Annotated in this window: 49 protein-coding genes (2 of these 49 only partly in view); 38 read left to right on the forward strand and 11 right to left on the reverse strand. The window is 65.4% G+C overall.

Annotation, left to right across the window (positions count from 1 at the left end; genetic code table 11):
* A protein-coding gene (locus tag HNP47_RS01085) for an aldo/keto reductase (protein WP_184277682.1) crosses the window boundary here: on the forward strand, positions 1–450 show its 3' portion. Its footprint begins 423 nt before the window's first position; the window shows 450 of its 873 coding nt (coding positions 424–873); the start codon falls outside the window, past its left edge; the stop codon is at positions 448–450.
* 8 nt (positions 451–458) lie between these two features.
* Here the strand turns inward: HNP47_RS01085 and HNP47_RS01090 are convergent, their stop codons facing one another.
* Entirely contained in the window at positions 459–1,394 is a 936-nt protein-coding gene (locus HNP47_RS01090) for a GlxA family transcriptional regulator (protein WP_184277684.1), read from the reverse strand.
* Positions 1,395–1,435: 41 nt separating this feature from the next.
* Here HNP47_RS01090 and HNP47_RS01095 point away from each other — a divergent pair, with 41 nt between their 5' ends.
* The 4 genes from HNP47_RS01095 to HNP47_RS16490 all read left to right on the forward strand — a co-directional run bounded on the left by HNP47_RS01095 (position 1,436) and on the right by HNP47_RS16490 (position 5,153).
* The gene (locus HNP47_RS01095; RefSeq protein WP_260394561.1) at positions 1,436–2,254 is read left to right on the forward strand and encodes an SDR family oxidoreductase; all 819 of its coding nucleotides are present in this window, start codon (positions 1,436–1,438) and stop codon (positions 2,252–2,254) included.
* A gap of 52 nt (positions 2,255–2,306) precedes the next feature.
* Positions 2,307–3,119, forward strand: coding sequence for an alpha/beta fold hydrolase (locus HNP47_RS01100; protein WP_184277685.1), 813 nt, complete (start codon positions 2,307–2,309; stop codon positions 3,117–3,119).
* 38 nt (positions 3,120–3,157) lie between these two features.
* Entirely contained in the window at positions 3,158–4,378 is a 1,221-nt protein-coding gene (locus tag HNP47_RS01105; RefSeq protein WP_184277687.1) for an MFS transporter, read from the forward strand.
* A gap of 184 nt (positions 4,379–4,562) precedes the next feature.
* Positions 4,563–5,153 carry a response regulator gene (locus tag HNP47_RS16490; protein WP_311769994.1) on the forward strand — a complete coding sequence of 197 codons (591 nt, stop codon included), beginning with the start codon at positions 4,563–4,565 and terminating at the stop codon, positions 5,151–5,153.
* Positions 5,154–5,240: 87 nt separating this feature from the next.
* Here HNP47_RS16490 and HNP47_RS01115 read toward each other — a convergent pair whose 3' ends face one another.
* Complete coding sequence (locus HNP47_RS01115) at positions 5,241–6,080, reverse strand: alpha/beta fold hydrolase (protein WP_409360145.1); 840 nt, start codon at positions 6,078–6,080, stop codon at positions 5,241–5,243.
* Between the two features lie 397 nt (positions 6,081–6,477).
* Between HNP47_RS01115 and HNP47_RS01120 the strand changes: the two genes are divergently transcribed.
* The 3 genes from HNP47_RS01120 (at position 6,478) to HNP47_RS01130 (ending at position 9,894) form a co-directional block, all read left to right on the forward strand.
* A complete protein-coding gene (locus HNP47_RS01120) occupies positions 6,478–7,884 on the forward strand; it encodes a sensor histidine kinase (protein WP_184277693.1) in 1,407 nt (468 codons plus the stop codon).
* 121 nt (positions 7,885–8,005) lie between these two features.
* Positions 8,006–8,590 carry a helix-turn-helix domain-containing protein gene (locus HNP47_RS01125; protein WP_184277695.1) on the forward strand — a complete coding sequence of 195 codons (585 nt, stop codon included), beginning with the start codon at positions 8,006–8,008 and terminating at the stop codon, positions 8,588–8,590.
* 35 nt (positions 8,591–8,625) lie between these two features.
* Positions 8,626–9,894, forward strand: a complete 1,269-nt coding sequence (locus HNP47_RS01130) for a M48 family metallopeptidase (protein ID WP_184277697.1) — start codon at positions 8,626–8,628, stop codon at positions 9,892–9,894.
* On the opposite strand, the gene HNP47_RS01135 is transcribed toward HNP47_RS01130, so the two are convergent.
* Positions 9,875–10,861 (reverse strand): MDR family oxidoreductase, encoded by a 987-nt coding sequence (locus HNP47_RS01135; RefSeq protein ID WP_184277699.1) that lies wholly within the window; start codon positions 10,859–10,861, stop codon positions 9,875–9,877. The two genes, HNP47_RS01130 and HNP47_RS01135, sit on opposite strands and share 20 nt — an antisense overlap.
* Positions 10,862–10,889: 28 nt before the next feature.
* Positions 10,890–11,675 carry an SDR family oxidoreductase gene (locus tag HNP47_RS01140; RefSeq protein WP_184277701.1) on the reverse strand — a complete coding sequence of 262 codons (786 nt, stop codon included), beginning with the start codon at positions 11,673–11,675 and terminating at the stop codon, positions 10,890–10,892.
* A 94-nt stretch (positions 11,676–11,769) separates the two neighbouring features.
* Between HNP47_RS01140 and HNP47_RS01145 the strand changes: the two genes are divergently transcribed.
* Both HNP47_RS01145 and HNP47_RS01150 read left to right on the forward strand, forming a co-directional pair.
* Positions 11,770–12,336 carry a TetR/AcrR family transcriptional regulator gene (locus HNP47_RS01145; RefSeq protein WP_184277703.1) on the forward strand — a complete coding sequence of 189 codons (567 nt, stop codon included), beginning with the start codon at positions 11,770–11,772 and terminating at the stop codon, positions 12,334–12,336.
* Positions 12,337–13,039: 703 nt separating this feature from the next.
* Positions 13,040–15,901: a TonB-dependent receptor gene (locus tag HNP47_RS01150; RefSeq protein WP_184277705.1), complete on the forward strand. Its 2,862-nt coding sequence runs from the start codon at positions 13,040–13,042 to the stop codon at positions 15,899–15,901.
* A gap of 109 nt (positions 15,902–16,010) precedes the next feature.
* Here HNP47_RS01150 and HNP47_RS01155 read toward each other — a convergent pair whose 3' ends face one another.
* Positions 16,011–18,263 (reverse strand): glycoside hydrolase family 88 protein, encoded by a 2,253-nt coding sequence (locus HNP47_RS01155; RefSeq protein WP_184277707.1) that lies wholly within the window; start codon positions 18,261–18,263, stop codon positions 16,011–16,013.
* Between the two features lie 168 nt (positions 18,264–18,431).
* Between HNP47_RS01155 and HNP47_RS01160 the strand changes: the two genes are divergently transcribed.
* From HNP47_RS01160 to HNP47_RS01175, 4 genes are all read left to right on the forward strand, one after another.
* Positions 18,432–19,829, forward strand: a complete 1,398-nt coding sequence (locus HNP47_RS01160) for a glycosyl hydrolase family 28 protein (protein ID WP_184277709.1) — start codon at positions 18,432–18,434, stop codon at positions 19,827–19,829.
* 29 nt (positions 19,830–19,858) lie between these two features.
* Positions 19,859–21,166, forward strand: a complete 1,308-nt coding sequence (gene pelA / locus HNP47_RS01165) for a pectate lyase (protein ID WP_184277711.1) — start codon at positions 19,859–19,861, stop codon at positions 21,164–21,166.
* A 183-nt stretch (positions 21,167–21,349) separates the two neighbouring features.
* The gene (locus HNP47_RS01170) at positions 21,350–21,775 is read left to right on the forward strand and encodes a DUF2231 domain-containing protein (RefSeq protein ID WP_184277713.1); all 426 of its coding nucleotides are present in this window, start codon (positions 21,350–21,352) and stop codon (positions 21,773–21,775) included.
* Positions 21,772–23,079, forward strand: a complete 1,308-nt coding sequence (locus HNP47_RS01175; RefSeq protein WP_184277715.1) for a sorbosone dehydrogenase family protein — start codon at positions 21,772–21,774, stop codon at positions 23,077–23,079. The genes HNP47_RS01170 and HNP47_RS01175 overlap by 4 nt, the downstream gene beginning before the upstream one ends.
* Before the next feature lie 122 nt (positions 23,080–23,201).
* Here HNP47_RS01175 and HNP47_RS01180 read toward each other — a convergent pair whose 3' ends face one another.
* Both HNP47_RS01180 and HNP47_RS01185 read right to left on the reverse strand, forming a co-directional pair.
* A complete protein-coding gene (locus HNP47_RS01180) occupies positions 23,202–23,543 on the reverse strand; it encodes a TonB family protein (protein ID WP_184277717.1) in 342 nt (113 codons plus the stop codon).
* A gap of 110 nt (positions 23,544–23,653) precedes the next feature.
* Positions 23,654–24,529 (reverse strand): LysR family transcriptional regulator, encoded by an 876-nt coding sequence (locus HNP47_RS01185; protein WP_184277719.1) that lies wholly within the window; start codon positions 24,527–24,529, stop codon positions 23,654–23,656.
* Between the two features lie 117 nt (positions 24,530–24,646).
* Here HNP47_RS01185 and HNP47_RS01190 point away from each other — a divergent pair, with 117 nt between their 5' ends.
* The 11 genes from HNP47_RS01190 (at position 24,647) to HNP47_RS01240 (ending at position 41,700) form a co-directional block, all read left to right on the forward strand.
* A complete protein-coding gene (locus HNP47_RS01190; RefSeq protein WP_184277721.1) occupies positions 24,647–26,149 on the forward strand; it encodes a CoA-acylating methylmalonate-semialdehyde dehydrogenase in 1,503 nt (500 codons plus the stop codon).
* A gap of 7 nt (positions 26,150–26,156) precedes the next feature.
* A complete protein-coding gene (locus HNP47_RS01195; protein WP_184277723.1) occupies positions 26,157–27,293 on the forward strand; it encodes an isobutyryl-CoA dehydrogenase in 1,137 nt (378 codons plus the stop codon).
* A complete protein-coding gene (locus tag HNP47_RS01200) occupies positions 27,290–28,339 on the forward strand; it encodes an enoyl-CoA hydratase/isomerase family protein (protein WP_184277725.1) in 1,050 nt (349 codons plus the stop codon). Before HNP47_RS01195 ends, HNP47_RS01200 begins: the two co-directional genes overlap by 4 nt.
* A 52-nt stretch (positions 28,340–28,391) precedes the next feature.
* A complete protein-coding gene (mmsB, locus tag HNP47_RS01205) occupies positions 28,392–29,294 on the forward strand; it encodes a 3-hydroxyisobutyrate dehydrogenase (protein WP_184277727.1) in 903 nt (300 codons plus the stop codon).
* Positions 29,295–29,637: 343 nt separating this feature from the next.
* A complete protein-coding gene (locus HNP47_RS01210; protein ID WP_221414882.1) occupies positions 29,638–30,708 on the forward strand; it encodes a LacI family DNA-binding transcriptional regulator in 1,071 nt (356 codons plus the stop codon).
* A 49-nt stretch (positions 30,709–30,757) separates the two neighbouring features.
* A complete protein-coding gene (locus tag HNP47_RS01215; RefSeq protein ID WP_184277734.1) occupies positions 30,758–33,781 on the forward strand; it encodes a TonB-dependent receptor domain-containing protein in 3,024 nt (1,007 codons plus the stop codon).
* Positions 33,782–33,857: 76 nt separating this feature from the next.
* Positions 33,858–35,324 carry a glucoamylase family protein gene (locus HNP47_RS01220; RefSeq protein ID WP_184277736.1) on the forward strand — a complete coding sequence of 489 codons (1,467 nt, stop codon included), beginning with the start codon at positions 33,858–33,860 and terminating at the stop codon, positions 35,322–35,324.
* Positions 35,321–36,604 (forward strand): sugar ABC transporter substrate-binding protein, encoded by a 1,284-nt coding sequence (locus HNP47_RS01225; RefSeq protein ID WP_221414883.1) that lies wholly within the window; start codon positions 35,321–35,323, stop codon positions 36,602–36,604. The genes HNP47_RS01220 and HNP47_RS01225 overlap by 4 nt, the downstream gene beginning before the upstream one ends.
* A complete protein-coding gene (locus HNP47_RS01230) occupies positions 36,601–37,533 on the forward strand; it encodes a carbohydrate ABC transporter permease (protein WP_184277738.1) in 933 nt (310 codons plus the stop codon). Before HNP47_RS01225 ends, HNP47_RS01230 begins: the two co-directional genes overlap by 4 nt.
* Positions 37,530–38,345, forward strand: coding sequence for a carbohydrate ABC transporter permease (locus tag HNP47_RS01235; RefSeq protein WP_184277740.1), 816 nt, complete (start codon positions 37,530–37,532; stop codon positions 38,343–38,345). The genes HNP47_RS01230 and HNP47_RS01235 overlap by 4 nt, the downstream gene beginning before the upstream one ends.
* 151 nt (positions 38,346–38,496) lie before the next feature.
* Positions 38,497–41,700: a discoidin domain-containing protein gene (locus HNP47_RS01240; protein WP_184277742.1), complete on the forward strand. Its 3,204-nt coding sequence runs from the start codon at positions 38,497–38,499 to the stop codon at positions 41,698–41,700.
* A 24-nt stretch (positions 41,701–41,724) separates the two neighbouring features.
* Here the strand turns inward: HNP47_RS01240 and HNP47_RS01245 are convergent, their stop codons facing one another.
* Positions 41,725–42,813 (reverse strand): ABC transporter ATP-binding protein, encoded by a 1,089-nt coding sequence (locus tag HNP47_RS01245; RefSeq protein WP_184277744.1) that lies wholly within the window; start codon positions 42,811–42,813, stop codon positions 41,725–41,727.
* Positions 42,814–42,986: 173 nt separating this feature from the next.
* Here HNP47_RS01245 and HNP47_RS01250 point away from each other — a divergent pair, with 173 nt between their 5' ends.
* From HNP47_RS01250 to HNP47_RS01270, 5 genes are all read left to right on the forward strand, one after another.
* Positions 42,987–45,605 carry a TonB-dependent receptor domain-containing protein gene (locus HNP47_RS01250; RefSeq protein ID WP_184277746.1) on the forward strand — a complete coding sequence of 873 codons (2,619 nt, stop codon included), beginning with the start codon at positions 42,987–42,989 and terminating at the stop codon, positions 45,603–45,605.
* A 68-nt stretch (positions 45,606–45,673) separates the two neighbouring features.
* Positions 45,674–46,390: a hypothetical protein gene (locus HNP47_RS01255; protein ID WP_184277748.1), complete on the forward strand. Its 717-nt coding sequence runs from the start codon at positions 45,674–45,676 to the stop codon at positions 46,388–46,390.
* Between the two features lie 371 nt (positions 46,391–46,761).
* Entirely contained in the window at positions 46,762–47,700 is a 939-nt protein-coding gene (locus HNP47_RS01260) for a hypothetical protein (protein WP_184277750.1), read from the forward strand.
* Between the two features lie 91 nt (positions 47,701–47,791).
* Positions 47,792–48,799 (forward strand): sensor histidine kinase, encoded by a 1,008-nt coding sequence (locus HNP47_RS01265; RefSeq protein ID WP_184277752.1) that lies wholly within the window; start codon positions 47,792–47,794, stop codon positions 48,797–48,799.
* A gap of 62 nt (positions 48,800–48,861) precedes the next feature.
* The gene (locus HNP47_RS01270; RefSeq protein ID WP_184277754.1) at positions 48,862–49,209 is read left to right on the forward strand and encodes an ArsC family reductase; all 348 of its coding nucleotides are present in this window, start codon (positions 48,862–48,864) and stop codon (positions 49,207–49,209) included.
* Here the strand turns inward: HNP47_RS01270 and HNP47_RS01275 are convergent.
* Entirely contained in the window at positions 49,202–50,011 is an 810-nt protein-coding gene (locus HNP47_RS01275; RefSeq protein WP_184277756.1) for an endonuclease/exonuclease/phosphatase family protein, read from the reverse strand. The genes HNP47_RS01270 and HNP47_RS01275 overlap by 8 nt on opposite strands.
* 7 nt (positions 50,012–50,018) lie before the next feature.
* Complete coding sequence (locus tag HNP47_RS01280) at positions 50,019–50,258, reverse strand: DUF2188 domain-containing protein (protein WP_184277758.1); 240 nt, start codon at positions 50,256–50,258, stop codon at positions 50,019–50,021.
* 176 nt (positions 50,259–50,434) lie between these two features.
* On the opposite strand from HNP47_RS01280, the gene HNP47_RS01285 reads away from it, so the two are divergent.
* From HNP47_RS01285 to HNP47_RS01320, 8 genes are all read left to right on the forward strand, one after another.
* A complete protein-coding gene (locus HNP47_RS01285) occupies positions 50,435–50,833 on the forward strand; it encodes a DUF6249 domain-containing protein (RefSeq protein ID WP_055808381.1) in 399 nt (132 codons plus the stop codon).
* Positions 50,834–50,857: 24 nt separating this feature from the next.
* Complete coding sequence (locus HNP47_RS01290; protein WP_184277760.1) at positions 50,858–51,415, forward strand: RNA polymerase sigma factor; 558 nt, start codon at positions 50,858–50,860, stop codon at positions 51,413–51,415.
* Positions 51,405–51,821: a hypothetical protein gene (locus tag HNP47_RS01295; protein WP_184277761.1), complete on the forward strand. Its 417-nt coding sequence runs from the start codon at positions 51,405–51,407 to the stop codon at positions 51,819–51,821. The genes HNP47_RS01290 and HNP47_RS01295 overlap by 11 nt, the downstream gene beginning before the upstream one ends.
* A 69-nt stretch (positions 51,822–51,890) precedes the next feature.
* Positions 51,891–52,727 carry a 3-methyl-2-oxobutanoate hydroxymethyltransferase gene (gene panB / locus HNP47_RS01300; protein WP_184277763.1) on the forward strand — a complete coding sequence of 279 codons (837 nt, stop codon included), beginning with the start codon at positions 51,891–51,893 and terminating at the stop codon, positions 52,725–52,727.
* Between the two features lie 79 nt (positions 52,728–52,806).
* Positions 52,807–53,613: a tetratricopeptide repeat protein gene (locus tag HNP47_RS01305; protein WP_184277765.1), complete on the forward strand. Its 807-nt coding sequence runs from the start codon at positions 52,807–52,809 to the stop codon at positions 53,611–53,613.
* A 26-nt stretch (positions 53,614–53,639) separates the two neighbouring features.
* Complete coding sequence (locus HNP47_RS01310; protein ID WP_184277767.1) at positions 53,640–55,022, forward strand: PQQ-binding-like beta-propeller repeat protein; 1,383 nt, start codon at positions 53,640–53,642, stop codon at positions 55,020–55,022.
* 31 nt (positions 55,023–55,053) lie between these two features.
* On the forward strand, positions 55,054–56,673 hold the full coding sequence (gene der / locus HNP47_RS01315) for a ribosome biogenesis GTPase Der (protein WP_184277769.1): 1,620 nt from the start codon (positions 55,054–55,056) through the stop codon (positions 56,671–56,673).
* 4 nt (positions 56,674–56,677) lie between these two features.
* Positions 56,678–57,139: an NUDIX hydrolase gene (locus HNP47_RS01320; protein ID WP_184277770.1), complete on the forward strand. Its 462-nt coding sequence runs from the start codon at positions 56,678–56,680 to the stop codon at positions 57,137–57,139.
* 3 nt (positions 57,140–57,142) lie between these two features.
* Here the strand turns inward: HNP47_RS01320 and HNP47_RS01325 are convergent, their stop codons facing one another.
* Positions 57,143–57,671: the 3' portion of an AraC family transcriptional regulator gene (locus HNP47_RS01325; protein ID WP_221414884.1), read on the reverse strand. The gene runs 350 nt beyond the window's last position; 529 of the gene's 879 nt are visible here — the last part of the coding sequence; its start codon lies beyond the right edge, outside the window — the gene reads right to left on this strand; the stop codon is at positions 57,143–57,145.

Raw genomic sequence — 57,671 nt, forward strand, 5'->3', positions numbered from 1 at the left:
CGGCTTGAGCAGTTCCAGGCGATCCGGGCCCTTTTGGACGCCGGGGTCATTCGCCATGCCGGGTTAAGCGAGGTCTCCGTCGAGGAGATTGAGGCGGCCCGGGAGATATTCCCTGTCTCGACTGTCCAAAACCGCTACAACCTGGCGGATCGCTCCAGCGAGGCGGTGCTCGACTACTGCACCGCCAACGGCATCGGCTTCATTCCGTGGTACCCGTTGGCGGCTGGGCGCCTGACGGCCAAGGACTCGGTTCTCAGCCGGATAGCAGCCGGCCTGGGCGCCAATCCGGGGCAGATCGCCCTGGCCTGGCTGCTGCGCCGCAGCCCCGTCGTTCTGCCCATTCCGGGCACGTCGCAGGTCGCGCATCTGGAGGAGAACGTCAGGGCGGCTTCAATCACGCTGAGCGCCGAGGATTTCGCGGTGCTCGACCGCGCCGGACGAGACGAGTGATGTGGGCCTCAGACCGGAACGCGCGCCCCGGCGCGGCGTATCGCTTGAGGCGGCTGACCCAGATTCCGCATGAAGGCGCGCCGCATTCGATCACGGTCGCCGAAACCGGTCTGTTGCGCGACGACGTCGATCGGGTGGCGGGTGTCTTCCATCATCACCCGAGCCGCCTCCAGCCGCAGATGCTCAATCGCCTTTGCAGGCGACTGGCCTGTTTCAGCAACGAAGGCCCGGCTGAACTGTCGTGGGCTCAGGTGAGCGATCTCGGCCAGATCCTCCACGCTCAGCCGGGCGCCGAGGTTGCGACGGGCGTAGGCCAAGGCGGTCTGGATTCGATCGGACTTGGGCTCGAGATCCAGAAGGGCCGAGAACTGCGACTGGCCGCCAGCACGCCGGTGATAGACGACCAGCTTCCGCGCCACCGCGCGCGCCAGCTCCGGCCCGTGATCGTCCTCGATCAGCGCCAGCGCCAGGTCGACGCCAGCCGTCATTCCCGCAGAGGTCCAGAATCGACCATCGTTGATGAAGATGCGATCTTCGTCGACACGGATCGACGGGTGGTCCTCTCTCAGCTGGCGCGCCATGGCCCAGTGGGTGGTGGCGCGACGCCCGTCCAAAAGGCCGGTCGCGGCCAGAACGAAGGCGCCCGTGCAGATGGCGGCGACGCGGCGCGAACCAGCGGCCGCCTGTCTGACGAAATCGACGAACGTCTCCTCCAGCGGCTCCATCCCGCCCCCGATGACGAGAGTGTCGAGCGCACGGTCGTCCAGCCGCTGGGTGTCGATGTGCACGTGCAGGGAGGTGCGAACCGGGCCGCCCGCCTCAGAGATCATGCGGATATCGTAAACGTCGGAGCCGGAGATCGAGTTGGCCAGCTCGAAGGCCGTGGCGACCGCCAGGCTCATCATCGAATAGCCGGGATAGAGCAAAAATCCGACCGTGCGCATCTGTATAGCTTCAATGTCCTAAAACGCCGCTTCTATGACATTTGAGCCGCAAGGCGTCCAGCGTAGACCTTCAGACAACTTCGCAACCAAGGAGAACGATCATGAAAATGACGGGCAACACCATCTTCATCACCGGCGGCACGTCAGGCATCGGCCGGGCGCTTGCCGAAGGCTTCCACAAGCGCGGCAATACCGTGATCATTTCGGGTCGCCGCAAGAGCCTGCTGGACGAGATCGTCGCAGCCAACCCGGGGATGGGCGCTGTCGAAATGGACATTACCGATGAGGCGAGCATCGAGGCGGCCGCCAAACGTCTGATTGCGGAATGGCCGGCGCTGAACGTCCTCATCAACAACGCAGGCATCATGCCGTTCGACAATGCCGCAGGCGTGATCGATGACGCTGTCTCCCAGTCCATTCTGACCACCAACCTGCTCGGCCCGATCCGCATGACGTCGGCGCTGATCGAACATCTGAAGACCCGCCCGGACGCTGTGGTCATCCACAACACCTCGGTCCTCGCCTACGTGCCGATCGCGATGACCGCGGTCTATTCGGCGAGTAAGGCGGCGCTGCATTCCTACGCCCTGTCTCAGCGGTTCATGCTGAGGGACACCTCGGTCACGGTGCGTGAGATCGCCCCTCCATGGGTGGACACAGACCTGATCAAGAAGAGCGGAGATTCGCGCGCCATGCCCCTGGAGGATTTCATCGCGGCCACATTCGAAGGCCTGGCGACGGACGCGCCGGAAGTGTTCGTGGAGGCGATCCGGGCTCTGCGCGACAACCCCGGAAGCGGCGAGCACACGGTGGTTCACGGCTTTAATCAGAGCCTCGTCGACAACCCCATCCCCGTGTAGTCGCGCTTTCAGTAGCGGCCTCCGGCTCCGCGCCGGAGGCCAGGAGACGACGATGTCCGAACGCTCTATCGCCTATGTTGAAACGCCTGCGGGACGGTTGGCCTTCGAGCGATCCGGACGGCGAGGCGGCACGCCCCTGGTGCTGCTGCAGCGGTTTCGCGGTACGCTCGACGACTGGGATCCGGCTTTCCTGGAGGCCATCAGTCGGGACCGGGACGTCATCCGGTTCGACAGCGCCGGCATCGGCCGATCGGGCGGCGAGACCCCGGACAGTCTTGAGGGAATGGCCGACGTCGCGCTGGGATTCATCGCGGCTCTTGGGCTGACCTCGGTTGATCTACTGGGCTGGTCGCTCGGCGGCTTCGTCGCCCAGTATGCGACCCTGCGGTCGTCGGGCCTGGTGCGCCGCCTGATCATCGCGGGTTCGGGCCCGGGCGGGACGAGCGAAGGGCCGTCGCCCGAGTTCCGGGTGTTCCAGACCATGGCGCATCCGGTCAACGGCGACGACGACTTCCTCTACCTCTTCTTCACCAAGACCCCGACGGCGCTGGCGGCCGGCCGGGCCTATCTGGCGCGACGGGCGTCGGTCGTCGAACCCGGCGAACCTGTCAGCGCCGTGGCCTTCGAGCGCCAGCTGAAGGCCATCACCACGGCGTCAGGCGTGCGGGATAGCCTGAAGAGTCTCAGCCTGCCGATCCTGGTCGCCAATGGTGCGCACGACGCCATGATACCGGCCTACCGATCGTACATCATCTCTCAAGAGGCCCCGAACGCCAAGCTCGTGCTCTACCCGGATTCTGGACATGCCTTCCTTTTCCAGCACGTCGAGCCGTTCGCCGCCGAGGTCTCGGCCTTCCTCGGTTGAGCACCTGGTCCGTCCACCCCGAGACCTCCGAACCGTCCATGAAGTCTGTAAACGACGTTGCCGTGTCCGACGCCCCATCATCCGGCGCTTCCGTGGTTCCCGCCCTGTTCCTGGCGCTCGGAACCTTCGCCATCGGAACCGAGGGGTTCATGATCGCGCCCCTGCTGCCGACGATGGCCGCCGACTTCGGCCTGACGGTGCCGACGGTCGCCATGCTGGTGGTTGTTTTCACTTTCACCCTGGCCGTGAGCTCACCCATAAGCACGGTCGCGACCGGACGGGTCGACCGTCGGAATGTCCTTCTCCTGGCTATGGCGGTGTTCACGGCGGGAAATCTGCTCGCGGCTATGTCGACCGGGTTCTGGAGTTTAATGGTGGCGCGGATCCTGATGGCGCTGGCCGCAGGCCTGTATGCGCCCACCGCCAACGCCTTGGCGGGCGCGGTCGCAGGTCCCGCCTTTCGCGGTCGCGCCCTGGCGATCGTCAGCGGCGGCATGACCATCGCCATTGCTCTGGGCCTTCCTCTGGGCGCCTTGGTCGGCCATGCGTTCGGCTGGAGGGCGACCTTCCTTGCCGTCGCCGTAATGGGCGTCGTGGCGATGCTGGGCGTGTCGCTCGGAGTGCGGCGGTCCCTGACCACCGGTCTGCCGGTGGCCGATCTGGCAGCTCGGCTCGCGGTCTTTCGAGCGCCGGCGGTGATGCGACTTCTGGGCGTTACCCTGTTCTGGGCGATCGGCGCCTATGCGGCCTACCCCTATATCGCTTCATACCTCGCTGACGTCCTGGAGTTCGGCGTCGGCGAGACGGCCGCCGCGGTCTCAATATGGGGCCTTTTCGCAGCCCTGGGTGTGACGGCAGGAGGCGCCCTGAGTGACCGGGTCGGTTCCACCCGCGTGGTTGTCGGGTCGCTGGCGGCCCTGACCCTGGCCTTCTGGGGACTTGCCCTGGCCGCCGGGTTGCCTGCCAGGGCCGCCTTGGCTCCCGCGTTGATCGCCATAGCCGTCTGGGGCTTCAGCGTTTGGTCGTTCTTTCCGGCCCAGATGGCGCGATTGATCGCAGCCGTCAGACCCGATCAAGGCTCAGTGTCGCTCTCGCTCAATACTTCGACCATGTATCTCGGCTTCTCCATCGGCAGCGCGTTCGGTGCGGGCATTCTGGGCGCCGGGGCGGTTTGGGGCATCGGCCTGTTCGCCGGAGTCGCCAGCGCGATGGCCTTGGTAATGGATCGGGCCTTGGTCTACCGCGCCGATGGCCGTTGAACACGAGCGCTCAGCAGGACCATACTATGGTATGAAGGTGTCGCGGGCCCTCGCGGGATAGCATCCGGCCCGCGGCGTATCTCCGCCGAAGTCCAGGAATGATGCAGTGAGCACGACCCAGACGACATCGCGGGCCAGCCAGACCGTCGCTTCTACGCCGACGGGAGACGCTGTGACGCCTGTTGTGCTCGTCGTCGATGACGATCCCGATATCCGTGAAAGTCTGCAGGACCTTTTTCAGTCCGTAAGGCTTGACGTTGTCGTCTTCTCCGGCATGGACGATCTGCTCGCCGCGCCGCTTCCCGACCGGCCGAGCTGTCTGGTGCTGGATCTGCGTCTTCCGGGCGCCAGCGGACTGGAAATTCAGTCCCGGCTGACGTCCATGGACATCGGCATTCCCATCATCTTCATCACGGGGCATGCTGACGTCAGCACTACGGTGAGGGCGATGAAGGCCGGCGCGGTCGACTTCCTGCCGAAGCCCTTCAGGGACCAGGATCTTCTCGACGCGGTGACCCAGGCTCTGAGACAGGACGCCGAACGGCGCCTAAAGGTCGATGTCGCCTCGAAAGTCCAGGCCATGGCCAAGTCCCTGACGCCACGGGAGGTCGCGGTTCTCCGGGGCGTCGGGCGGGGCCTTCTGAACAAACAAATCGCTCACGAGCTTGGCGTCAGCGAAATCACTGTGAAGATGCATCGCAGCAGCGCTGGCAGGAAGTTGGAAGTCCGCTCTGTCGCCGACATGGTGAGCAAGGTCCGCCTACTGGGCTTGTGAGTTGCTCGGGACGGGCGCTCGCAACCTTCGCCAGAATGACGCCCGCCGCTCGTTGGAACGGCGGGCGTTCAGACCCTGAGGCTGATGTCAGGCCTTGAAGAAGGCCAGCAGATCGGCGTTGATCACATCAGCATGGGTCGTCATCATCCCATGCGGGAAGCCCGGGTAGGTTTTCAGTTCACCGTGTTTCAGCAGGGTGATGCCGATTCGGGCCGAGTCCGCGATCGGCACGATCTGGTCGTCTTCGCCGTGCATCAGGAGGACCGGCACGTTGATGGACTTCAGGTCGTCGGTGAAATCGGTCTCCGAGAAGACCTTGATGCAGTCGAAGTGCGGCTTGGCGCCGCCCATCATCCCTTGGCGCCACCAGTTCTGGATGATCGCTTGGTTGGGCTCGACGCCTGGCCGGTTGAAGCCGTAGAAGGGGCCGGCGGGCAGGTCGGTGTAGAACTGCGAGCGGTTGGCCAGCAGTTGGGCACGCAGGCCGTCGAACGCCTCGATCGGCGTCCCGCCCGGATTGGCCTCGGTCTTCACCATGATCGGCGGAACGGCGCCCAGCAGGGCCGCCTTCGCCACACGGCCGCCGCCGCCATGGCGCGCAACGTAGCGTGCAACCTCGCCGCCGCCGGTCGAGTGACCGACGTGAATCGCGTTGCGTAAATCCAGGTGCGCGGCGAGCGCGGCCACGTCGGCCGCGTAGGTGTCCATCTCGTTCCCGGTATCGGTCTGGCTCGAGCGGCCGTGGCCCCGCCGATCATGGGCGACGACGCGATAGCCTTGGGCGAGGAAGAACAGCATCTGGCTGTCCCAGTCGTCGGCGCTCAGGGGCCAACCGTGATGGAAGACGACCGGCTGGGCGGTCTTGGGGCCCCAATCCTTGTAGTAAATCTGAGTTCCGTCGGTGACGGTAATCGTGCCGCTGCTCATGCGATGATCTCCTTGGGTTTGAGAGGGTTGATTGGCCAGGGCCATGGTGGGGAAGAGCGACGCCGTCGAGGCCGCCGCCGCCAGACCGATGCTCGCGGTCAGGATGTCGCGCCTTGAGGCGCCGTCTTGGGAGGAATGGGTCATCATCTTTCCTTCGCCGTTCCTGCCGTGACGTCCAAGGCCGCGAGGAACGGGCCGCACGATGGGCGTGGGGCGACCACCTGGCTTGAACACTGTCCCGCCGCTTTGAACGATTGCCCGATCCTGAACCGGCCCGACCGCTCAAGCTTTCAATCGAGGCGTTCAAGCCTCGGAGCTCATCGCCCGATACCGTCGCAAATCAGGGCTGCGCATTGCGTGGTTCATCATCTGAGACGGCAAGGGACCCGGCGGCGCGATGCTTCACCCATTCGATCTGTTTGATATGGCGGCGGCCCAGCTTGCGTCGTCCGACGACCCATCCGTCCAGTTGGCGGGTCTGTTCGAATTGATTGCGGACGAACTGCAGCTGGACGCCTTCTGTTGCTATGGCCCGGCCTCGCGCGAGACGCTGCACCTGCTCGCATCCGCCGGGCCCGCAGCGGGTATGGCTAGCGTCGGGGGATTGGATCTGAGCGCAGATCTCTGTGCCGACGTCGCACGAGAACGGCAGGCGCGCCTTCTCACCGATCTGCAATCAACGGCGGACCCCCGATTCGCCGGCCTTCGCGATGCCGGCCTGGATGTTTTCGTCTGTATCCCACTGGCGTCAGAAGGTCGGCTTATCGGCGCCCTCGGCTACGGCCGGGCCCACGGCGCCCCGTTCGAAACGGAAGAGTTGCGTCTGCTGCGGTCATTGAGCTGCTATCTCGCGATCTGGCTCCAGCAACTCGGAGCGCTGTCGTTTGCTCGAGGAGCCGCGCGACGCATGTCCTCCTTGCTGGATAGGATGCGGGTCGCGGTCGTGGGTGTGGATGGAGCTGGTCGATGCGACTATCTCAACTCGGCCGCGCTTCACCTGCTGGATCGTCCCGCTCAGGACGCTCGCGGTGGTCATGTCGCGGATCTACTGGCTGGCGATGACGCATTCCGGCGGTTGATCGAACGCAGAGATCCGGCCTGCGGCGAGATGGTGACCGCTCGGAACCGAGTCGTCGCCTACCGTATCAGTCCGCAGATCGACGGCGCAGGCTCCGATCTGATGCTGGAGCTGCGGGACGTCACCGCCGACCGTCATGCCGCCGCGCTCCGTGATCTCGTGGCTCGGGAGATCGACCATAGGGCTCGCAATAGCCTCGCGATCATCCAGTCTATCGTTCGATTGACGCCGGCGGCCAATCCCGATGCGTTCAGGGCCGCTGTCTCGGGCAGGATCGACGCCATGCTTCGTGCCCAGTCGGCTCTTGGGCGCGAGTGCGGTGAAGCCGCCACGCTGACCGATCTCTGTCGTGATGAATTGGACGTCGCATCCACCCCCGATCGCTTCTGCCTCGCCGGCCCGACCGTGGAGCTGTCGCCCGCGCTGGCGCAGCCGCTGGGAATGGTCATTCACGAGCTCGCCACCAACGCCGCCAAGTACGGCGGCCTCTCACGCGTTGGTGGGCGCGTTGACGTTTCATGGCGTCTCACACCTTTGGGCGAAGTGGTGATTGACTGGTGCGAAAGCGGCGGTCCTCCCGTCGCCGCACCCGAACGGGTCGGGTTCGGATCAGAGCTAGTGGGCGCTCTCACGCGTCAGATCGGCGCCGACCTGCGGTGGTCGTGGCAGCCGACAGGCCTGAGGGTCCGGCTGGCGTTCGCCAGGGACATTGGATTCCAGCGCTGATGCGAGCCGTTCCATACCATACCTCCGGATGGGGCGCCCCATTCACCCGGACGATGGCCGACGCAGGTGCGCAGCGCCAGTTTGATCCCAGGTATTTCGTCGAGCCTGGAGCTCTCGCCCGATGTCGAACATGTCCGCTGACGTCCGCCCCCTGGTCGCGTTCGAACCAGCTCGGGTCGTCGAGGCCCAAAGGTTGATTGAGAGGGTGAAGCGTTGCCTGTCAACGGACCGCAAGTCCGCCGAGGCCGGTCTCAGCCAACTGACCGATCTGTTTCGCTCCGAATACTGCGTCGCTCCCTCGGCCGAACGTGGTCTGTCCCACTGGCAGCGGAGGCGCGTCGATCAGTACATCGAGGACAACCTCGAGCGGTCGATCGAGTGCCGCTTTCTGGCGGATCTCGCGGGTCTTAGTCATTCCTACTTCGCGGCGGCGTTCAGGATCAGCTTCGGCGAATCGCCGCGCGCTCATCTGATACGCCGGCGGTTGCTCCGGGCCCGGGCGATGATGCTGGAGACGCGCCAGTCGCTGGCGGAGATCGCGATAGGGGTCGGGTTCGCGGACCAGGCGCACCTGACCCGTCATTTCCGTCGCCTGTTCGGCGATACGCCCGCCGCCTGGCGCCGGGCGAGCGAGCTCGGCAGGCCGCCTGAACGCTACGCGCCCTGGCCCACCACCAGCGACGTTCCGTCCGTGTCGGCCGCCTGATGCCTTCGAACTTTTCCGTCGCAGGTCTTGAAACTATGCATCCCGTGCCTTTTGACGCCGCGCGCGAGACGGCGCGCTACCTGGCGACCGTCTCCCAAGCGGACGTTGCGCGGGCCGTGGCCTATACCCAGGGAAGCCATTGGCTGCTCGTCTGGGACGCGCTGATCAGCTTTGTGATCTGCCTTCTGATCGTCCGGCTGGGGCTGTTGGTCCGCCTGGCGGGTCATCTGCAATCGACCAGGCAGCGACCCAACCTCGTCGCCTTCCTTTCCGCTGCGCTTTTCACGATCGTCCGCTGGGCTTTGGAGGCGCCGTGGTCCGCTTATGCGGATTGGGGGCGCGAGAGGGCCTACGGCTTCACACGGCAGCCGTTCTATGACTGGCTCGGTCAGGGCCTGATCGAGGCCGTCATCTCGAGTGTCTTCGGCGGGATATTTTTCGTCCTGCTTTACGGCCTGATCCGCCGGACGGGACGGTGGTGGCCGGCGTGGGGGACCGCGTTGGCGACTGCTTTCAGCTTCGCCGCGCTCGTGATCGCACCGATCTTCGTGGCTCCTGCATTCAACCACTATACCCCCGCGCCCGCAGGCCCTGTTCGCGATGCCGTGGAAACCTTGGCGAGGGAAGACGGCGGCAAGGCCCCATCCATACGGGTCTATGATGGTTCGCGTCAGTCGAACCGCTTTACCGCGACAGTGGTCGGCATCGGCGACTCGGCGCGCATCGCGATGAGCGACGCCATGCTCCAGCAAGGGGTCGGCGTTGAAGAAGTGCAGGCGGTGGTCGGTCACGAGATCGGCCACTATCGCTACGGCCATCTGATCTGGCTTGCGACCTTCCTGAGCGGCCTCTTCGCGGTGGGCTTCGTCCTGATCGACAGACTGTTCCCCGTGACGGCTCGGTTGCTGGGCTTCTCCGGCAACATCGCCGACCCGGCGGGATTGCCAGTCCTGACGGCGCTGATTGTGGCGCTGACTCTCTTGGCCACGCCCCTGATCAACACCGTCCAACGCACCATCGAGCTGCAGGCCGACAACTACAGTCTCGCCCATGCCCGACTCCCTGACGCCCTTGTCAGCGCCCTCCTGAAGACGGCTGACTACCGGTCGCCCTCGCCGTCCGGCCTTGAGGAAGCGCTCTTCTACGACCATCCAAGCATCGCTCGTCGGGTTCGGAACGCGATGGATTGGAAGGCTGCGCACTTTTCGCTGCGGCCCGAACGAGCTGCCCGGGACGCAGACCCGAACAGCTCCCCTGCGGCCGCCACCCCTGATCGCCGAGGTGTCAGGCGTTCACGTCGATGACGACGCGGCCCTGCACCTGGCCTTTCAGAATCTCGATCGCGATAGCAGGAGCCTCCGCCAACGGCGCGGTGCGGGTCACGCGCTCAAGCTTCTTCAGATCAATGTCGCCTGCGAGCCGTTCCCACGCCTTCAGTCGCACGGCTTGGGGGGCGTTGACCGAATCCAGGCCTGCGAGCGTGACGTTTCGCAGGATGAAAGGCAGGACTGAGGTCGGCAGGTCGGACCCTTGGGCCAGGCCGTTCGCTGCAACGACCCCGCGGTAGTGGGTCTGGGCCAGCACATTTGCGAGGGTGTGACTGCCGACCGAGTCGATGGCGCCGGCCCAACGCGGCGGCTGGATCGGCGCGCCGGATTCTGACAGGGTGTTCCGATCGATCACTTCCGCAGCACCGAGCGCACGCAGATCGTCCGCCAGTTCCCGGCGGCCGGTGGAGGCCACGACCCGATAGCCGAGGTCGGACAGAAGCATGACCGAAACCGATCCCACGCCGCCATTCGCGCCGGTGACTAGGATATCGCCGCTTTTGGGCCTCACGCCTCCATGCTCGAGGGCCAGCACCCCCAGCATGGCGGTATAGCCGGCCGTGCCGATCGCCATGGCGTGCCAGGTGCTGATGGACGGGGGCAGTTTGATCAGCCAATCGGCGCTGAGCCGCGCCTTCCGGGCGTAGCCGCCATGATGGGTCTGGCTGAGGCCCCAGGAATTGGCGACCACTCTGTCGCCCGCTGCGAACCGCGGATCGTCCGATGCGAGGACCGTTCCCGCCAGATCGATGCCGGGGATCAGGGGGAAGGTCTGAATGACGGGCGCGCGTCCCGTCATGGCCATCGCGTCCTTGTAGTTGACGGTCGAATAGTCGATCTGGACGGTGACCTCGCCCGGCATCAGGTCTGTCTCGTCGAAGTCGACGACCTGGGTTTCGATCCGGTCGGCCGTTTTGGTGGCGAGAAGGGCTTTGAAGGTCATTCTGTACTCCTGGGTTCGCTTATCGGGATCATGCCGAGGCGTAGCGAGCGGCGGCTTGTGAGCCGCTGAAGCCGCTGATCATGGCCATGCGCGCGGCCTGGTAGTCGTCCCATTGGCCGGCGTCGGACAGGACGGGGATTGTGATGGTCTCGCCCCGGTCGAAGCCGACCATGGCCGCGTCGACGAGCACCTTTGCATCCATCATCTGAGGAAGCCGGCTGGTATCGAGGCCAGATCTTTCCCACAGCGGCGTCACGGTGCCGGCGGGCAGTACGCATTGGACCTGCACCCCCTTGCTTGAGAGTTCGAAGGCCATGGCCTGTGACAGAGTGGTGACATAGGCCTTGCTGGCCGCATAGGCCGCCTGCCGAAACTCGGGAACGAGGCCCACGACCGACGAGATGTTGATGATGGCGCCTCGGCCCGCATGGGCGAAGCGCTGCGCCGCCACTTGGGCCAGGCGAGTCACCGCCGCGACATTGACGGCCAGGAGCTCTGTGACATCGGCCGGCGACTGGTCGATGAAGCCGCCGGACAGGGCGATACCGGCATTGTTGACCAGAACATCGATCCGCGCGTCGTCCGCCAGGCGGTTCGCGACCATCGACAGGTCTTCCGCCCCAGCCAGATCGGCCTGCACTACCTCAATCTGGACGCCATGTTTGTCGCGCAAGCCAGTCGCGACCGTATCGAGACGTTCGGCGTTGCGGGCCACCAGCACAAGATTGTGGCCACGCCGGGCGAACCGGTCGGCATAGACCGCGCCGATGCCGGAAGATGCGCCGGTGACCAGCGCAACGGGGTTGGACGACATCACGTTCTCCCTGTAATCATTATGAGTGTCATGTTTGGGTCTGTGATATGACGGCCATCATGAAACAGTCAAGCGACATCAGCAGGGGTCAGCAATGAAGGTCAGTCGCGAGCAGATGGCCGCCAACCGGGCTCGCATTCTGGAGGAGGCAGGCCGCCTGTTCCGCGCCAAGGGGTTTGATGAGGTCAGCGTCGCCGAGGTGATGAAGGCCAGCGGCCTGACCCATGGCGGCTTCTACGGGCATTTCGCCTCGAAGGATGATCTGATCGCCCAAAGCATCGCCCATGTCTTCGCCAAGTCTCCGCCCGGTGAGCAGGAGTTACGGCAATATTCCGAGGCCTATCTGGCGGACGCCCATCGACGGAATCCTGGCCGGGGATGCCCGATGGCCGCGCTGGCGTCCGAAACTGCGCGGCAGTCCCCGCAGGCACGGCGGGCGATGACCGACGGCATCAAGGCCCAGATCGACCGGATCGCTTCGACCTTCACCGAGGACCAACCTGAGGCCGCGCGACGAAGGGCCATCGGGACCTGGTCGGCGATGGTTGGAGCGATGATCTTGGCCCGGTCGTCCGAGGACTCGGACCTGGCCGATGAACTGCTTAATCAGACCCGCGCCTGGATCTGTCACGACCAGCGATCAGAAGGGAGCAACGCCTGACCCGCTGTTTGGTGGTCTCCCGCACGGGTCAGACCTGTTTCCGGCGGGGTCAGGATCGAGGCTGAGGCGGCCGTCCGCTTCTCGTCCGAAGTCGATCCGCAGCTCGGTTTTCCCTCGCGCGGGAGGACGACATGCTGGTCGGCGACGAGGATCGACGCTTCGATCGCTGTATGCCAGAACGGAGGGCGATTATCGGGTGTCGATCGTCGAAGGTGATGCGCTCCTCAACGTAGAGTAGCCTGCCGATAGATGGCGACATCACCTGAATTTTATTACGTCTAATTTCACCAATGAATTCAAAGGCGGCGTTCAGGTGACGGTAGGTCGCGCGGTATGGTGCCTAGATCAAAGAAAAGGCGCTGTTAAATCAGCGCCTTCTGGTGGATTGGACGATCGAGTGGGAATAGGACAGGGCGTCCGTCAGCCTTTTCAGGCGTCAGGCATTCTTCGAAACCCCACAATGTGCCGGCGGGCCGCGTGCAGTTGCGTTTCTGGTTAAGCCACGTTCTTCGGCGAGATTACAGATCCCCATCAGTAGAGTCGCCCGCTTGCGAGTCGCGGCTGAATATGGCTAAAGACGGATGACACCGGTAGCAGTCAGGCGGCCAACTCGTTTTGACACCGGTGTCTCCCGTCAGCAGCGGGAGGCGTGAACAAGGGCGTTCGATCCTTGAAGCGCGACACTTGGGAGGAGAAACTGGAAATGACTCAACGCCATAAATTCGCGCGCCATGCCTTGGTCGCCACCGCGTCACTGGGCGCGCTAGCTCTCGCCATGATGGCGCATGACGCCGCCGCCCAAACGGCCGAGGTCGCTGCGCCTCAGACGGATGACGCTGCCGAGGTCGATGACATCGTCGTCACGGGCTTCCGGGCCAGCCTACAGAATTCCTTGAACATCAAACGCCGCGAAGCCGGCGTCGTCGACGCCATCTCGGCGGAAGACATTGCGGATTTCCCCGACACCAATCTGGCCGAGTCGATCCAGCGCATTCCCGGGGTCTCCATTGACCGCGATGCGGGCGAGGGCCGGTCGATCACCGTCCGCGGGCTGAGCTCGGAGTTCACCCGCACGCGGATCAACGGCATCGAGGCCCAGGCATCGACCGGCGCCACCGACTCGTCGGGCGGGGTGAATCGCGGTCGTGGCTTCGACTTCAACGTCTTCGCCTCAGAGCTCTTTAACAATATCACGGTGCGCAAGACCGCCTCGGCCGAAACGGAAGAGGGGTCGTTGGGGGCGACTGTCGATCTGCGCACCAGCCGACCGTTCGACAAGGTGGGCTTCCAGGGCGCGCTGTCGGGCCAATACGGCTATAACGATCTGTCGCAGGATTGGAGCCCACGCTTTGCCGGTCTGATTTCGAACACCTGGGCGGATGACCAGATCGGCGCTCTGTTTTCGATCGCCTACAGCGAGCGTGACAGTCTGGAGGAAGGTTTCAGCTCGGTGCGCTGGGGACCTGCCAGCGCCGACGGCGGTTTCCAGAATGGCGCTGTCCTGCCGAACGCCGCGCGCACCTACCATCCTCGTATCCCGCGCTATGGTAGTCTGGAGCACAGTCAGGAACGTCTGGGCGCGACGCTGTCGGTGCAAGCCCGGCCCGGCAACGGTCCGACCCTGTTCACGATGGACATGCTGTACTCGAAGCTAGATTCGACCCGCAGCGAAAACTTCCTGCAAGCCTGGTCGCTCAGCCGTGGCGCCGATCAGGGCGGCAAGCCGCAGGTCGACATCATGAGCTTCGAGATCGATCCCGACACGGGGGAGATGATCTATGCCCAGCTCGACGACATGGACATCCGCAGCGAGCAGCGGTTCGACGAGCTGCAGACCGAATTCAAGCAGATGACCTTTGGGGTCGAGCATGAGTTTTCGGATCGGCTGAGGTTCAACGGCCTGATCGGTCGCGCGGAATCCAGCTTCGCCAACCCCGTCCAGGTCAGCGCCATCATCGATCGCCAGAATGTCGATGGCTATTCCTATGACTTCCGTCAGAACCGCAATCTGCCGGCGATCAACTGGGGCTTCAACGTCGCCGATCCCACGCAGTGGAGCGTCGTCGGACCGACCGGCGCGCAACCCCGATCGGAGCTGCGCATCAGCTCTAACTTCCAGGAAAACGTCTACACGACGGGTGAGGCTAACTTCGCCTTCGACCTGAGCGATTGGCTCACCCTGAAAGCGGGCGTGAGCCGCAAGGAATACGAGTCGAGCAGCCGCGCCTTCGCGCGCCCGAACAACGCCAACGGTTCGCCAGCGCTGCCGGCCGGCACGAGCATGGCTTCGGTCACCAATCTGCTGAGCGGTTTCGGTCGCAACCTCGATCTGCCGTCGGGCGCTGCGACCAGCTGGGTTCGGCCGGATCTGGCTGCGTTGCAGACAGTCTGGAATTACAACTGCAACTGCGACACGGGCGTGGCAGGCGGTGATTTCCGGCTGATCGGCCTGAATGGCAATCCGTCCACCTATGGCAACTGGCGTGACGTGACCGAGACCGACACCGGCGCCTACGTGCAGGCCGACTGGGACACCGAAATCATGGGCGTGCCCTTCCGGGGCAACATCGGCGTACGTCAGGTCAAGACCGAGGTCGACGCCTTGGGTTATTCCAACGTCGGGGGCGTTGCGACGCCAGTTCGGGGCGAGAACGAGTATGACGACACCCTGCCGTCGCTGAATGTCTCGATCGAGCCGATGAAGGATCTGATCGTGCGCGTGGGCGCCGCCAAGGTCATGGCTCGGCCGCCTGTCACCAGCCTGGTTCCGGTCTTCACGCTGAGCGCAGCCGGCGCGGCGACGAATACGGCCTCGCTGGGCAATGTCGAGTTGGAACCCTATCGGGCGACGACCTACGACCTGTCGGTCGAATATTACTTCGCGCCTGAAGCTCTGCTGTCCTTCGCCTACTTCTACAAGGACATCTCGACCTATGTGCAGACGACCACCGAACCGTTGTCGTATAGCCAACTGACGGCGTTGAACCCTGTGGCCTTCCCGGCGGGCGGTCGTCCTGCCGGCGACATCTATCAGTTCAGCACGCCCACCAACACGCCCGGCGGGCCGCTCAAAGGCTTCGAGATCAGCTATCAGCAGACCTTCTCGTTCCTGCCCAGCCTGCTGTCGAATATCGGTACGCAGCTGAACTACACGCACGTCGAATCCGAGATTCAGTATTGCGTGACCGCCACCTGCGCGGCCTTCGTGACGGCGGATCTGGTCAACCTGTCGCCAAACGCCTGGAACGCGACGCTGTATTATGACGACGGCAAGTTCAATGCGCGTGTGTCAGCGGCCTATCGCGACACCTATTTCCAGAGCGTGCCGGGTTCGAACGGCGCCACGGGCCTTATTCCCTATCAGGGCAAGACCGAAACCACGACGATCGACGCTTCCGCATCGTACAACCTGACCGATAACCTCAGTGTTTCGGTCGAGGGGCTGAATCTGACCGACGAAGCCAACCGTCAGAACCACGGCGACATCGGCCTGCCGCGTGACAGCACCTATGTCTATCACCACACTGGCCGCCAGGTTTACATCGGCGCGCGGTATCGCTTCTGATCCCAACAGATCGGCGAAATAAACAGGCGGCGCCGGTATGTCCGGCGCCGCCTCTTTTTGGACCTTGGCCGCGATGGCACGACGCGGCGAGAGACCTCCGGCTGGAGATCTAGTCGCCTTGGCGGAAATCGAAACTCTGGTTTGCGACGAAGTCTTCCCAGGCGCTGCGCGTCGTGAAGTCCAGACCGCGATCCCAAGCCGATCCCATGTAGTAGGTGAACGGCTGACCCGGCGTTACCCGCACCAGGATCAGATAGTTGTCGGCGTCTTCGGTAAAGCCTTCGACCGTTGCGGGATCAACCGCCAGAGCGATGCCAAGCGCGCCATGCTCCGGGTTTTCCGGCTCCCAGAACATCAGGCGCCCGTGTGCGGCGTCGCGCGTGACGAAACCCCGTCCGTTGTCGTTGCTGCGCTTCGAAATGCCGATCGCGACGATCAGTGGTGCGTCGGAATTCGAGGACAGAGTTGAAGTCATGCGCGTGAAGTTGGAGCCCAACGGAAGGCTGAACTCGCGCGTTTCTGAAACCGTGCGTACGACGTCGACCGGCCAAGGGCGGTAGGTCACGCTGAACCGCGCCTCGTCGCCGCCGGTTTTGTCGATTTGGTAGGTGGAGAAGTTGCGGCTGGTCCAGAGCTTGTTGTCGTACCAAATGCCAAGACCCCCGGCGCCTCTGCCGCGTCCCACGTCATAATAATCCAGGCCTTCGCCGCGATCGACGTGATAGTTCGGGAACTTCAGCTGACGGTCCATGAAGGGATAGCGGACACGTTTGGCCCACACATCGATCCCCGAGCCAGACGGCGCCTCACGCGCTTCAAGCGTGGGACCGTAAATGCGGTGAGCGACGCGATCGTTTTCCCATAGCAGGTCATCCAAACGATCCGGCGCGAAGCGGGCGACCGCGCGCGGTCGCTGCTGGTCTTCCGGCGGCGGCTCCAGCGGTTCGATGGTCGAGGGTCGATTTAGAGCGGATGGATCGTAGGAGAGCGCCGAGGTCGCACGCATCTCGGCGTCTCGACGGCGGATTTCTTCGGCGCCGACGACCGTCACCGGGGCGGGCGGGACAGGCGTGGTCGCAGCGATCACCTCGGCCGTGTCGCGCGTGGGTTCCGCTAACGGCAAAGACCGAACAGCGTCGTTCAGCGTCGCGACTTCCAGTCCGGCCAGAATATAAGTTCCTGAAACATAGAGGCCGACGTCTTCCGGGGCCGTCGACACGGGCTGATCGCCGGTCTTCTGCGCCGCGCCCACCAGGCCGTTCGCAAGGACATGGCGGTTCAGGCCGGCCCAACCCTTCAACACATGCGGCAGGTAGGTGTCGCGATCCAGAAGGCCGTGATTGATCCCCCAGGCCAGGGCGTAGACATAGAAGACCGAGCCTGAGGTTTCAGCCTCGGGATAGGCTTTGGGATCCAGCAAGCTGGCGCGCCACAGTCCGTCCTCTTGCTGGAGACCTGCGATCCTGCCGGCCATCTTCTGGAAGAGGTCGACATAGAGGCCGCGCCCGGCGAAATCGGCAGGCACGGACTCCAGCCATCGCACCAAACCGCCCATGACCCAGCCATTGGCCCGCGACCAGTAGATGCGGTCCCCGTCAGCGTCACGATGGTTCTCGTCCTTGAACCGTTCGTCGCGCAGAAAGAGTTTTTCGTCCTCCACCCACAGCCGCGCCGCCGTGCGTCGCCATTCCTTGTCTGCGGCGTTCAGATATTTCGGATCGCCCGTGATCGCGGTCATCCGGGCGAAGACCGGGGGCGCCATATAGAGGGCGTCTGCCCACCACCAGACCAGCGCGGGTGTGTCTTCCGCCCTGGCCAGATAGGGGACCTGCCAATCCAGCCGCTGACGCAGCGGCATCAGCACGCCCTCCTGTCCACGACGCGCGTAGAGTTCTTCGTAGAGATCGCCGATGGCGATATCGTCGGCGTTCAGCATCGTCTTGCCCGAGCGCGCGCCGCGCACACCGTAATTGTAGTGATCGGCCACGGCGCTCAAAAAGCGCAGCGTTCGCCTGTCGTCCGAGACGCGCGCAAGGCGCGAGGCGCCGACGTAAAAGGTTGCTGCGACCCAGTTGGACGACATCTGCGTCAGGTTGCTGCCCGTCGACAAGGCGAGCGGCTCGGCGGCCATGGCTGCGATTTGCGAGGAGGCGACATATTCGACGGCCGCCATCGTGCTCTCGCGTGACGGCACGCCTGCCACCTCGGTGTAAAGGGCGGGGCGATTGCGTTGAGCCAACCATTCGGCCTCGACACCTGGCGGCAAGGCTCCGACCGTTTGCGCCAGGACGGGGCCAGACATGGCGGCCGAGCTCATCAGGACGGCGATCAGGCCAATGCAGGGTCGGGTTGGCAGGGCCATGCTTTCCTCCGGCGTCGCTCCAGGCGGCGCATGATGGTTGGTGGCCCACTTGCACGGCGAGCCGCAACGTAACCGGTGTCAATTTCTGACGATCAACTATCGGTATCTCTTGCCAGCCTTATATCGTCCACTATTGTGAGACGAAAGAACAGAATGTGGGAAATCTAGATGCGCGCCGATCGCCGCACGCTTCTGCAACTGGGTGTCGTCAGCGCCTTGACGCAAGCAGCGCCGACGTTCGCACAGTCGAGCCGTTCGCGCACCTTCGACGCGTCCGATTATGGCGCGGTGGGCGACGGGGTCGCAATCAACACTCGTCCTATCCAGGCCGCCATCGACGCGGCGGCAGGGCAGGGCGGAGGTGTCGTGGTGCTGAAACCCGGTCTGTATCTGTCAGGCTCGCTATTCGTGAAGTCGGGGGTGACCCTGTCGATCGAACGCGGGGCCACTCTGCGCGGCGTTCAGGATTTGGCCGCCTATCCGATGGTTCGCACGCGTGTTGCAGGCGTTGAGATGGACTGGCCCGCCGGCTTGCTGAATGTCTATCAGCAACATAACGCCAAGATCACGGGCGAGGGTCTGGTCGATGGCGACGGCAAGGTTTTCTGGGATTCCTATTGGGCGCTGCGACGCGATTATGATCCGCGCGACCTGCGATGGGCGGCCGACTACGACTGCCGCCGGCCGCGGCTGATCCATGTCTACGACGCGCAGCAGGTCGAAGTTTCTGGCCTGAACTTGGCGCGATCGGGGTTCTGGACCGTCCACGTCTGCTACTCGCGGGACGTAAAGGTCGCCGACCTGATCATCAGGAACAACATCGGCGGACGCGGCCCCTCGACGGACGGCATCGATATCGATTCATCGGAGCGGGTGCTGGTCGAGAGATGCGACCTGTCGGTCAACGACGACGCGATCTGCATCAAGGCGGGACGCGACTGGGACGGGCTGCGGGTGGCCCGGCCGTGCCGTCAGGTGAAGATTCGCGACTGCATCGTCCGTGACGCCTTGGCCGGGATGACCTTCGGGTCGGAGACATCAGGCGGATTTGACGACATCGAGGTTTCTGGGCTGAGGATCGAGTATCCGGTGCCGCTGGGGATCTTCTTCAAATCAGGCCACACACGCGGCGGCGTGATCTCCAACATCCGCCTGCGCGACATCCATCTGCAGGACGTGCGCACATTGATGCAAGTGAACCTGAACTGGTACCCAAACTACAGCTACGCCCAGATCCCGGACGGCATCGCGGACGTGCCGGATTACTGGCGCGCGCTCGCCACGCCGGTCCCGCGTGAACAGGGCATTCCCCGCATCCACGATGTTCGCCTGTCGAACATCAAGGCCGTCGGCGGCAAGGTCGGATTCGCCGCCGCCGCCTATCCCGAAGCGCCGCTGAAAGACTTCATTTTCGAGCGGTTGGACTGGGATGTGCAAGATGCGGGCGCCATCGCCAATGCCGAGAACTGGCGTTTCCGCGACTGCAACATCGACACCCTGGACGGCCAAGGCCCCAAGGTGACCGAGTCGTCCGGCGTCACTGGCCTGCGATCCAGACAAACATGAAAACCAAAAAAGTTGTGGGAGTTAGCGCGATGAAAATCCTGTCCGCCTGTTCTATCCTGGCATTTGGCGCGGTCGCGCTTGTGGGGGGTGTTGCCGGCGTCGCCCAGGCTGAAGTCCTGCGGCTGAACACGCCGGCGGTGGGTCTGACCAGCGACAGGATCGGCGCCTTGCCCGACGCAGAGCGCGGTCCGTGGGCCGAGTATCTGGCACGCTCTCAAGCCCAGCATCAGGCCGACCGCGCCGCGCTCGCGGCCGAGCTTCGCGCCGGCGCTGCCCCGCCGCCGCCGCCCAAGGCCGTCGGACCCGCCCACTACAACATGCCGCTGGACCGGCCTGCCGACTGGTACGCCACGGCCGACGCCCGGGCCGTCGCGGATGCGATCGTCAGTTTCCAGACGCCCGCCGGCGGATGGAGCAAAAACCAGGATCGCAGCATTGCGCGCCTGCCGGGTCAGCGGTTCTCCAACGATGCCGAAACCATGGAGCAAAACCCGGCGAACTTCGATGCGCCGGCGGATCGCTTCTGGACCTTCGTTGGCACGTTGGACAACGAGGCGACGTGGTCGGAAATGCGTTTCCTGGCCAAGGTCGCCGCCCATGCGCCCGGACGCGACGGCGACAACTGGCGCGCCAGCGTGATCCGAGGCGTGCGGTATCTGCTGAACGCGCAGTATCCCAATGGCGGCTGGCCGCAGATCTGGCCGCTCGAAGGCGGCTTCCACGACTCAATCACCTTCAATGACAATGCGGTGGCGAACGCGGCCATGCTGCTTCGTGATGTCGCGCATGGCGCTGAGGGCTTCGATTTCGTGCCGGCTGAGCTGGAGACACGGGCGGCCGAGGCGACCCGGAAGGCGATCGACGTGATCCTCGCGGCACAGGTGCGTCAAGGGGATCGACTGCTTGGCTGGCCACAGCAGGTTGAGCCCATGCGGCTGGTGCCGACCAGCGCTCGGAACTACGAGCCGCGATCCATCGCAAGCGGCGAAACAACCGATATCCTGATCTTCCTGATGGGCGAGGAGAACCCGTCGCCGGAGATCAAGGCCGCTGTTCGCGGCGCCGCCGGGTGGCTTCAGACGGCGCGTGTCTATGACAAGTCCTTCGAAATGACCGACGACGGACGCAAGCTGATCGACAAGGCCGGTGCGGGTCCGATCTGGTCTCGCAACTACGATCTGGTGACCGGGCGTCCGATCTTCGGCGACAAGGATCAGACTATCCACGACGACGTCAATGAAATCTCCGTCGGACGGCGTAATGGCTATTCCTGGTGGATCTCATCGCCGCAGAAGGCGCTGGACCTTTACGCCGATTGGTCCAATCGGGTCGGCTGAATCCGGGACGCTGATCAGCATTGTCGATGTGGTCTGGGGGCGCGTCCGCGCCGGTTGTTAGCAAGCCACTGAGGGCGAGGACGCGCTCCCAGTTCCGGCGCCATGAGATCAGCGCGGCGAAAGCCGGTGAACCATTTCCCGTTCAGACGGTTAGCCAAGCCAGACTTTACGGAGAGGGCTGGCATGAGCACCCATGGACTGAAGGATGCGGTCGTTCGACCGTTGCATTGGCTATTGCTGGCGTTTCCGATCGCGCTGTTCACCTTCGCCCTGTTCACCGACATCGCCTATCTGAAGACGGCCGAGGTCCAGTGGACGAACTTCTCGGCCTGGCTGATCGCCGGAGCGCTGGTGTTTGGCGGTGTCGCTGGCCTGTTTTCGATCTTTGATTTCGTCATCGGTCTGCGCCACGGACGGTCTCGGCGGGTGACGGTGCATCTGGTCGCGCTTGCGCTGGCCTGGGTGCTGGGTCTGGTGAACGCCTTCAAACATAGCCAGGACGCCTGGAGCTCCGTCGGAGCCTTCGGTCTGATCCTGTCGATCCTCTGCACAATTCTGGTCCTGGTCGCCGGCTGGACCGCCTATGCCGCGCGGGAGAGCGTCCGATGAACAAGAACCTGCTCGCCGCCAGCGTCGCCACCCTGGCCATGGCCCTGACCGTCGCATCGTGCGGCAACGCCAGCGATCCGAAACTGAACCAGACCGGCGCGGCGCCCGACCTGCCCAGGGTCAACGAGACGTTGGTGCCGCCGATGAAGATCAGCCCGCCGGCAGGCTGGAACGGCGAGACGCCGACGGTGCCGCAAGGCTTTACGATCAGCGCCTTCGCTAAGGATCTCAAGATTCCCCGTCAGATGCTGGTCCTGCCCAACGGCGACGTCCTGATCGCCGAAGGGCGCGGCGGCCATGCGCCCGCCATGCGGCCCAAGGATGTGATCGCCGGCGTCATCAAGAAGCAGGGCAACACCAAGATCAAAGGCGGCAACCGCATCACCCTGGTGCGCGACGCGAACAACGACGGCACTCCCGAACTGCGGACCGTTCTGGTGGACAACCTCGATGCGCCCTACGGCTTGGCCTATGTCAACGGCTATCTTTATGTCGCCGAACAGGGGGCGCTGGTTCGCTTCGCCTTCCAGCCCGGCCAGACCGGCATCGCCACGCCCGCTGAGCGGGTGACGGAGCTGCCCTCGCGCATCAACCACCACTGGACCAAGTCCCTGACCGCTAGCACGGACGGGTCGAAGCTGTATGTCGGCACCGGCTCGAACTCGAATATCGGCGAGCGCGGCATGGCGGTCGAAGAAGAGCGCGCCACGGTGTGGGAAATCGACCGGGCGACCGGCGCACGGCGCACGATCGCCACCGGCATTCGCAATCCAACGGCCCTTGCCATCGAGCCGACCACTAATCTGCTGTGGTCTGTGGTCAACGAGCGCGACGAACTGGGGCCGCAACTGGTCCCGGATTATCTGACCCAGGTGCGCGATGGGGCCTTCTACGGCTGGCCCTACAGCTACTGGGGCCAGAACCGCGATCCACGCGTGATGCCGCAAAATCCCGAGATGGTCGCCAAGGCCATCCGGCCGGATTACGCTCTGGGATCACACGTCGCCGCCCTCGGGCTGGACTTCGCCCGAAATGGCGGTTTTGGCGGGTCGTTCGCCAACGGCGCCTTCATAGGCATGCACGGCAGTTGGAACCGCCAGGATCCGTCCGGTTACAAGGTCGTATGGGTGCCGTTCAATGCTGGCCGCCCGGCGGGACAACCCGTCGACTTCGCCACCGGCTTCCTGAAGGACGGCAAGGCGCGCGGCCGTCCCGTCGGCGTCGCGTTCGATGGCACCAGGCGTGTGCTATTCGTCGCCGACGATCTGTCCAATACGGTGTGGCGCATCGCGCCTGCGCGATAAGCTGGCGTTTCCCTCGTCCGCCAAGGGCGAGGGAAATCGCTATTGTCCCTAGACATGGTCGAATACGAAAAGTCCCCGGCTGCGAGCAACCGGGGACTTTTCATATGAGGCTGAGCTGTGGCCTACGGCGTGAAGTCGATGGTGCGTTCGAAGGGGGCATCGACCGCACGGCCGCGGTCCATGATGGGGGTGACTTCGGCGCCGTTCATCAGGGCCAAGGCGGCTTCGCCAAACCCCATGCCCGGACGGGTTTCTTCCAGCACGACGCAGTCGGTAACGTGACCCGAAGCCAAGGCAGTGCAACGTAGGCGCACGCTGAAGCGGTCCGTGCTCTCGGCCTTGGGCGCGACGGCGCGTTCGATGGCGGGTTGAGGCGCGCTGTACAGGGCCGCGTCCTTGAGCAGCGGTCCGGTCGGGGCGCCCAGCAGGGCCGTCATCAATGTCAGGCTGAAGGTCAGTGTCATGGCAGGCCTCGTTCGTCCTCTATTAAGATTTGAACGAGACCTCCGTTCCCCGAACTTTCAAAAACGCGCAGGTGTGTGCGGCGCACCACACTTCGATTTCTCTGCCGAAGTCAGAATGGCCTCAAGCTTGACTGTTGTTCATGGCACAGGGTCTTCAGCCACGAACGGACGGTGCGCAGACGCGAGGTGTCATGGACATCACGATGGGTGGCCAGCCAGAAGCGGCGCTCGATCAGGATCGACGGCAGCACGCGCACCAGACCCTCGGCCAGGAAGCACGGCAGGACGCCGACGCCGCCCCCGGCGGCGATGATCTCCCGCTGCGCCCGGATCGAAGACGAGGCGACGTGGGGCGCGAGACCCGGCTGGACCTCGTCCAGATAGCGCAACTCGGGCGCATAGATCAGATCGTCGATATAGCCGACGATGTCGAAGCGGCTCAGGTCTTCGACGGTGTTCGGAACGCCGTTGCGGTGCAGGTGATCGGGCGAGGCGTAGAGGGCCAGCTGATACGGCGTCAGCGGCTCGACGATCAGGCGTGCGGCATGTGGCGCGGCCAAGGTGATCGCCATGTCGACCTCTCGGCGCGTGGGCGACAGGAAGCCGGAGGTGGCCGCCAGTTCGATCCTCAGACCCGGATGCGTCAGGCGCAGCGCGGGCAGGGCGGGGGCCATCAAGGTGACGCCAAACCCCTCGGAGGCACTGACGCGCACGACGCCGGCGGGCGCGTCGGGCTGGGTCACGCGGCCAGCGGCCTCCATCGCGCTTTCGGCCTCCAGACCGATATCGAGCAGCTGCGCGCCAGCGGCGGTCAACTGAAGCCCGGTGGTGGAGCGGACGACCAGGGTGGATTTCAGCGCGCTTTCCAATCGGGCGACCCGGCGCCCGACCGTGGCGGCATCGACGCCCAACCGCTGCGCCGCACCGCCTAACGAGCCCGCGCGCGCGGCCGCGATGAAGATGCGCAGATCGTCCCAATCATACATGGTCGTCTAGCTATCCTGCAAAAACGCAGACTGTTGCCTGCAACTTTGCATTATCGACCCGCGCGCAGGGGTGATAGCCATAGCCGCAACAAAAGAACCAACAGGAACACCCAGGCCATGCGCGACATTCGCCACTTCATCGACGGTGCGGCTTTCGACGGCGCGTCCGGACGCTTCAGCGACGTGTTCAATCCCAACACCGGGGATGTGCAGGCTCGCGTCCAGCTGGCGACGACGGGCGAGGTCGATCGCGCGGTCCAGGCGGCGCAGAACGCCTTTGACGGTTGGGCTTCGACCAATCCCCAGCGCCGCGCCCGCGTGATGTTCGACTTCAAACGCCTGGTCGAGGCGCGGATGGACGAACTGGCCGAACTGCTGTCCAGCGAGCACGGCAAGGTCATCGCCGACTCCAAGGGCGACATTCAGCGCGGCCTGGAAGTGATCGAGTTCGCCTGCGGCATCCCGCACGCGTTGAAGGGCGAATACACTCAAGGCGCCGGCCCCGGCATCGACGTCTATTCGATGCGTCAGCCGCTGGGCGTGGTGGCGGGCATCACCCCGTTCAACTTCCCGGCCATGATCCCCATGTGGATGTTCGGCGTGGCCATCGCGGTGGGCAACACCTTCGTGCTGAAGCCGTCCGAGCGCGATCCGTCGGTGCCGGTGCGTCTGGCCGAACTGATGCTGGAAGCCGGAGCGCCGAACGGCGTGCTGAACGTGGTGCACGGCGACAAGACGTCGGTCGACGCCATCCTGACCCATCCGCTGGTCCATGCCGTCAGCTTCGTCGGTTCGTCCGACATCGCCCACTATGTGTATCAGACCGGCGCCGCGAACCATAAGCGCGTCCAGGCCATGGGCGGCGCCAAGAACCACGGCATCGTCCTGCCCGACGCGGACATGGACCAGGTGATCAAGGATCTGTCCGGCGCGGCCTATGGCTCGGCGGGCGAACGCTGCATGGCGCTGCCGGTCGTGGTGCCGGTCGGCAAGAAGACGGCGGACGAACTGCGCGAACGGATGGTCGCCGAGATCCCCTCGATGCGCGTCGGCGTCTCGACCGATGCGGGCGCCCACTATGGCCCGGTCGTCACGGCTCAGCATCGCGAGCGTGTTGCGGGCTGGATCGAAAAGGGCGTGCAGGAAGGCGCCGAACTGGTCGTCGACGGCCGCGACTTCAGCCTGCAGGGCCACGAGAAGGGCTATTTCATCGGCCCGTCGTTGTTCGACCATGTGAAGCCCGAGATGTCGTCCTATCAGGAGGAAATCTTCGGTCCGGTCCTGCAGATCGTTCGCGCCGAGACGTTCGAGGAGGCGCTGGCCCTGCCGTCGGAGCACCAATACGGCAACGGCGTCGCCATCTTCACCCAGAATGGCCGCGCGGCCCGCGACTTCGCCGCCCGCGTCAACGTCGGAATGGTCGGGATCAATGTGCCGATCCCGGTGCCGGTCGCCTATCACACCTTCGGCGGCTGGAAGCGTTCGGCCTTTGGCGACATCAACCAGCACGGCATGGAGGGCGTCCGCTTCTGGACCAAGACCAAGACCGTGACGGCCCGCTGGCCGGACTCGGCGCTGGAACATTCGGACAGCTCGTTCGTCATCCCGACGATGCGCTGAGGCCGTCATGGATTTCGCTCTCAACGACGATCAGCGCGCCATTCAGGACGCCGCCCGCGCCTTCGCCGAGGCCGAGCTGGCGCCCCATTCGGCCCGCTGGGACGAGGACAAGCATTTCCCCGTCGAGGTGATGAAGCAGGCGGCCGAGATGGGCTTCTGCGGCATCTATACGGCTGAGGAGCACGGCGGCATGGCCCTGGGCCGGGTCGAGGCGGCGGTGATCTTCGAGGAGCTGTCGCGCGGCGACGTGGCGACGGCGGCCTTCATCTCGATCCACAACATGGCGACGTGGATGATCGATCGCTTCGGGTCGGACGATCTGCGCGGCCGGTTCGTGCCCTCGCTGGTCGGGATGGAGAAGATCGCCTCCTATTGTCTGACCGAGCCGGGCTCGGGATCGGATGCGGCGGCGCTGCGGACCACGGCCGTGCGCGACGGCGACCACTATGTGCTGAACGGGTCCAAGGCTTTCATCTCGGGCGCGGGGACCAGCGACCTCTATGTCGTCATGGTCCGCACGGGCGGGGAGGGCGCGAAGGGGGTGTCCGCGATCGTGGTCGAGGCCGGCACCCCCGGCCTGTCGTTCGGCGCGCAGGAAAAGAAGATGGGCTGGAACGCCCAGCCGACCGCCATCGTCCAGTTCGACGACTGCCGCGTGCCGGTCGCCAATCTTCTGGGTGAAGAGGGGGCGGGCTTCCGCTACGCCATGGCCGGTCTGGACGGCGGACGGCTGAACATCGCCGCCTGTTCGCTGGGCGGGGCGCGGCTGGCGCTGGAGACGGCGCAGGAGTACGTCGCCACCCGCAAACAGTTCGGCCGACCGATCGGCGAGTTCCAGGCGCTGCAGTTCCGGCTGGCGGACATGGCCACGGACCTGGAGGCGGCGCGTCTGATGGTGCTGCGTGGCGCCTGGGCCATCGACACCGACCATCCGGAAAAGACGAAGTGGTGCGCCATGGCCAAGCGCCTGGCCACCGACGCCTGTTTCCAGATCGCCGACGAGGCCCTGCAACTGCACGGCGGCTATGGTTACCTGAAGGACTATCCGCTGGAACGGATCGTGCGCGACCTGCGGGTCCACCGCATTCTGGAAGGCACCAACGAGATCATGCGGGTGATCATCGCGCGTGAGATGACCAAGTGAGCGAAGACGAAGTCGTCACCCGGATCGAAAACGGCGTCGGTCGGATCACCCTGAACCGGCCCAAGGCGATCCATGCGCTGAACCGGGCGATGTGCGAGGCGATGACCGAGGCGCTGCTGGCCTGGCGTTCGAATCCCTCCGTCTCCGCCATACTTATAGACCACGCCGGCGAGCGGGGTTTTTGCGCGGGCGGCGACATTCGCATGATCGCCGAAAGTGGTGCGGGCGATGCGTCGGAGGCCAAGGCCTTCTTCTTGGCCGAGTACCGGCTGAACCATCTGATGTTCGACTATCCCAAGCCGATCATCGCCATCGTGGACGGCATCGTCATGGGCGGCGGGGTCGGCATTTCCGAGCCGGCCGACATTCGTGTGGCGACCGAGCGCACCACCTACGCCATGCCCGAGACAGGGATCGGCCTATTCCCAGACGTGGGCGGTGGCTGGTTCCTGCCGCGCCTGCCGGGCCAGACCGGCGTCTGGCTGGCGCTGACAGGCGCGCGGCTGAAGGCGACGGATACGGTGGCGCTCGGCATCCACACGCACTTTGTGCCCGCAGATCGCGTCGAGGCGTTGAAGGCCGATCTGATGGGTGAGGCCGCAGATCCGTCGTCGGTCGTGGCGCGCCACGCCGGGGACGCGGGGCCTGCACCGCTGTCGGCCCACCGCGAGGCCATCGACCGGCTGTTCGCCTTCGACACGGTTGAGGAAATTTTCCGGGCGCTTGAGGCGGACGGCTCGGACTGGACGCTGCAGCAGCTGGAAACGCTGAGAACCAAGTCGCCACAGTCGCTCAAGGTCTCGCTGCGCCAGATCCGCACGGGCGCAACGCTGAACAGCTTCGCCGACAATATGGCGATGGAATACGCCCTGGGCGGCCGCGTCGTGCGCACCCACGACTTCCAGGAAGGCGTGCGGGCCGTAATTGTGGACAAGGATAATGCGCCGAAATGGTCACCGGCGGACCTGTCGGGCGTTACCGACGAGACGCTGAATGCGCTGTTCGCGCCGTTGCCGGACAATGAAAAATGGACGCCGCTGGCCTGACCACGTCCCCGCTTTCGCGGGGATGAGCGGACGACAAAAAGGGAGAGAGACCATGACCAAGATCGCCTTCATCGGCCTGGGCAATATGGGCGGCGGCATGGCCGCGAACCAGGCCAAGGCGGGCCATGCGGTCGCCGCCTTCGATCTGTCGGCGCAGGCGCTGGAGCGGGCGGTGGCGGCCGGTTGCGTCGCGGCCGGATCGGTCGCCGAGGCGGTCAAGAACGCCGAGGTGGTCATCACCATGCTGCCGGCCGGGCCGCACGTGCTGAAGGTCTATTCCGAACAGATCATCGGCGCCGCGCCGTCGACCGCGTTGCTGCTCGACTGTTCGACCATTGATGTCGAAACCGCGCGCAAGGTCGCCGGGTTGGCCAAGTCGGCCGGCTACGCCTTTGCAGACGGGCCTGTGTCAGGCGGCACGGCGGCGGCGGATGCGGGCACGCTGGCCTTCATGGTCGGCTGCGACGAGGGCGACTTCGCCCGCGTCGAGGCGGCGCTGGAGCCCATGAGCCGCATCACGATCCGCGCCGGCAATCATGGGGCGGGGCAGGCGGCCAAGATCTGCAACAACATGCTGCTCGGCATCTCCATGCTGGGCACGTGCGAAGCCATCGCCCTGGCGGAGAAACTGGGTCTGGATCCCGAACGGTTCTTCGAGATCGCGTCCAAGTCCTCGGGTCAGTGCTGGAGCGTGACCAGCTACTATCCCTGGCCTGGTCCGGTTCCGACCGCGCCGTCCAACCGCGACTATCAGGGCGGGTTCGCCACGGCCATGATGTTGAAGGACCTGAAGCTCGCCCAGGACGCAGCGGCGAAATCCGGCGCCTCGACGCCGTTGGGCGCACAGGCCGAGGCGCTTTACGCCCTGTTCGACGGGATCGGGCACGGCGGCCGCGACTTCTCCGCCATGCTGCAGATGCTTCGCGGCAAGCTGGATGACCTTAATCCCGCATAGATTCGTCTTTCGCATCGTGATTGCGGCCCGCGCAGCTTCGGCGGCGCGGGCCTTTTCGTATGAGGCTGCGGACGCGTCCCCGTTCGGCGGCAGTCGGTGCGACCAAGGCGCGCGCCTTATTCCGTCTGTCGAAAAGAGCCTAGGAAAAGTGCAGTCCAAACAGCGACCTATCTACCATCTTCGGTCGGGACGGCTCCAGCCGAGATCGAAAATCGCCTGAAATGTGGCTGAACGGCGCTTGCGGCGGACATTGCTCCTGTGTCATGTAACCGCTTACATCACCTATCGACGGATCTTCGAAAAGGGGCCGGGACGATAGGGAGCAGGGAGAATTCGATTGGACATGGCCGCGCCTAGCGCTGCGTCTGCCCGGCAGGAGGGCCAGCCCTTCGCAAAGGCCGCCACCATGCGCGACGTGGCTGAACGCGCCAATGTGTCCGTGGCTTCTGTCTCTCGTGTGTTGAACGGCTTGGGCGTGACCTCGGATGCGACGCGCCAGCGCGTGCTCGATGCGGTCGAGGACCTTCGCTACGTCCCTCACTTCGGCGCCCGCAGCCTGTCGACCAGCAAGAACGACACGATCGGCGTCATCCTGCCCGACCTGTTCGGCGAGTTCTTCTCCGAGTTGATCCGGGGCATGGACCTGGCCGCCCGCGCTCACGGCAAGCATCTGATCGTCTCCAGTTCGCATGACGGCGCCGAGGACACCCTGGCGGCCGTGCGTTCGATGCGCGGACGGGTGGACGGCATGATCGTGCTGTCGCCGCATCTGGGCGCCGCGAACCTGTCGTCTGAATTCGCCGGTCGGATGCCGGTCCTGCTGATGAACGGCGGCGCGGCAGAGCCCGGCCGGGCGTCCATCATGATCGACAACCATGGCGGGGCCGTCGGCGCGGTCCAGCACCTGTTGTCCACTGGCCGCAGGCGCATCGCCCACATTCGCGGCGCCGCCGGCAACGTCGAGGCGGACACGCGCGCGGCCGGATACACGGCGGCGCTGGACGGTCATGACCCGATCATCGTCGAGGGCGACTTCTCTCAGGCCTCGGGCCACCGCGCCGCGACCCAGCTTCTGGCCATGACGGAGCGGCCCGATGCCGTCTTCGCCGCCAACGATATGATGGCCGTCGGCGCGCTTCTGGCCTTCCAGGAGGCCGGCGTGCGCTGCCCCGAGGACATCGCCGTCGTCGGCTTCGATGATGTGCCTATCGCCGCCCTTGTGCGGCCCGCGCTGACCACCATGCGCGTCAACATTGCGGAAATCGGCCGAAGGGGCGTCGAACGCCTGATCGGCCTGGTTCAGGCCGGCGCGACCGCCGACGCCACGGACACCGCTTGCGAAATCGTTCGGCCGATCTTGGTCGAACGCCAATCCACCGCGGCGGCATCGCCCGCCAGGTTCAACAAAGGGTAGGCCAGCCATGTCGCTGAAAACCGATCCCATCAGGAGGGGAGAGCTCAGGATGACCCAGTTCAACACGCGAAAGGCCGCGACACGTCAGGTCGCCTTGGCCGCCGCATCGGCGCTTGCCATCAGCATGGCGGTTGTCGGCGGCGCACAGGCGCAGGTCGCGACCTCGACGATCCGAGGCAATGTGACTGATGGCGCGACGGTCGAGGCCGGCGCCACCATCGTCGCGCGCAACGTCGCCTCGGGCTTCACCAGCCGCACCACGGCGAACGCGCAGGGCGGCTACACCCTGTCAGGTCTGCGCCCCGGCACCTATGAGATCACGGCCACGACAGCCGAGAACGAGACGGCGACCGACACCGTTTCGATCGGTGTGGGTCAGGTCGGCAACCTGGATCTGGCTGTGGCGGGCGCGGCTGACGCCAATGCGGCCAACCTGGGTGATATTGTCGTGACCGGGCGTCGCCTGGTCGAGGTGCGCACACCCGAAAACGCCACCAACGTCACGACCCAGCAAATCCAAACCCTGCCACAGATCAACCGCAACTTCCTGAACTTCGCGGCTCTGGCGCCGGGCGTGCGGGTCGGAACCAATGAGTCCGAAGTTCAGATCACAGCAGGCGGTCAGCGCGCCGAGTCCGTCAACGCCTTCATCGACGGCGCCAGCCTGAAGTCGAACATCATCGCCGGGGGCATCGTCGGTCAGGACGACAGCCGCGGCAATCCGTTCCCGCAGGCGGCCGTTCAGGAATTCCGCGTTGTCAGCCAGAACTTCAAGGCTGAATACGAGCAGGCCTCGTCAGCCATCATCACGGCCGTGACGCGCTCCGGCACCAACGAGTTCCACGGCGAAATCTTCGGCACTTATCGGGACCAAGATTTCATCAAGCAAGACGAGTTTTCGCGTGCGGCAGGCCGTGAAAAACCCGCGCTCGAAGTTCAGCAATACGGCGCCGCTCTGGGCGGGCCGATCATTCAAGACAAGCTGCACTTCTTCGGCAGCTATGAGCACAAGCAAGAAAATCGCGCAGCTGCCGTGACGCTAGGCCGTCAGAACCCGGCCTATGTCAGTCAGTTCGGTCAATATATCGGCACCTTCGCCACGCCGTTCGAGGAAGACCTTTACTTCGGCAAACTGAGCTTCCAGCCGGCAGAGGGGCATCTCTTTGATCTGAGCGTCACCTATCGAGACGAAGCAGATGTGACGGGCGTCGGCGGCGCAAACTCCATCGAACGCGCAAGCGGTCTGCAGCAGACGACCAAGAGCGCCAATCTGCGTTATCAATGGCAGGGCGACGGCTTCCTGAACGAGTTGGCAGTCGATTACCGCAATTATAATTACAACCCGACCGCTGTGAACTTCGACCAGATCGGCCGGAGCTATCGCATCTTCGAAAACGGCTATGATCCGTTCGGCGGCGTCTCCATCTTGAACATTGGTGGATCCGGCAGCCGTCAGGACATCAGCGACAACGCGCTGACGATCCGCAACGATCTGACGTTCAACGACATCGAGTTCAACGGTAATCACACGATCAAGCTGGGCGCCAAGGTCAGCCGCCAAGACTACGAGGTCGTCAAGGAGTTCGGACGTAATCCCGAGTTCTTCTATGACCTGAACGGCACGGCCAGCGGCAATGCCGCCGTGCCCTATCGTGTTCAACTGGGCAATGAATTCCCCACGGTTGACCTGACCAACACCGTCATCGGCCTGTATGCGCAGGACGACTGGCAGATCACGGACAAGCTTGAACTGAACCTGGGTCTGCGTTGGGATTACGAGACCAATGCCGACAACACGAATTATGTGACGCCGGCCTCGGTCGTCACAGGACTGAACCAGTGGATCGCATCGACCGACGGCGGCAAGCCTGCCGGCTATGCGCCGAGCTGGTTCGACATCAACGACTACATCTCGACCGGCGACAATCGCGACCCGTTCAAGAACGCGTTCCAGCCGCGCATCGGCTTCTCGTATGATGTGTTCGGTGACCGCGGCACGGTTCTGTTCGGCGGCGCCGGTCGCTACTACGACCGTGTTCAGTTCAACTTCGCCTTCGACGAACTGGCCAAGCCGTTTGACTTCACGCAAAACGTCTTCTTCTCGACCACAGGCCGCGCGGCCGGCGTGGCGAACGGCAGTTCGTCGGATCCGATCCTGTGGAATGCGTCCTACGAAACCACGGCTGGACTTGACGCCATCTTAGCCAACATCCCGGCCAAGGGCGAAGCCTTCCTGCTGAAGAACGACTTCGAGCCGCCTCGCACGGATCAGTTTAACCTGGGCATTCGTCAGAGGGTCGGCGATTGGCAGACCGAGTTCACCCTCGCCTACGGCAAGACCGAAAACGAGTTCACTTGGCAGTATCTGAATCGCTGCCGCGAACCAACGCGCGGCAACGACGGCAATGGTTTCGGCGACAACGGCGGTTTCTGCGGCCCCGGCGGCGCGAACCCCTACCGCTCGTATCTGGTATCCGATCACAACAAGGAGCGGACGTTCAAGGCGCTCTACGTCAAGCTGGATAAGGGCTACACGCGGGACTCCGGTTGGGGCGTCAACATCGCCTATACGCTGTCCAAGGCTGAACAGAACGGCGGCAATGACAACTTCTGCTTCGACTGCTTCTCGGTGGAAAGCTCGCCGATGCGTTCGTCGGCAAACGACGAACGTCATCGCATCGTGGCTAACGGCATCGTTGATCTGCCGCTCGATTTCCAGCTGTCCGGCATTCTGACCTTGGGTTCCGGCACGCCCTTCGATGTGTTCGACGGACGCGGCGCCAACTTCGTTTACCGCCCCTATGGCGCCTATCCGGAGAAGGAACAGTTCTTCCTGCCGAACGCCTTCGCCTATCGGAACCTCGATCTCCGTCTGACGAAGAACTTCGACGTGCCGGGCGCCGGTGAGCTGTCGGTTTATGTGGACGCCATCAACGTGTTCAACTTCAAGAACTACAACGGCTTTGACGGAGGCACGGGTTCGGCGACCAACCCGAACCCGAACTTCGGCCGTCCGAGTTCGGTGCTGTTCCCGACGCGGACGTTCCAGATCGGCGCCCGCTACGCCTTCTAAACCCTGAAGCCTTGGCCGCCTCGTGCTTGTCGCGAGGCGGCCTTTCTTTTTCGATTGAGACCCAGTGAGCGTGCCCATGAATCGTCGAAACTTCCTGATGCGGACCACCACAGGCGCGGCGGCTCTGGCCGTTGGATTTCCGGTGATGGCGGCGGCGCAGCAGGCGGCGGCGACGGGGGCGGTCAATGGGACGCAGAGACGGCCGATGCGGCTGGATCAGGAGATCGAGGAGCTTCAGGAGCGGACGTTCCGGTGGTTTGAGAAGGTCACGGATCGCAAGACCGGTCTGACGCCGGATCGCTGGCCCACGCCGTCCTTCTGTTCGGTGGCGGCGGTCGGCTTCGCCTTGACCTGCTGGCCGGTGGGCGTCGAGCGCGGCTGGATGAGCCGGGCCGAGGCGCGTGAGCGGACCCTGACGACGCTACGCTTCTTCCATGACCTGCCGCAGGGCCCGGAGGCCAGCGGCACGGCGGGGTACAAGGGCTTCTTCTACCACTTCCTGGATATGGAGACGGGGCTTCGTTACCGGGCCAACGAACTGTCGACGGTCGATACGGCGCTGTTGATCGGCGGCATGTTGTTCGCCGCCCGCTACTTCGACGGCCGTCATGCCGACGAGGCGGAAATCCGTCAGAAGGCTCAGGCTATCTACGAACGGATCGAATGGCCGTGGGCCGTGATCCGCGACAACCGCATCACCATGGGCTGGCACCCCGAGAGCGGCTTCATTCCCTCCGACTGGCACATCTATAACGAGGGCATGCTGGTGCTGTTGCTGGCCATCGGCAGCCCGACGCATCCGGTGTCGGTCAATGTCTGGCACGAATGGGCGGCCAGCTACGATGAGAGCTGGACCGATCGCTGGGGCAGCTGGCACCTGAATTTCGCGCCCATCTTCGGGCACCAGTACAGCCACATGTTCATCGACTTCCGCGGCATTCAGGACGCCTGGATGCGGGGGCAGTCTGCTCAACTGGGCGAATATCTCGACTATTTCGAAAACAGCCGCCGCGCCGTCTACGCCCAGCAGAAATACGCCCACGACAACCCCGGCGGCTGGGCGGGCTATTCGTCCGAGGTTTGGGGGCTGACGGCGTGCGACGGACCGGGCGACTTCAAACAGGTCATCGACGGCAAGGAGCGCGAGTTCTTCAGCTATTCCGCGCGCGGTCCGGGCGAGCGCGACGACGGCACCATCGCGCCGACGGCGGCGGCCAGCTCCATCGCCTTCGCGCCCGAAATCGTCGTGCCCTGCGTCAAGGCGATGAAGGCGCGCTATGGCGCGGGCATCTATACCGAGTGGGGCTTCCTCGACAGCTTCAACCCGACCCTGACGGTGCGCGATGGGCCGCTGCAGCACGGTAAGATCGTGGATGGCGTGGGTTGGGTCGACGGCGATTATCTGGGCATCGACCAGGGGCCTATTGTCATCATGACCGAGAACCACAGGTCCGAGTTCGTCTGGCGCTATATGCGCGGCGAGCCCAATATCCGCCGCGCGCTCGACATCGCGGGCTTCACCGGCGGCTGGATGAACGGATGAGTTTGACGGCGCCCAGGTCCCATCTTGATAGACGTGGCGCGCTGGCCCTGATGGCGGGCGGGGCGGCTGCGGCCTGTACCCCGCGCCGTGATGGCGAGACCGTGCTGCGCTTCTGGGCCATGGGCAATGAGGGTGGGACGGTGGGCCAGTTGATGCCCGAGTTCGAGCGCCGCAATCCGGGCGTCCGCGTCTCGGTCCAGCCCCTGCCGTGGACGGCCGCGCACGAAAAGCTGCTGACCGCCTATGCCGGGGCCTCGCTGCCGGACGTCAGCCAGATCGGCAATACCTGGGTGGCGGAGCTGACCGCCATCGGCGCCCTGTCGCCGACCCCGCCCGAAGCCGCGAACCTGTTGACCGATCAGTTTCCGGCGGTGCTGGAGACCAACGAAATCGCCGGCCGCGCCATGACCACGCCCTGGTATGTCGACACGCGGCTGCTGTTCTATCGCAAGGATCTGCTGGCGCGGGCCGGCTTCGATACTCCGCCCGAGGACTGGGCCGAATGGAAGCGGGCCATGCATGGGATCAAACGTGTGGCGGGCGGCGACAACTACGCCATCCTGCTGCCGTTGAACGAGTTCGAGCAGCTTCTGACCTTCGGGCTTCAGATCGACGAGCCGCTGCTGAGGGATCGGGATACGCGCGGAAACTTCTCCAACCCCGGCTTCGTCGCGGCCCTGGCCTTCTACCGCAGCCTGTTCACGGAAGGCCTGGCGCCGCTGGCGTCGTCGACGCAGATTTCAAACGTTTGGACCGAGTTCGCCAGGGGCTATTTCAGTTTCTACTTCTCCGGTCCTTGGAGCGTGGGCGATTTCCGCAGCAAGCTGCCCGCGTCGTTCCAGCGGAACTGGGCTACGGCGGGCGTGCCGGGACCGAATGGCCTGGGCGCCTCGGCGCCGGGCGGGTCCAGCCTCGCGGTATTCAAATCCTCTCCGCACCAGGACGCGGCCTGGGCCCTGGTCCGCTATCTGTCCGAGCCGGCGGTGCAGGCCCGGTTCAACACCATCGTCGGCGATCTGCCGGCGCGTCAGAGCGCCTGGGACATCGCGGGCGTGGAGCGTGATCCGATGCTGGCGCCGTTCCGGGGGCAACTGGCGCGCGCCAAGGCCGTGCCCAAGGTGCCGGAATGGGAGCGGATCGTCACGGAGATGCAGATCGTCGCCGAACGGATGGTGCGCGGCGAATACACGCCTGAGGCCGCCGCCGCCGAGATTGACCGCCGAGCCGACCGCCTGCTGGAAAAGCGTCGCTGGATGATGGAACAGGGCAGGGCCGTATGACCGTCGCCGATCCGACACTGGTGGGAGTGAAGCCGTCACGCGGCCGCGGCGCGCGTGAGCGGGCGGCCTGGGCTTTCGTCGCCCCGGCCGTGATCGCCATCGGCCTGTTCTTCGCCATTCCGGTGATCGCGGCCCTGCTGCTCAGCCTGACTGACTTCGACATCTATGCCTTGGCGAACCTGGACAATCTGCGTTTCGTGGGCTTGCAGAACTACGAGCGGCTGATGGCCAATCCGCTGTTCTGGGGGGCGATGAAGAACACTCTGACCTTCGCCGTCCTCGGCGTGCCCCTGTCCATCGCCGCGTCCCTGGCAGCGGCGGTGATCCTGAATGCGCGGGTCGTGAAGTGGCGGCCGATCTGGCGGGTGATGTTCTTCGCCCCCTATGTCACGACCCTGGTCGCGACGGCGGTGGTGTGGCGATATCTGCTGCACACCAGGTACGGCGTCATCAACTGGGGGCTTGAGAGCGTTGGGCTTCCGGCCGTGGACTGGCTTGGCGATCCATCGACCTCCATTCCGGCGATCCTGATGTTCGTGGTCTGGAAGATCTTCGGCTACAATATGCTGATCTTCTTGGCAGTGCTTCAGACCGTGCCGGACGATCTGTACGAGGCCGCGCGCATCGACGGCGCCGGCCCGTGGAAGCAGTTCCGCCATGTGACCCTGCCGGCCATCGCGCCGACCATGCTGCTGGTTTCGATCATCTCGGTCGCCAGCTTCTTCCAGCTGTTCGCCGAACCCTATGTGATGACGCAAGGCGGCCCGGCCCAGAGCACGGTGACGGTGCTCTACTTCATGTACGAGGAAGGCTTCAAATGGTGGAACCTGGGTTCCGCCAGCGCCGTCGCCTTCGTTCTGTTCCTGTGCATCCTGGCGATCACCCTGGTCCAGTTGGCGGTGGCCAAGCGCGTGGGGGCGTATCAGTGAAACTCCGCGCGATCGTGCTTAATCTGGCCGTCGGCCTCATCGCCGTGGTCGTGCTGTTCCCGCTGGTCTGGATGGTGTCGGTCAGCTTCATGGCGACCGGCGAGGCCGCCGTCTTTCCGCCGCCGCTGCTGCCGTCGCATTGGACGCTGGAGCATTACCGCGACCTGTTCCTGAACCAAGGCATGGGGCGGTATCTGTGGAACAGCTTCGCCCTGGCGACACTGGCGACGGTCCTGGCGCTCGGCTTCACAGTTCCGGCCGGCTACGCCTTCGCCAAGCTGAAGTTCGCCGGGCGCGAGCGGCTGTTCCAGTTCCTGGTCGCCGCCCTTGTGGTGCCGGCCCAGATTGGCACCCTGCCGCTGTTTCTGATGCTGAAGTCGATGGGGCTGGTAAACACCTACGCCGGCGCCCTGGTGCCTTGGCTGGCGTCGATCTTCGGCCTGTTCCTGGTGCGCCAGTATGCCCTGAGCATTCCCGACGAGATGCTTGAGGCGGCCCGGATCGACGGCGCCAGCGAGGGCCAGATCTTCCGCCGCGTGGTCCTGCCGACGCTGCAGCCGATCATCGTCACCCTGGGTCTGTTCGTCTTCCTGGGCAGCTGGAACGACTTCCTGTGGCCGCTGATCATCCTGACGGACCAGTCGAACTATACCCTGCCGGTCGCGCTGGCCGCCCTGTCGCGCGAACATGTGCAGGACATCGAACTGATGATGGCCGGCGCCGTCGTCACGGTCGCGCCCGTGCTGATCCTCTTCCTCGCCCTGCAACGCTACTACATCCGTGGCATGCTCGCGGGCAGCGTGAAGGGGTGATCCCCGTAGCCCTCTACTGCCGTCATCCTAGGCCTTGTGCCTAGGATCCATAGACTCCGTCGAGGACGGGACGCACGCCTTCGACACCGGGCGTATGGATCCTCGGGACAAGCCCGAGGATGACGGCAACAGAGGAAACTGGAGTAATCCAATGCGTAACATGACCTCTGCCCTCGCTCTCAGCGCCGCCCTGATGGCCGCCCCCGCCATCGCGCAGGATCCGCGCGCTCTCGACACCATAGACGACGCATCGCGGTGGGAGGCCAGCGCCTCGACCGACGTTCATGCCGCCGTCTCCGCCGTGGCGGGGCATGACGGACGGGCGGTCCGGCTCGACTACGATTTCGACGGCAAGGCCGGTTATGCGGTGCTCAGCCGGCCGCTGCCGTTCGACCTGCCCGACAATTACGAGATCAGCTTCTGGGTGCGCGGCGCGGGGCCGACCAACACCTTCGAGGTCAAGCTGACCGACGCCTCGGCCGAGAACGTCTGGTGGAAACAGACCGCGCGCTATGATTTCCCCGACGGCTGGACGAAGTTCGTCATCAAACGCCGCCAGGTGTCCAAGGCCTGGGGCCCCAGCCCCGAGACAGTGCTTCGCCGCGCCGAGCGGGTCGAGTTCGTCGTCGTCGCGGCCGAGGGCGGCAAGGGGGCGGTCGAGATCGACCAACTGAGCCTTCGCGCCCTGCCGGTCGATCCCGCCGTGCCGCCGCATCCGGTCGCCGGCGACGGCCAGACGCAGACGACCGCCGCCAACGCCGTCGATCTGGACCCGAAGACCGCCTGGACTCCGCCGGTGGGCGAGGCCTCGGCGCTGACGCTGGATCTGGGATACGAACGCGAGTTCGGCGGCTTGACCCTGCGCTGGGGCGAGCGCAGCGCGGCGGCGGACTATCGGATTTCCGCCTCGACGGACGGACGGGACTGGCGCGAGTTGGCGAAGGTCACGGGCGGGAACGGCGGCGTCGACTGGCTGCGCACGCCCGAGACGACCGCCCGCTGGCTGCGGCTGGAGCCGCTGAAGCCGGTCCCCGCATCGGACGTGGTCGGATCGTCCGGCGCGGGCCAGCGGCTGGGGGCAGGGCAGGCGACGACCTACGCGCTGGCCGAGATCGAGGTCGAGCCTCTGGCCTTCGGCGAGGACGCCACGGCTTTCGTCGAGGCCGTGGCCAGGGAGAACCGGCGTGGCCTCTATCCGCGCGGCTTTTTCGGTGAACAGCCCTACTGGACCCTGGTCGGCGTCGACGGCGGCGGCGAAAGCGGCCTGATCGGCGAGGACGGCGCCATCGAGCTGCGCCGGGCGGGGCCGAGCATCGAGCCCTTTGTGGTCGACAACGGGCGGCTGATCACCTGGGCCGACGTCAATATCGAACAGGGGCTGAAGGACGGCGATCTGCCGATCCCGTCGGTGACATGGGCCGCCGACGACTGGACGTTGAAGATCACCAGCTTCGCCGACGGCGCGCCGGAGCAGGCGCGGCTGTGGGGTCGCTATGACCTGACGAACACCTCGAACCGGCCGCGCAGCCTGACCCTGGCCCTGACGGCGCGGCCGTTCCAGGTGAACGGGCCGGTGCAGTTCCTGGCCATTCCGGGCGGCGTGGCGCCGGTGGAGCGGATCGCCTGGGACGGCGCGAGCCTGACGCTGAATGACGATGTCCGGGTTCACGCCCTGACCGCGCCGGACGCTGTGGCGGCTTCGAGCTTCGACGCAGGGGCCGATCCTCAATCATTGATTTTACCAACAGCGCGACGGCCCGCGGGCGAGCCGGTCGCCGTCTCCGACGCCACGGACCTGCCGGCCGGCGCCCTGCTGTACGAGGTGACGCTTCAGCCCGGCGAGACACGCACCTTCGGCTTCCTGTCGCCCCTGGCGGGCTACCCGCCGCAGGCCGGGCAGGGCGTCGCCGCGCTGGATCAGGCCGAGCAGGCACTGGCCGTCAAATGGCGCGAGAAGCTGGACCGGGTGGACCTGACCCTGCCGCCCGCCGCCCAGCGGATCGAGGACGCGTTGAAGTCGTCCCTGGCCCATATGCTGATGTCGCGTCAGGGGCCGATCCTCCAGCCCGGCACCCGCAGCTACAACCGCTCCTGGATCCGCGACGGGGCCATGATGGCCGAGGGGCTGAACCGGCTGGGCATGGCCGAGCACTCGGCCGACTATCTGCGCTGGTACGCCCCCTATGTGTTCGACAACGGCAAGGTCCCTTGCTGCGTCGATGCGCGGGGCGCCGACCCGGTGCCCGAGAACGACAGCCACGGCGAGTTCGTCTTCCTGGCCGCCGAGACCTATCGCTACACCGGCGACGAGGCCCTGCTGCGCCAGGTCTGGCCACAGGTGCAGAAGGCCATCGCCTATACGGACGAGCTGCGCGCCTCCACCCGCACCGCCGCCTTCCAGACGTCGGACCAGCGCCACCTGTACGGCCTGCTGCCGCCGACGATCAGCCACGAGGGCTATTCGGATAAGGCGGCCTATTCCTACTGGGACGATTTCTGGGGCCTGCTGGGCTACAAGGACGCGGTCTTCATCGCCCAGACCCTGGGCGACGCCGAGGCCGCCGCCCGCTACGCCGCCGCGCGGGATCAGTTCGCCGCCGACATCCGCGCCTCCATCGTCGCGACGGCCCAGCATCACGACATCGACTGGATCGCCGGCGCCGCCGACCGGGGCGATTTCGACGCCACCTCAACCACGATCGCCCTGTCGCCGTCGGGCGAGCAGGATAATCTTCCGCCCGAACTGATGGCGCGAACCTTCGACCGTTATTGGGAAAATTTCCAGAGCCGGCTGACCAATCGCACGGCGTGGAAGGACTATACTCCCTACGAATGGCGGCTGGTCGGCACCTATGTGCGGCTGGGTCAGAAGGACCGGGCGCTGGATGTGCTGGACTTCCTGATGGCCAACCGCCGGCCCGAGGCCTGGAACGGCTGGGCCGAGGTGGTGGGGCGCGAAAAGCGCGAGCCGCGCTTCATCGGCGACATGCCGCACGCCTGGATCAGCTCGGACTATATCCGTTCGGCGCTGGATCTGTTCGCCTATGAGCGGGACCGCGATCACGCCCTGGTGCTGGCGGCCGGCGTGCCTGAGGCGTGGCTGGACACCGCCGAGGGGGTCGGCGTGCGGGATTTGCGCACGGCCTATGGGCCGCTGACCTACGCCTACCGCAAGGAACGGCGCGGCCATGTGCTGACCCTGGGCGACGGCGCGACGCCGCCGGGCGGCTTCGTGCTGCAATGGCCGGCGGGGCAGGGGCGGCCGGAGCGCGTTCGTATCGACGGCCGCTCAGCGACGTGGTCGAGTGATGAACTGGTCATTCCGGCAGGGGCGCGGCGGGTTGTTCTGAACTGAGCCTTTTTGCTTGAGGCGAAGGGGTCAGAGGCGCTTGAAGGCTTTCCCGTCCGCGCCGAACAGGTGGGCCTGTTTTGCGGGCACGTGCAGCGTCAGTCGCTCGCCCGCCTTGGATTGCAGTTCGCCTGCCAGCTGAACCGTCAGCGTGTCTGGCGTCGCCGGATGCTTCAGGTGCGCCATGGTCGTGGCGCCCAGGGTTTCGACGAACATGACTTCGGCGCTCAGGGCGTCGCCGTCGTCGTTGAGGGTCAGATGCTCGGGACGGACGCCCAGCATCACGGTATCGCCGGGCTTGGCCGAGGCGGCGTCCACTGCGATCCGGATCGTTTCGCCGGCCGTCGTCTTCACCGTCACGCCGGTGGCCGACGCCTCGACGATTTCGGCTTTTAGCAGGTTCATCTTGGGACTGCCGATGAAGCCGGCGACGAACAGGTTGGCAGGGTGTTCGTAAAGGTCCATCGGCGCGCCGACCTGTTCGATCCGCCCGGCGTTCAGCACCACGATCCGGTCGGCCAGGGTCATGGCCTCGACCTGGTCGTGGGTGACGTAGATCATGGTGGTCTTCAGCTCGGCGTGCAGCCGCGCGAACTCGTAGCGCATCCGAACCCGCAGGGCGGCGTCCAGGTTGGACAGGGGCTCGTCGAACAGGAAGACCTCAGGCTCGCGAACGATAGCGCGGCCGATGGCGACCCGCTGGCGCTGGCCGCCGGACATCGCCTTGGGCTTGCGATCCAGATAGTCGGTGATACTGAGCGCCTCGGCGGCGGCCCGGACGCGGCGATCAATCTCGCCCTTGTCCGTCTTGGCCAGCTTCAGGCCGAAGGCCATGTTCTCATAGGCGGTCATGTGCGGGTAGAGCGCATAGGACTGGAACACCATGGCGATGCCCCGGTCCGACGGCGACAGGTCGTTGACCACGCGGTCGCCGATCAGAACCTGGCCTGTCGTCGCCTCTTCCAACCCGGCGATGGTGCGCAGCAGGGTGGACTTGCCGCAGCCCGACGGGCCGACGAAGACCACGAACTCGCCGTCGGCGATCTCCAGATCGACGCCCTTCAGCACCTCGACGGCGCCGAACGCCTTTTTCACGTCGACCAGACGGACGTTCGCCATGCTTCCTGCTTTCCTGACCCGTTATGTTTTGTCGCACCGTAACCGGTTACATGGCGGGATCAATGGCGCACGATGTCTCGCCAACAACTGAAATTGCAAAACTGCAAAATTGGGCTTTCGCAAAAACCAAGCGCTGGATAGAAGCCCGCTGCCAATCGCGGGGGAGTATCCGAATGACGCAGCGCAACTTCTTGATGACGACAGCCACGATCGTCTGGCTGGCGACGGCTGCGGTCGCCCAGGCCCAGGAGCCGTCGCGTGTGGACGATGTGGTGGTCACCGGCTCCCGGATCGCGGGCGGCGAGCGGATCGCGCCGGTAAAGACTGTGGCCCGCGAAACCATCGCCGCCGCCGGCATCGCCGATGCCGCTCAGCTGGTCCGTCTGGTCACGGCCAACTCGGGCTCGGAGGCCCAGGTCGATCAGCTGAACCAGCCGCAGAGTTCGGGCACAGCCCAGTTCAACCTGCGCAATCTCGGCCTTGGGTCGACCCTGGTGCTGGTGGACGGCCAGCGCTGGACCAACAGCGCCGTGGTGGCGACGGACGGCTCGGGCTTCGTCGATATCAACTCGCTGGTTCCGATGATCGCGCTTCGGCGGGTCGAGGTGGTCAAGGACGGCGCCTCGGCGGTCTATGGCTCGGACGCGGTGGCGGGCGTGGTCAACTTCATCACCCGGCGGGGCGTGGACCGCCCCGAGGTCAGCGCCAAATACGCCGTCGCCGACGGGTCGGAAGAGAGCGTGATCGAGGCCCTCGGCGGGTTGAAACTGCTGGGCGGCGAGCTGACGCTGGCGGCCTCGCATTTCCATCGTTCGGCCCTGGGGTCGGACGAGCGAAACTTCACCCGGGCCGAACGCTATGGCCGCGCCGCCTGGACGGCCGTGACCAGCTATGGCCAGCCGGGTTCCTATTTCCGACCCAGCCGCAACGGTTTTTCGCCCGATCCGGCGTGCGGCGATCCGGCGTTCGGCAGCGCCTATCTGAACTCGCCCACGGACGCCTTCTGCCGGCTGGACTATTCGGACTTCTTCGATCTGGTCCCGGAGGAGACGCGCACGCAGCTGTTCGCCGACTATCGTCGGCCTGTGGGCGACATGACCCTGTCGCTGCAAGGGGCGTGGTCGGCGACCAACACCATCGCGCGCCAGTCGCCGTCGCTGCCGATCCTGGCGCGGTCGCTGACGGTGCCGGCGACCCATCCTGACAATCCGTTCGGCGAGGCGGTGCTGTTCCGGGGGCGGCTGCTAGGGGCGGAGGCCGGCGCGTCGCAGGCGGAGTTCGACTATCGCACCTGGCGTCTGGCGGCGGGGCTGGATGGGCGCTTCGGCAATGGCTGGACCTGGACCCTGTCGGCGACCAGCAGCCGCCAGCACGTCGCCTATGACAAGCCCGACACCATCGGCAGCGCCTTGCAGAATGCGCTGAACGGCCTGGGCGGGGCGGGCTGCAACCCGGCGACGGGAACGCCCGGCGTCGGGGCTTGTCAGTATTTCAACCCGTTCGGCAGCGCCTATTGGGGGACCGGATCGGCCAACAGCGCCGCCCTGACCGACAGCCTGATCGGCTCGACCGGCCTGCGGGGCGCGGCGACCCTGACGACGGCGGACGCCTCGACCAGCGGCGAGGCCCTGGCCTGGGCCGGCGGGTCGGTGGATGTCGCCGTCGGCGCCCAGTATCGCCGCAGCGGCTTCCTTCACGACTGGAGCGATCTGGTGAACCGGGGCGATCTGCTGACGGCTGGCGTGTCGCCGGACTTTGAGGGCGATCAGGAAGCCCTGGCCGCCTTCGCCGAAGCCCGCCTCCATCTGGGCGACCGGATCGAGGCGCAGTTGGCCGGGCGCTACGAATCCTACGACGGCAACGAGGGCCGGTTCAGCCCGAAGGCCGCGATCCGGTGGGACGTCACCGATGCCCTGGGCCTGCGCGCGTCGTGGGGGCAGGGGTTCCGGGCGCCGTCGGTCTATGCCCAGTCTGGGGCGCAGGCATCGCAGCCGTCGGTGTTCGACCGGGGGGCGTTCGTCTTCGTCAACACCCTGACCTCGGGCCGGGCCGACCTGAAGCCCGAGAAGTCCGAGAGCTTGAACCTGGGCGCAGTCTGGACGCCGATCGACGGGCTGGAACTGGGCGTGGACGCCTGGCGGTTCGACTATGCCGATCAGGTGGTCAAGGAATCGGCCCAGGCCATCATCAACCAGGCGGCGGCCGATACGGCGGCGGGGCGGACCGGCACGGAGGCGCAGAGCCGCATCACCCGTTCGGCCAGCGGCGCCCTGACCTTCGTGCAGCTGTATTTCGTCAATGCCTCGTCCATCGAGACGCAGGGGATCGACCTGTCGGCCCGCTATCGGCGCGGCCTGTGGGGCGGGGAAGCGACGGCCTCGGCGACCTGGACCTATGTGGACGCCTATGACATCCGGCTGGACGCGTCGGCCGCCAAGGTGTCGGGCGTCGGTTCGACCAACCTGAACAACATCGGCCGGTCCCTGCCGCGCAATCGCGGGGAGTTCGCCCTGGGATGGAGCGGCGGGCCGAACGCGGTGACGGCCCTGGTCCACTATACCGACGGATACGCCAACGACCGCAGCGGCATCACCGACGCCAGCATCGCCAGCCAGACGACGGTCGACCTGCTGTACCGCCGCACGATCGGCGCTGACCTGGATCTGTCGGTCGGGGTGGTCAATGTGGCCGACAAGGCCCCGCCGCTGGCGCAGTTCGCCCTGGGCTATGACCCGGTCGTGGCCGATCCGCGCGGACGGGTGGTCAGCATCGGCCTGAGCAAGCGGTTCTGAGCAAGCGGTTCTGATCGGCGGTTGCGCGGTCAACCGGGCGGTGTATGCATCCCCTAGGGGAGAATCCGATGACCGACGGCGAGACGACGCGCAAGCAGGCGTTCAAGGACCTGTCCGAGGACGCGCTGGGCTTTGGCGGCGCGGAGGTGCGGACCGCGCGCGACTTGCTGGTGCGGCCACGGTTGGTGCTTCAGGCCTGGATGATCGAGGGGCCGACGGGGGGCGGGCGTTACGCCAAGCCGTTGAAGCTTTATCTGGCGCTGAACGCGATCCTGATGTTGATCGTCTTTCTGCGCGGGGGACTGAGCCTCTATCTGGAAGGCATGCCGGCCGATGTTCTGAACCCTTTGCTTCAGGAAGCGGGCAAGTCGCGCGACGCCTTCATGTCGGACGCTGACGGCTGGATGTCGCTGGTCGCCGTGCCGATCATGGCGCCGCTCTATGCCCTGGCGGCCATGCCGCTGTTTCGCCTATGGGACGCTGAGGACCTGGGCCTGAGATGCGGGTTCCGCGCGGCCTTCGCCTATCTGAACGCCTGGACCGTGCCGTTGCTGCCGCTGGCCTGGTTCATGTTCAGCCCCGGCCCGCTGGCCGCGGCGTGCAGCCTTTTGATGCTGGCGCTCGGCATCGTGGCCTTCATGCGGATGGGGCGGGGACGGTGGTATCGGGGCGTGGTCCCCGGCCTTGCCAAGGGCCTGATCGTGATGACGGCCATCGGTCTGTCCAGCGTCGTCGCGACCTTCATCGTGATGGTCATCGGCGTCTTCGCCGGGTTCGTGGCCTAGACGGTCGCCTGACAAAAACACCGTCTAATTCGTCTAATTCGTCTAAAATCAGCGATGGAGCGAAATTGCACGGCCCCCAAAAAAAGGGGTGCAAAGTGCAAGATGGTGCAATTGCTTAGCTGCTGTTTTCAAAGACCCTTCGACATCATAATCCCGTTCGCGGGCGCGTCGGGTCGATTGACGCAGGCTGCCCTCAAGCGACAGAAATCAAAGCGGAATAGTCGCAAAAAAGAGATGGGAAGGTTTGGCGCCGCTGATCCTGGCTCATCCGCGCAAGTCTCCGCATCAAACCTCATTTTCGGTAATCACCTTGTCGACACGGCGTTGAGCTGGGGCGACAGTGTTCGCCGAAGCCTCAAAACGGTTCGCTAATGTCTCTGCGTTCACAGGCCGCTCAAGTCGCTTGGCTGAATACGAAGCTGACCCTCGATTTCATCAGCGCATCGCGCACCTGGATCGACGAGGATCTGATATCCGCCCTGCTGACCGCTGGCGTGGTGGATGCGAATGTCAGAGGGGCTGACAACGAAAGCGCGGCACGCGACACTTCCATTGGAGCGGGCATTTTGCCGAACGCGCTGCGGCGGCCTGTGAACGCAATCAGCATCGCCATGTCCTTGGGCGTGCCGCGCGAGAGCGCACGCACCAAACTGGCGGGGCTGGTGGACCGGGGCGTGCTGGTGCGGACGGACGGCGGCTTCGTCTTGCGAGCCGAGGTGTCGCAGTCGAAACCGTTCAAGTCCGCGATGGAAGCCTTTCTGCTGGCCACGGTGGAGTTCGTCGATGGGCTGGCGATGCTGAATGCATGCGGCGCCCGCGACGGCGACCGGGTCGTCACGCCAGCCTGGCCAGTCGCAGGTTTGGCCACGCGGCTGATGACGGCGCACGTTCTGAAAGGCATCCAGCACGCCCGATCACTGAAGCCCGAAATCAGCCTGACGACGCACTACGTCCTGCTCTGGCTGTCGCATCTCACCGGGAGCGCCTTGCGCGTTGGTCATGGCGAGCCGGACGCCGGCCTTCTTGCCCTGCTGAACCCGCCGTTCGGGCCAGTGAGCGTGATCGAGGTCGCCAAGGCCGCCAGAATGGACGACGAAACGGTTCGCCGGCACCTTGGTCAGCTTGAAAAAACAGGCCTGGTCATCCGGGTCGCGGGCAAGAGAGACATCAATCTGCCGGATCAGACCCTGGTCGCGAACTGGCTGGATTTCCAAAGCCGGACGATCCTCGGCACGCAGCAACTGGTGCGCAAACTCTATGTCGCGGGCGTGATCGTCGATCGGCCAAGCGAAACCATCCGATTATTCTGAACGACGATGATGAGGTTCGCATCACAGATCGATGCTGGAGCTGCATTCGTCGGTTGCTCGTCGAATGCCGTCGTCAACAGGGGCCGCGCCGATGCCAGCCCTTATTGATGCGTTCGACTGGGCGACGACGCCCCTGGGGCCAAGGCGAGATTGGTCGCCCGCGCTGTGCATTACCTATGACATGATGATGGGAATGGGTTTCGCGGCCAGCGTCATGTGGGGCCCGGAGCGCACCTTGCTCTACAATGGCGCCTATATTCCGCTGCTCGGACAAAAGCATCCGAGCGCCCTGGGTCGTCCGCTGGATCAGGTCTGGCATGAGGTGTGGGACGTGTTGCGCCCCCTGACGGAGCGCGCGCTGGCGGGCGAAACGGTCTTTTTGGAAGACCTGCCGCTGACGATGGTTCGAAACGGATATTCGGAAGACACCTGCTGGGTCCTGTCCTACAGCCCCGTGCGGGAGGGCGACGCGATCGTCGGCATTCTGAATATCGCCATCGAAACGACCGAGCGGGTGCGGGGCGAGCAACACCGGCAGATGCTGGTCGACGAATGCGGCCACCGGGTGAAGAACACCCTCGCCCTGGTTCAAGCGGTCGCCCGCAGCACCTTGTCGGGCGTTGATCGTGACGTGCTGGAGCGTTTCGACGAGCGATTGAACGCCATCGCCCGGACCCAGCAGACGCTGGACGAAAAGGCGTGGAATGGCGGCGACCTCGGCGAGATCGTTCGCGACGCGGTGGGTAATTTGGTGCGCAGGCCGGTTTCCATCTCGGGGCCGTCGGTGCACCTGTCGCCGCGTGTGGCGCAGACGGTCGCCTTGATCATCCACGAACTGACGACGAACGCATTCAAGCATGGCGCCCTCGCCAAGCCCGGCGGCCGCGTCTCGGTCGATTGGCGGCTGGATGAGGGGCAACTCGTCCTGACGTGGATCGAAGGCGGGGGCGCGCCGGCCCATCCGCCGCTCAAGACCGGCTTTGGCGTCAAACTACTCGCGAGAGGCCTGCTGGGGTGCGGCGGCGCGGATCTTCGCTACGGCATAGAGGGGTTCTCGGTGACGTTCACAGCGCCGGCGTCGCGTCTGACCGACAGTTGACGATGCTCGGCGAGGGGGCGAAAGCGGCTGCATCCGCTTGATCCGCGACCTTCGAGAGACCCATGACCTATACCCTCTACGGCATTCCCAACTGCGACACGGTGAAGAAGGCCCGGGTCTGGCTGGAGCAGCAGGGGGTGGACTATGTCTTCCACGACTACAAGAAGGCCGGGGTCGATGCGGAGCGGCTGGGCCAGTGGGTCGACGAGCACGGTTGGGAGACGGTGCTGAACCGGGCCGGGACGACGTTCAAGAAGCTGCCCGAAGCCGACAAGGCGGACATCGACAAGTCGAAGGCGATCGCGCTGATGACGGCCCAGCCGTCGATGATCAAACGGCCGGTGCTGGATCTGGGGGACCGGCGGCTGGTGGGGTTCAAGCCCGAGGCTTACGCCTCAGCGCTTACCTGAGCTGGACGGTCGCGACGACGCCGAAGTGGTCGGACGGATATTCGCCGTTGGTCGGCGTATCGCCGAAGCGGCGGGCCTCGCCGGGCGCGAAGGCGGTCTGTTCGACAAAGATGTGGTCGATGACGCGCTCGGGGTGACCCTTGGCCGGGTTCAAGGTGGTCGTGACCGCGCCGCGGGGCAGGGCGCTGAAGAAGCGGGGGCCGGTCAGGGTCGCCAGGCCGGAATCCTCTTGGGTCGCATTGAAGTCGCCCATGACGACCAGGGGCGTGCCGTCCTGCGGCAGCCAGCTTAGCAGCGACGCGATCTGGCGGGCGCGGACCGGGCCGGCGTCCTGTTGCCACGCCAGATGGGTGACGACGACATCGACCGGGCGACCCTGGACCGCGACGCGAAGCTGAAGCGCGGTGCGGAAATCGTCAAGCGGCTCAAGCCTGGTCGAGGCCTCGGCCAGAACCGGCAGGCGGGTCAGCAGGGCGTTGCCGTAACGGCGCGGGGCGCCCTCGGCGTCGGTCGAGACGAAGGCGACATGATAGCCGCCCAGTTCGCGCGCCAGCATCCGGGCCTGGTTCTCCAGCCCGACATTGGCGTCCTCCAGCACCTCCTGAAGGGCGATGACGTCGGCGTCCTGGGCCTTCAGGGCGGCGATCAGCAGCGGACGACGGGCGGCCCAGTCACCCATGTTGTGCCAGATGTTGAAGGTGACGAGCCTCAGCTCGGCGGGCGTCGTCGTCTTTGGGGCCGTGGCGCAGCCTGCCAGCGGCGCCAGCGCGGCGGCGGCCAGAAGGGTGCGACGGGGGATCATCTCGGCCTCAGCCCTCGACGTCCGTCGAGGGGCGGTCGTGACCGTCGGCGCTTTCGGTGACCCATTCGCCGGCGGCGGTCTCGTATTCGATGGCGGCGGTCTGGTCCGGCACGCGCTGCTCTCGCGCGACGCGTAGGGCGGCGGCCTTGGCGTCGTCGTGGCTGGCGAAGGTTTCGGAATAGGTGTCGCCGGACTTGTAGGCCCAGCCGCCGTCGTGTTCGACGATGCGATAGGTGACATGGGCCATGGGGATGCGCTCCTGAGATTGATGAAACCGGACCCTAGACCGAACCGACGGCGGCCGAAACGGCGACCTTACGAAGATTTCACGTAACGCCGCGCATCCGTTGAGGCGTCGGCCAGCCTCTTGTGATCAGAAGGCCGCCGCATCAGGCTGCTGCAACGGTTCAAGGGATACTCGACATGGAAGACTTCATTCCGATCTTCGCCATCTTCGCCGTCTTCGGCACGATTACGGCCATCGTCTTCGGTCCCACCTTCCTGAAGTACCGCGAAAAGCGCGACATGCAGGAGACCGTGCGTCTCGCCGTCGACAAGGGTCAGGAACTGCCGCCCGAACTGCTCGATGTGATGACCAAGGATGTGCAGAAGGGCCTGCCGTCGCGCAGCAAGGACATTCGCAAGGGCGTGCTCAGCCTGGCGAGCGGCATCGGCATCGCCGGGTTCGGCATCGTGGTTCAGGGCACGACCCACGTCTGGGGCGGCAATGGCCAGGGCGCGTTGCTGGGCATCGCCTGTATTCCCGCAGCCATCGGCGTCGCCTTCATCATCCTGGGCTTCTTCAACCCGAACAAAGACTGACGTCCGCCGGAAGGGGGAAACGTCATGGTCAAATCATTGAGAGACTTCCACGACGTGGAGCTGGCCGCTCAGGCGGCGGCCGGCGGTCGGCGGGAGTATGGCGAGCTGGTGCGTCGGCACGGGTCGGCGGTGCGGGGGCTGTTGCGCCGAATGGGGGCGACGCCGTCCCTGTCCGACGACGTGGCGCAGGACGCCTTTCTGCAAGGGTTCCAGCGGTGCGCGGAGTTTCGCGGGCAGGGGACGTTTGCGGGCTGGATCAAGAAGATCGCCGCGCGGCTCTATCTGAAGCGGGTGGCCAAGGAGGCGCGCTACGTCGCCGAGATCGAGGCCGATCAGGCGGATGTGGTCGTCGACCGCGGCGGCTTGATGGACCTGGACGAGGCGCTGAAGACGCTCAACGAAACCGAGCGTGTCTGCGTCTCCCTGTGCCACGGCGCGGGGATGTCGCATCCGGAAATCGCGGCAGCCATGAATTTGCCGCTTGGCACGGTGAAATCGCATGTCAAACGTGGTCTGGATAAACTCCGTGCGCGGCTTCAACCGGCGCACGGCTCAGGCGGGAGGTCGGTCCATGTCGGCTGACGAATTCGATCCGATGATCGAAAGGCTGTTCGCCCAGGCGCCGAGCCTGCCGGACGAGGCCCTGTTCCTGGCGACGGTCCAGGCGCGCATGGAGACGCGGTCGCGCTGGCGCGGCGTGACCCTGACGGCGGCAGGCCTGATCGGCGGCGTGCTGGCGGTGCGCGAGGGGGTGAACATCAACTTCACCGCCGACGGCGATACGACCCTGGCGCAAGGGCTCAGGGCCGCGGCCGCCACGGCGCAGGGCGCAGCGCAATCGGGCCTGAACGGATTGGGCCTGCAAGATCTGGGCGTCGGGTCGCTGGATCTGATGAACGGCTCGGGCATGATGGCCTTTTGGATCGTCGCCGGGGCCTTGGTCGCCCTGATGGCGGCGGGTGTGGCGAAGCTGTCGCAGGACGTGTGAGCGTGGGTGCAAGGGTGACACTGGCGGGGCAGGGGCCTATCTGACCCCTTCACGTCAGGAGGCCCGGCGATGTCCGTCCACACCCAAGAAAGCGTCAAACGCATCACCGTGCCCGATATCGCGGGACGCAAGGGCGGCGAGCCGATCGTCTGCCTGACGGCCTATGACGCGCCGATGGCGGCCCTGCTGGATCCGCATTGCGACGTGCTGCTGGTCGGAGACAGCCTGGGGATGGCGGTTCACGGCCTGCCCAATACCGTGGGTGTGACGCTGGAGATGATGATCCTGCACGGGCAGGCCGTCATGCGCGGCGCCAAACGGGCCATGGTGGTCGTGGACATGCCGTTCGGCTCCTATGAGGGCGGCAAGGAGGTCGCCTACGCCAACTGCGTGCGGGTGATGAAGGAGACGGGCGCCCAGGCGGTGAAGCTGGAGACCAGCATCGAAATGGCCGAGATCGTCGCCTTCCTGGTCAAGCGCGGCATTCCGGTCATGGGCCATGTCGGCCTGCGCCCCCAGGCGATCCTGGCCGAAGGCGGGTTCAAGGCCAAGGGCCGGACCGAGAGCGAGCGCGACCGGGTGCTGGCCGAGGCCAAGGCCGTCGCCGAGGCCGGCGCCTTCTGCATCGTCATCGAGGGCGTCGCCGAATCGCTGGCGCGCGAGATCACCGAGACGATCGACGCGCCCACCATCGGCATCGGCGCTTCGGCCGCCTGCGACGGTCAGGTGCTGGTGGTCAACGACATGCTCGGCATGTTCGACTGGACCCCGAAGTTCGTGCGCAAATACGCCGATCTGCGCACCGAGATCGATCGCGCGGCCGCCGCTTTCGCCAGCGATGTGAAAACCCGCCGTTTTCCTGCCGAAGTCGAGACCTACTTCTCGAAAAAGCCGGCTTCGCAGTAACGGACGACGTTGCGGGCGGGGAGCCGACCTTCTAGGGTCCGCGCCGGTTTGCATTTCGCGATTTTGGGGCGACGTTTCAGTGGTTGATGTCTTCGAGCAGGTCGAGGAGGAGCTTCGCTCCGACAAGTTGAAGCGCCTGGCCAAGACCTGGCTGCCCGTTTTCGGCGTGGTGCTGGTCGTCGCCCTGATCGGCGCCCTGGGCTGGTGGGGCTGGGACAGCCTGAACTCCAACAAGGCCGCCAAGGCCGCCGAGGCCTATGATCGCGGCATGGAGGCTCTGCGTGCCGACAAGCCGATGGATGCCCGCGCGGCCTTCGAGGAAGCGATCAAGGAAGGCAACGGCGCCTATAAGGTCCTGGCCCTGCAGCAGCAGGCCGGCCTGGCCGTCAGCGCCAACAAGTTCCAGGACGCGGTTCGCCTGTTCGACGAGGCCGCCAAGGCGTCCAGCGATCCGATCCTGTCGGACCCGCCCGCCCTGAAGGCCGCCTTCCTGGTCATGGACACCGCGCCGCTGGCCGAGATCGAAAAGCGCCTGACGCCGCTGGCCGAAGACAAGCGCCCGCTGCACGCCTTCGCCCAGGAAGCCCTGGCCCTGGCGCGCCTGCAACACGGCAAGACCAAGGAAGCGCGTGAGGCCTTCGTGCTGCTGCAACTGGGTCAGGACGTGCCGGACTCGATCCGTCAGCGCGCCCAGATCGCCGTGGAATCCATCGACGCCGGCACCGCAGCCGCCATCAAGCCCATCATCGACGCCGCCGCCAAGGCGACCCCGCCGGCCGCCGGCGCTGCGAACGCGATGACGCCCTCGGCTGCTCCGGCTCAGGCTGCCCCGGCTCAGGCCGCACCCGCTCAGGCGGCTCCCGCCGCCGCGCCGGCCGCCCAATAGTGACGACCCCTTACAGGACGCCCCCGATGAACCGAGTTCTGAAAGTCGCGCTGATCTGCGGCGTCGCCGCAACGATGGCGTCCTGCGGCACCGTGCGCCGCAACCTGCCGTTCGGTCTGGGCGGCGGCAAGGAAGACGTCGGCGCGACCGCCTCGGCCGGCCAGCGCATCTCGGTGCTGGAGTTCGAACAGAGCCTGTCGCCGTCGGCCGCCCTGTCGGGTCGCGACTTCTTCCTGCCGGGTCCGCAGGCCGTGACGGCCTGGACGCAGCCCGGCGGCACATCCGAGAACCTGGTCGAGCACGTCATCGCGGCGCCGAACTTCCAGATCGCCTGGAAGCGGGGCGTCGGCTCGGGATCGGCCCACGTCGGCAACGTCATGGCGCCGATCGTGGCCGCCGACGGCAAGATCTTCGTGCTGGACGGCGAATCGACCGTCTCGGCGGTTTCGGCCGACACCGGCGCGATCCTGTGGAAGGCCAACGTCAAGAACGCCGATCGTGACCGCAACGGCGGCTTCGGCGGCGGCGTGGCCGTCGGCGGCGGCAAGGTCTTCGTCTCGTCCGGCTATCGCTCGATGACGGCGCTGGACGCCAACACCGGCGCGGTGGTCTGGACCCAACAGGTGGACGCCCCGATCCACGGCGCCCCGACCGTCTCGGGCAACCGGGTCTTCGTCGTGGACGTGGACAGCCAGCTGTTCGCCTTTGACGCCAACACCGGCGCCCAGGACTGGACCTATCGCGGCATCGCCGAGCCGGCGCGCGTCATGCGCGCCTCCAGCCCCGCCGTCAGCGGTACGACCGTCGTCGCTCCGTTCGCTTCGGGCCAGCTGGTCGCGCTGAGCGCCCTGAACGGCCAAGCGGTGTGGGAAGAGACCCTGTCGCGCACCAGCCGCACCAGCGCCCTGTCTGAAGTTCGCGACGTGGCGGGCCGCCCGGTCATCAGCCGCGGCATGGTCTATGGCGTCAGCCACTCGGGCGTGATGTCGGCGCTGGACCTGCGTTCGGGCCAGCCCAAGTGGCAATTGCCGGTGACGGGCGTGAACGCGCCGCTGCCGGTCGGCGACGCTGTCTTCGTGGTGTCCAAGTCGGGTCAGCTGATCACGGCCAACCGCGACACGGGCCAGATCTACTGGACGCGCGAACTGAACGAGGGCCGCGAGCGCCGCGAGGGCGGTTTCCTGACCTTCGGCCGTCGCACCATCCGCCCGCAATGGTCGGGACCGCTCTTGGCCTCCAACCGTCTGGTGATGGTCAACTCGTTTGGCGAGGCCGTGGCCTTCGATCCCAAGACCGGCGCTGCGCAGACGACGCTGAAGCTGGGCGCGCCCGCCTATATCGCCCCGGCCGCCTATAACGGCGCGCTCTATGTGCTGACCGACAACGGCCAACTGATCTGCATCCGCTGATTTTCAGCCCAAACTAAGCTAGAAGGCCGACATGGCTCTGAAGGTCGCCATCGTCGGCCGCCCCAATGTGGGCAAATCGACACTGTTCAACCGCCTCGTCGGCAAGCGCCTGGCGCTCGTCGACGATCGCCCAGGCGTGACCCGCGACCGGCGATACGCCGACGGCAACATCGGCGACATGGACCTGACGCTCATCGACACGGCGGGATACGAGGACGTCACCGACGACAGCCTGGAAGCCCGGATGCGCGAGCAGACCGAGGCCGCGCTGGACGACGCCGAACTGGTCATGTTCATGATGGACGCCCGCGAGGGCGTGACGTCGCTGGACCGGATCTTCGCCGAGCGCCTGCGCCGGGTGCACAAGCCGATCATCCTCTTGGCCAACAAGTCCGAGAGCCGCGAAAGCGGCGGCGGCGTCGGCGAGGCGCACGCCCTGGGCTTCGGCGAACCCGTCGCCATCTCGGCCGAGCACGGAGAAGGGATGGCCGATCTGTACGCCGCCATCGTCGCGGCGTCGCAGGACATCTTCGTCGAGGAGATCGACGAGCCGGACAAGCCGATCCGCATCGCCGTCATCGGCAGGCCCAATGCGGGCAAGTCCACCCTGATCAACCGCCTGATCGGCGACGACCGGCTGCTGACCGGGCCGGAAGCGGGCATCACCCGCGATTCCATCTCGGTCGACTGGCAGTTCGAGGGCAAGAACATCCGCCTGGTCGATACGGCCGGGATGCGTCGCAAGGCGCGGGTGCAGGAGAAGCTGGAGAAGCGGTCGGTCGCCGACACCATACGGGCCATCACCTTCGCCGAAGTCGTCATCCTGATGATGGACAAGGACGACGCCTTCGACACCCAGGACCTGCAACTGGCGGATCTGGTCGAGCGCGAGGGCCGCGCCCTGGTCTATGTCGCGTCGAAGTGGGACCTGGAGGACGAGCCCCAGTCCCGCATGGCCAAGCTGAAGGGCATGGCCGAGGACAAGCTGCCGCAACTGAAGGGTTCACCCTTCGTGGCCCTGTCGTCGCACAGTGGGCGCGGCGTCGAGCGGCTGATGCCGGCGGTGCTTCAGGCCTATGACACCTGGTCGGTCAAGGTGAAGACCAAAGACCTGAACACCTGGCTGTCCATGGCGACCCAGCGGCACCCGCCCCCCGCCGTGGACGGCAAGCGGATCAAACCGAAATACATCGCTCAGACCAAGGCCCGTCCGCCGACCTTCGTGCTGATGGCCAACCGCGCCGAGTCGATGCCGGAGCATTACAAGCGCTATCTGGTCAACTCGATCCGCGAGAGCTTCGACCTGCCGGGCACGCCGATCCGCCTGAACGTCAAGTCCAGCGGCGTGAACCCCTATGCCGAGGGCGGCGCCAAGTCCGGGCCGGAACGCTACAAGGGCGACGCCAAGACCGCGCCGCGCCGCGTCAAGAAGGCCGAGAAGGAAGAGGCCCTGTCCAAACTGCCCGGCAAGGCGCTGGAGCAGAAGAAGACCCGCAAGGCCCAGCCCAAGATACTGGGCGGGTTGAAGTCCAGTGCGTCGAAGAAGGCCGGTTCGTCCGTGGCGGTTCAGAAGGGCGCGCGCGGCGGCGCTCGCCAGGTGTCGCGTTCGGGCCGGATCCGCACGGGCCAAAAGGGCGGCGCCAAGAAGTGACGGCGTGAGCGAGGCCGAGAGCGCGCTTCCCGCCCGGCCCACCTCGCGTTGGCTGCTCCTGGACGGGCAGGGGCGGGTGCTGCTGTTCCACTTCGTGTTTTCCGAAGGACCGCTCGCTGGGACGGCCTTCTGGGCGACGCCCGGCGGCGGGTGCGAGGCCGACGAAACCTTTGAAGAGGCCGCGCGCCGTGAACTCTTCGAAGAGACAGGCTTGATCGTCGAAGACCCCGGCCCGCAGGTCGCCCAGGTCCGTGTCAGCTTCCGCCTGCCCGATGGCCGGATGGCGGATGTGGATCAGAGGTTCTTCCTGCTGCGCACGGAGACGTTCGATCTGTCTTCCGCAGGCTGGACCGTGGAAGAACAGGGCGTTCTGGTCGATCACCGCTGGTGGAGCGTCGCCGACATCCGCGCCTCGGCCGAGACGATCTGGCCGGCGGACCTGGCCGACATTTTCGATACGCTCTGAGGCTCAGCCCATCATCAGGCTTTGACGCATACGGACCGCGTCGCGGCCGGGCGGCAGGCCGAACTGACGGGCGTATTCGCGACTGAACTGGGACGGGCTGTCATAGCCGACGGCGAAGCCGGTTTCGGCAGCGCCCTCGACGCCCGTCAGAAGCCGGGCGCGGGCTTCGCGCAGCCGCAGCTGCTTGTGGAACTGCAACGGGCTCATGGTCGTCACGGTGCGGAAATGCCGGTGGAACGTGGACAGGCTCATGCCCGCCATGTCCGCCAGGGTCTCTAGCCTGACGGGTTCGGCGTAGTGGGCGCGGAGCCAGTTGATGGCGCGACTGACGCCTGACAGGCGGCTTTCGGCCGAGCCAATCTGGCGCACGGTGGCGGCGTGCCGGCTGTGGAGCAGGCGCCAGATCAGTTCGCGTTCGATCATTGGCGTCATCACGGCGATCTCTTCGGGCCGGTCCAGAAGGCGCAGCAGGCGCGCCATGGGCTCCAACAGTTCGTCCTCTAACGCTGTCACATGGATGCCGCTCGGCGGC

The sequence above is a fragment of the Brevundimonas vesicularis genome, from assembly GCF_014204545.1.
GTDB lineage: Bacteria > Pseudomonadota > Alphaproteobacteria > Caulobacterales > Caulobacteraceae > Brevundimonas > Brevundimonas vesicularis_B.

Excerpts from the sequence above, each read along its gene's own strand:
- HNP47_RS01135 (WP_184277699.1), bottom strand. The coding sequence starts at position 10,861 with ATGACCTTCAAAGCCCTTCTCGCCACCAAAACGGCCGACCGGATCGAA.
- HNP47_RS01295 (WP_184277761.1), top strand. The coding sequence starts at position 51,405 with ATGTCGGCTGACGAATTCGATCCGATGATCGAAAGGCTGTTCGCCCAG.
- HNP47_RS01160 (WP_184277709.1), top strand. The coding sequence starts at position 18,432 with ATGCGCGCCGATCGCCGCACGCTTCTGCAACTGGGTGTCGTCAGCGCC.
- HNP47_RS01250 (WP_184277746.1), top strand. The coding sequence starts at position 42,987 with ATGACGCAGCGCAACTTCTTGATGACGACAGCCACGATCGTCTGGCTG.
- HNP47_RS01255 (WP_184277748.1), top strand. The coding sequence starts at position 45,674 with ATGACCGACGGCGAGACGACGCGCAAGCAGGCGTTCAAGGACCTGTCC.
- HNP47_RS01280 (WP_184277758.1), bottom strand. The coding sequence starts at position 50,258 with ATGGCCCATGTCACCTATCGCATCGTCGAACACGACGGCGGCTGGGCC.
- HNP47_RS01120 (WP_184277693.1), top strand. The coding sequence starts at position 6,478 with ATGCTTCACCCATTCGATCTGTTTGATATGGCGGCGGCCCAGCTTGCG.
- HNP47_RS01150 (WP_184277705.1), top strand. The coding sequence starts at position 13,040 with ATGACTCAACGCCATAAATTCGCGCGCCATGCCTTGGTCGCCACCGCG.
- HNP47_RS01175 (WP_184277715.1), top strand. The coding sequence starts at position 21,772 with ATGAACAAGAACCTGCTCGCCGCCAGCGTCGCCACCCTGGCCATGGCC.
- der (WP_184277769.1), top strand. The coding sequence starts at position 55,054 with ATGGCTCTGAAGGTCGCCATCGTCGGCCGCCCCAATGTGGGCAAATCG.
- HNP47_RS01170 (WP_184277713.1), top strand. The coding sequence starts at position 21,350 with ATGAGCACCCATGGACTGAAGGATGCGGTCGTTCGACCGTTGCATTGG.
- HNP47_RS01285 (WP_055808381.1), top strand. The coding sequence starts at position 50,435 with ATGGAAGACTTCATTCCGATCTTCGCCATCTTCGCCGTCTTCGGCACG.
- HNP47_RS01180 (WP_184277717.1), bottom strand. The coding sequence starts at position 23,543 with ATGACACTGACCTTCAGCCTGACATTGATGACGGCCCTGCTGGGCGCC.
- HNP47_RS01215 (WP_184277734.1), top strand. The coding sequence starts at position 30,758 with ATGACCCAGTTCAACACGCGAAAGGCCGCGACACGTCAGGTCGCCTTG.
- mmsB (WP_184277727.1), top strand. The coding sequence starts at position 28,392 with ATGACCAAGATCGCCTTCATCGGCCTGGGCAATATGGGCGGCGGCATG.
- HNP47_RS01290 (WP_184277760.1), top strand. The coding sequence starts at position 50,858 with ATGGTCAAATCATTGAGAGACTTCCACGACGTGGAGCTGGCCGCTCAG.
- HNP47_RS01185 (WP_184277719.1), bottom strand. The coding sequence starts at position 24,529 with ATGTATGATTGGGACGATCTGCGCATCTTCATCGCGGCCGCGCGCGCG.
- HNP47_RS01115 (WP_409360145.1), bottom strand. The coding sequence starts at position 6,080 with ATGAGCAGCGGCACGATTACCGTCACCGACGGAACTCAGATTTACTAC.
- HNP47_RS01265 (WP_184277752.1), top strand. The coding sequence starts at position 47,792 with ATGCCAGCCCTTATTGATGCGTTCGACTGGGCGACGACGCCCCTGGGG.
- HNP47_RS01140 (WP_184277701.1), bottom strand. The coding sequence starts at position 11,675 with ATGTCGTCCAACCCCGTTGCGCTGGTCACCGGCGCATCTTCCGGCATC.
- HNP47_RS01090 (WP_184277684.1), bottom strand. The coding sequence starts at position 1,394 with ATGCGCACGGTCGGATTTTTGCTCTATCCCGGCTATTCGATGATGAGC.
- HNP47_RS01105 (WP_184277687.1), top strand. The coding sequence starts at position 3,158 with ATGAAGTCTGTAAACGACGTTGCCGTGTCCGACGCCCCATCATCCGGC.
- HNP47_RS01210 (WP_221414882.1), top strand. The coding sequence starts at position 29,638 with ATGGCCGCGCCTAGCGCTGCGTCTGCCCGGCAGGAGGGCCAGCCCTTC.
- HNP47_RS01245 (WP_184277744.1), bottom strand. The coding sequence starts at position 42,813 with ATGGCGAACGTCCGTCTGGTCGACGTGAAAAAGGCGTTCGGCGCCGTC.
- HNP47_RS01195 (WP_184277723.1), top strand. The coding sequence starts at position 26,157 with ATGGATTTCGCTCTCAACGACGATCAGCGCGCCATTCAGGACGCCGCC.
- HNP47_RS01230 (WP_184277738.1), top strand. The coding sequence starts at position 36,601 with ATGACCGTCGCCGATCCGACACTGGTGGGAGTGAAGCCGTCACGCGGC.
- HNP47_RS01270 (WP_184277754.1), top strand. The coding sequence starts at position 48,862 with ATGACCTATACCCTCTACGGCATTCCCAACTGCGACACGGTGAAGAAG.
- HNP47_RS01190 (WP_184277721.1), top strand. The coding sequence starts at position 24,647 with ATGCGCGACATTCGCCACTTCATCGACGGTGCGGCTTTCGACGGCGCG.
- panB (WP_184277763.1), top strand. The coding sequence starts at position 51,891 with ATGTCCGTCCACACCCAAGAAAGCGTCAAACGCATCACCGTGCCCGAT.
- HNP47_RS01130 (WP_184277697.1), top strand. The coding sequence starts at position 8,626 with ATGCATCCCGTGCCTTTTGACGCCGCGCGCGAGACGGCGCGCTACCTG.
- HNP47_RS01275 (WP_184277756.1), bottom strand. The coding sequence starts at position 50,011 with ATGATCCCCCGTCGCACCCTTCTGGCCGCCGCCGCGCTGGCGCCGCTG.
- HNP47_RS01125 (WP_184277695.1), top strand. The coding sequence starts at position 8,006 with ATGTCGAACATGTCCGCTGACGTCCGCCCCCTGGTCGCGTTCGAACCA.
- HNP47_RS01260 (WP_184277750.1), top strand. The coding sequence starts at position 46,762 with ATGTCTCTGCGTTCACAGGCCGCTCAAGTCGCTTGGCTGAATACGAAG.
- HNP47_RS01225 (WP_221414883.1), top strand. The coding sequence starts at position 35,321 with ATGAGTTTGACGGCGCCCAGGTCCCATCTTGATAGACGTGGCGCGCTG.
- HNP47_RS01155 (WP_184277707.1), bottom strand. The coding sequence starts at position 18,263 with ATGGCCCTGCCAACCCGACCCTGCATTGGCCTGATCGCCGTCCTGATG.
- HNP47_RS01240 (WP_184277742.1), top strand. The coding sequence starts at position 38,497 with ATGCGTAACATGACCTCTGCCCTCGCTCTCAGCGCCGCCCTGATGGCC.
- HNP47_RS01100 (WP_184277685.1), top strand. The coding sequence starts at position 2,307 with ATGTCCGAACGCTCTATCGCCTATGTTGAAACGCCTGCGGGACGGTTG.
- HNP47_RS01310 (WP_184277767.1), top strand. The coding sequence starts at position 53,640 with ATGAACCGAGTTCTGAAAGTCGCGCTGATCTGCGGCGTCGCCGCAACG.
- pelA (WP_184277711.1), top strand. The coding sequence starts at position 19,859 with ATGAAAATCCTGTCCGCCTGTTCTATCCTGGCATTTGGCGCGGTCGCG.
- HNP47_RS01220 (WP_184277736.1), top strand. The coding sequence starts at position 33,858 with ATGAATCGTCGAAACTTCCTGATGCGGACCACCACAGGCGCGGCGGCT.
- HNP47_RS01145 (WP_184277703.1), top strand. The coding sequence starts at position 11,770 with ATGAAGGTCAGTCGCGAGCAGATGGCCGCCAACCGGGCTCGCATTCTG.